This window comes from Streptomyces sp. NPDC058195 (assembly GCF_042883525.1).
GTDB lineage: Bacteria > Actinomycetota > Actinomycetes > Streptomycetales > Streptomycetaceae > Streptomyces.
In genome coordinates this window covers 170017-227258 of sequence record NZ_JBHVVM010000001.1, presented here as the reverse complement: position 1 = coordinate 227258, position 57242 = coordinate 170017, and the positions used below count along the sequence as shown (strand labels likewise).

Annotated in this window: 50 protein-coding genes (2 of these 50 only partly in view); 26 read left to right on the top strand and 24 right to left on the bottom strand. The window is 72.0% G+C overall.

All coding sequences use genetic code 11. From position 1 onward, the window contains the following. Positions 1-444 carry the 3' portion of an MFS transporter gene (locus tag ACFVWY_RS01020; protein WP_389865813.1) on the top strand. Its footprint begins 849 nt before the window's first position, so the window shows 444 of its 1293 coding nt (coding positions 850-1293); its start codon lies beyond the left edge, outside the window; its stop codon occupies positions 442-444. Positions 445-704: 260 nt separating this feature from the next. Here the strand turns inward: ACFVWY_RS01020 and ACFVWY_RS01015 are convergent, their stop codons facing one another. Next, positions 705-1202: a hypothetical protein gene (locus ACFVWY_RS01015; protein WP_389865811.1), complete on the bottom strand. Its 498-nt coding sequence runs from the start codon at positions 1200-1202 to the stop codon at positions 705-707. A 515-nt stretch (positions 1203-1717) separates the two neighbouring features. Between ACFVWY_RS01015 and ACFVWY_RS01010 the strand changes: the two genes are divergently transcribed. From ACFVWY_RS01010 to ACFVWY_RS01000, 3 genes are all read left to right on the top strand, one after another. Beyond that, entirely contained in the window at positions 1718-2647 is a 930-nt protein-coding gene (locus ACFVWY_RS01010) for a class I SAM-dependent methyltransferase (protein ID WP_389865810.1), read from the top strand. Between the two features lie 482 nt (positions 2648-3129). Then, the gene (locus ACFVWY_RS01005; RefSeq protein ID WP_389865808.1) at positions 3130-5415 is read left to right on the top strand and encodes an Ig-like domain repeat protein; all 2286 of its coding nucleotides are present in this window, start codon (positions 3130-3132) and stop codon (positions 5413-5415) included. A 282-nt stretch (positions 5416-5697) separates the two neighbouring features. Next, positions 5698-6132, top strand: coding sequence for a VOC family protein (locus ACFVWY_RS01000; RefSeq protein WP_389865805.1), 435 nt, complete (start codon positions 5698-5700; stop codon positions 6130-6132). Positions 6133-6273: 141 nt separating this feature from the next. On the opposite strand, the gene ACFVWY_RS00995 is transcribed toward ACFVWY_RS01000, so the two are convergent. Then, positions 6274-7173: a D-alanyl-D-alanine carboxypeptidase family protein gene (locus ACFVWY_RS00995; RefSeq protein ID WP_389865803.1), complete on the bottom strand. Its 900-nt coding sequence runs from the start codon at positions 7171-7173 to the stop codon at positions 6274-6276. A 229-nt stretch (positions 7174-7402) separates the two neighbouring features. On the opposite strand from ACFVWY_RS00995, the gene ACFVWY_RS00990 reads away from it, so the two are divergent. Together ACFVWY_RS00990 and ACFVWY_RS00985 are read left to right on the top strand one after the other, a co-directional pair. After that, on the top strand, positions 7403-8089 hold the full coding sequence (locus tag ACFVWY_RS00990) for a GntR family transcriptional regulator (protein ID WP_389865801.1): 687 nt from the start codon (positions 7403-7405) through the stop codon (positions 8087-8089). After that, on the top strand, positions 8086-9393 hold the full coding sequence (locus ACFVWY_RS00985) for a nitrate/nitrite transporter (protein WP_389865799.1): 1308 nt from the start codon (positions 8086-8088) through the stop codon (positions 9391-9393). The genes ACFVWY_RS00990 and ACFVWY_RS00985 overlap by 4 nt, the downstream gene beginning before the upstream one ends. A 182-nt stretch (positions 9394-9575) precedes the next feature. On the opposite strand, the gene ACFVWY_RS00980 is transcribed toward ACFVWY_RS00985, so the two are convergent. Then, entirely contained in the window at positions 9576-10400 is an 825-nt protein-coding gene (locus tag ACFVWY_RS00980) for a maleylpyruvate isomerase family mycothiol-dependent enzyme (RefSeq protein ID WP_389865796.1), read from the bottom strand. A 170-nt stretch (positions 10401-10570) separates the two neighbouring features. On the opposite strand from ACFVWY_RS00980, the gene ACFVWY_RS00975 reads away from it, so the two are divergent. Beyond that, entirely contained in the window at positions 10571-11365 is a 795-nt protein-coding gene (locus ACFVWY_RS00975; RefSeq protein ID WP_389865794.1) for a carbon-nitrogen family hydrolase, read from the top strand. Between the two features lie 134 nt (positions 11366-11499). On the opposite strand, the gene ACFVWY_RS00970 is transcribed toward ACFVWY_RS00975, so the two are convergent. Together ACFVWY_RS00970 and ACFVWY_RS00965 are read right to left on the bottom strand one after the other, a co-directional pair. Beyond that, positions 11500-11994: an LURP-one-related/scramblase family protein gene (locus ACFVWY_RS00970; protein WP_389865792.1), complete on the bottom strand. Its 495-nt coding sequence runs from the start codon at positions 11992-11994 to the stop codon at positions 11500-11502. Positions 11995-12296: 302 nt separating this feature from the next. After that, complete coding sequence (locus ACFVWY_RS00965; RefSeq protein ID WP_389865790.1) at positions 12297-13076, bottom strand: helix-turn-helix domain-containing protein; 780 nt, start codon at positions 13074-13076, stop codon at positions 12297-12299. A 337-nt stretch (positions 13077-13413) separates the two neighbouring features. Between ACFVWY_RS00965 and ACFVWY_RS00960 the strand changes: the two genes are divergently transcribed. The 3 genes from ACFVWY_RS00960 to ACFVWY_RS00950 all read left to right on the top strand — a co-directional run bounded on the left by ACFVWY_RS00960 (position 13414) and on the right by ACFVWY_RS00950 (position 16732). Next, positions 13414-13872, top strand: a complete 459-nt coding sequence (locus ACFVWY_RS00960) for a hypothetical protein (protein ID WP_389865787.1) — start codon at positions 13414-13416, stop codon at positions 13870-13872. Between the two features lie 92 nt (positions 13873-13964). Beyond that, positions 13965-14642 (top strand): class I SAM-dependent methyltransferase, encoded by a 678-nt coding sequence (locus tag ACFVWY_RS00955; protein WP_389866309.1) that lies wholly within the window; start codon positions 13965-13967, stop codon positions 14640-14642. A gap of 221 nt (positions 14643-14863) precedes the next feature. Beyond that, entirely contained in the window at positions 14864-16732 is a 1869-nt protein-coding gene (locus ACFVWY_RS00950) for an NHL domain-containing thioredoxin family protein (protein WP_389865785.1), read from the top strand. 318 nt (positions 16733-17050) lie between these two features. Here the strand turns inward: ACFVWY_RS00950 and ACFVWY_RS00945 are convergent, their stop codons facing one another. From ACFVWY_RS00945 to ACFVWY_RS00930, 4 genes are all read right to left on the bottom strand, one after another. Beyond that, entirely contained in the window at positions 17051-20083 is a 3033-nt protein-coding gene (locus tag ACFVWY_RS00945; RefSeq protein ID WP_389865783.1) for a BTAD domain-containing putative transcriptional regulator, read from the bottom strand. A gap of 160 nt (positions 20084-20243) precedes the next feature. After that, positions 20244-21542 carry a M18 family aminopeptidase gene (locus ACFVWY_RS00940; protein WP_389865781.1) on the bottom strand — a complete coding sequence of 433 codons (1299 nt, stop codon included), beginning with the start codon at positions 21540-21542 and terminating at the stop codon, positions 20244-20246. A 73-nt stretch (positions 21543-21615) separates the two neighbouring features. Further along, complete coding sequence (locus ACFVWY_RS00935; RefSeq protein WP_389865779.1) at positions 21616-22209, bottom strand: hypothetical protein; 594 nt, start codon at positions 22207-22209, stop codon at positions 21616-21618. Positions 22210-22610: 401 nt separating this feature from the next. Further along, positions 22611-24437 (bottom strand): acyl-CoA dehydrogenase, encoded by a 1827-nt coding sequence (locus ACFVWY_RS00930; RefSeq protein ID WP_389865777.1) that lies wholly within the window; start codon positions 24435-24437, stop codon positions 22611-22613. A 174-nt stretch (positions 24438-24611) separates the two neighbouring features. Here ACFVWY_RS00930 and ACFVWY_RS00925 point away from each other — a divergent pair, with 174 nt between their 5' ends. From ACFVWY_RS00925 to ACFVWY_RS00915, 3 genes are all read left to right on the top strand, one after another. After that, on the top strand, positions 24612-25052 hold the full coding sequence (locus ACFVWY_RS00925) for an SseB family protein (RefSeq protein WP_148836880.1): 441 nt from the start codon (positions 24612-24614) through the stop codon (positions 25050-25052). A 150-nt stretch (positions 25053-25202) separates the two neighbouring features. After that, positions 25203-26159: a pirin family protein gene (locus tag ACFVWY_RS00920; RefSeq protein WP_389865775.1), complete on the top strand. Its 957-nt coding sequence runs from the start codon at positions 25203-25205 to the stop codon at positions 26157-26159. An 81-nt stretch (positions 26160-26240) separates the two neighbouring features. Further along, positions 26241-27305 carry an AI-2E family transporter gene (locus tag ACFVWY_RS00915; RefSeq protein ID WP_389865773.1) on the top strand — a complete coding sequence of 355 codons (1065 nt, stop codon included), beginning with the start codon at positions 26241-26243 and terminating at the stop codon, positions 27303-27305. 92 nt (positions 27306-27397) lie between these two features. Here the strand turns inward: ACFVWY_RS00915 and ACFVWY_RS00910 are convergent, their stop codons facing one another. After that, complete coding sequence (locus ACFVWY_RS00910; protein ID WP_389865770.1) at positions 27398-29506, bottom strand: SpoIIE family protein phosphatase; 2109 nt, start codon at positions 29504-29506, stop codon at positions 27398-27400. A 186-nt stretch (positions 29507-29692) separates the two neighbouring features. Between ACFVWY_RS00910 and aspS the strand changes: the two genes are divergently transcribed. Further along, positions 29693-31489 (top strand): aspartate--tRNA ligase, encoded by a 1797-nt coding sequence (aspS, locus tag ACFVWY_RS00905; RefSeq protein WP_389865767.1) that lies wholly within the window; start codon positions 29693-29695, stop codon positions 31487-31489. Between the two features lie 97 nt (positions 31490-31586). Here aspS and ACFVWY_RS00900 read toward each other — a convergent pair whose 3' ends face one another. The 4 genes from ACFVWY_RS00900 to ACFVWY_RS00885 are packed head-to-tail and all read right to left on the bottom strand — an operon-like array spanning position 31587 to position 35288. After that, positions 31587-32780 carry an ABC transporter permease gene (locus ACFVWY_RS00900; RefSeq protein ID WP_389865765.1) on the bottom strand — a complete coding sequence of 398 codons (1194 nt, stop codon included), beginning with the start codon at positions 32778-32780 and terminating at the stop codon, positions 31587-31589. After that, complete coding sequence (locus ACFVWY_RS00895; protein ID WP_389865762.1) at positions 32777-33574, bottom strand: ABC transporter ATP-binding protein; 798 nt, start codon at positions 33572-33574, stop codon at positions 32777-32779. Before ACFVWY_RS00895 ends, ACFVWY_RS00900 begins: the two co-directional genes overlap by 4 nt. Beyond that, positions 33571-34647: a peptidoglycan-binding protein gene (locus ACFVWY_RS00890; RefSeq protein ID WP_389865761.1), complete on the bottom strand. Its 1077-nt coding sequence runs from the start codon at positions 34645-34647 to the stop codon at positions 33571-33573. The genes ACFVWY_RS00895 and ACFVWY_RS00890 overlap by 4 nt, the downstream gene beginning before the upstream one ends. Further along, positions 34644-35288 (bottom strand): hypothetical protein, encoded by a 645-nt coding sequence (locus tag ACFVWY_RS00885; protein WP_389865758.1) that lies wholly within the window; start codon positions 35286-35288, stop codon positions 34644-34646. Before ACFVWY_RS00885 ends, ACFVWY_RS00890 begins: the two co-directional genes overlap by 4 nt. A 134-nt stretch (positions 35289-35422) precedes the next feature. Here ACFVWY_RS00885 and ACFVWY_RS00880 point away from each other — a divergent pair, with 134 nt between their 5' ends. The 4 genes from ACFVWY_RS00880 to ACFVWY_RS00865 all read left to right on the top strand — a co-directional run bounded on the left by ACFVWY_RS00880 (position 35423) and on the right by ACFVWY_RS00865 (position 39189). Further along, positions 35423-36121 (top strand): response regulator, encoded by a 699-nt coding sequence (locus ACFVWY_RS00880; RefSeq protein WP_389865755.1) that lies wholly within the window; start codon positions 35423-35425, stop codon positions 36119-36121. A gap of 29 nt (positions 36122-36150) precedes the next feature. Beyond that, positions 36151-37671, top strand: a complete 1521-nt coding sequence (locus ACFVWY_RS00875; protein ID WP_389865753.1) for an ATP-binding protein — start codon at positions 36151-36153, stop codon at positions 37669-37671. Then, entirely contained in the window at positions 37668-38174 is a 507-nt protein-coding gene (locus ACFVWY_RS00870; protein ID WP_389865751.1) for a hypothetical protein, read from the top strand. The genes ACFVWY_RS00875 and ACFVWY_RS00870 overlap by 4 nt, the downstream gene beginning before the upstream one ends. Before the next feature lie 160 nt (positions 38175-38334). Then, positions 38335-39189 (top strand): L,D-transpeptidase family protein, encoded by an 855-nt coding sequence (locus tag ACFVWY_RS00865; protein ID WP_389865748.1) that lies wholly within the window; start codon positions 38335-38337, stop codon positions 39187-39189. A gap of 288 nt (positions 39190-39477) precedes the next feature. On the opposite strand, the gene metG is transcribed toward ACFVWY_RS00865, so the two are convergent. Further along, positions 39478-41091 (bottom strand): methionine--tRNA ligase, encoded by a 1614-nt coding sequence (gene metG / locus ACFVWY_RS00860; RefSeq protein WP_389865745.1) that lies wholly within the window; start codon positions 41089-41091, stop codon positions 39478-39480. Positions 41092-41239: 148 nt separating this feature from the next. On the opposite strand from metG, the gene ACFVWY_RS00855 reads away from it, so the two are divergent. Together ACFVWY_RS00855 and ACFVWY_RS00850 are read left to right on the top strand one after the other, a co-directional pair. Then, positions 41240-41893 (top strand): response regulator transcription factor, encoded by a 654-nt coding sequence (locus ACFVWY_RS00855; RefSeq protein WP_389866307.1) that lies wholly within the window; start codon positions 41240-41242, stop codon positions 41891-41893. Then, on the top strand, positions 41890-43161 hold the full coding sequence (locus ACFVWY_RS00850; protein WP_389865742.1) for an ATP-binding protein: 1272 nt from the start codon (positions 41890-41892) through the stop codon (positions 43159-43161). Before ACFVWY_RS00855 ends, ACFVWY_RS00850 begins: the two co-directional genes overlap by 4 nt. Here ACFVWY_RS00850 and ACFVWY_RS00845 read toward each other — a convergent pair. Continuing rightward, positions 43065-44576, bottom strand: coding sequence for a VWA domain-containing protein (locus ACFVWY_RS00845; RefSeq protein WP_389865740.1), 1512 nt, complete (start codon positions 44574-44576; stop codon positions 43065-43067). The genes ACFVWY_RS00850 and ACFVWY_RS00845 overlap by 97 nt on opposite strands. 284 nt (positions 44577-44860) lie before the next feature. Between ACFVWY_RS00845 and ACFVWY_RS00840 the strand changes: the two genes are divergently transcribed. Then, positions 44861-46543, top strand: a complete 1683-nt coding sequence (locus ACFVWY_RS00840; protein WP_389865737.1) for a hypothetical protein — start codon at positions 44861-44863, stop codon at positions 46541-46543. 39 nt (positions 46544-46582) lie between these two features. Beyond that, positions 46583-46984 carry an RNA-binding S4 domain-containing protein gene (locus tag ACFVWY_RS00835; protein WP_389865734.1) on the top strand — a complete coding sequence of 134 codons (402 nt, stop codon included), beginning with the start codon at positions 46583-46585 and terminating at the stop codon, positions 46982-46984. A 31-nt stretch (positions 46985-47015) separates the two neighbouring features. Here ACFVWY_RS00835 and ACFVWY_RS00830 read toward each other — a convergent pair whose 3' ends face one another. Further along, entirely contained in the window at positions 47016-47966 is a 951-nt protein-coding gene (locus ACFVWY_RS00830) for an NADP-dependent oxidoreductase (RefSeq protein ID WP_389865732.1), read from the bottom strand. A 200-nt stretch (positions 47967-48166) separates the two neighbouring features. Continuing rightward, positions 48167-49081: a hypothetical protein gene (locus ACFVWY_RS00825; RefSeq protein ID WP_389865730.1), complete on the bottom strand. Its 915-nt coding sequence runs from the start codon at positions 49079-49081 to the stop codon at positions 48167-48169. Positions 49082-49200: 119 nt separating this feature from the next. Between ACFVWY_RS00825 and ACFVWY_RS00820 the strand changes: the two genes are divergently transcribed. Continuing rightward, the gene (locus ACFVWY_RS00820; RefSeq protein WP_389865728.1) at positions 49201-49617 is read left to right on the top strand and encodes a hypothetical protein; all 417 of its coding nucleotides are present in this window, start codon (positions 49201-49203) and stop codon (positions 49615-49617) included. Between the two features lie 76 nt (positions 49618-49693). Here the strand turns inward: ACFVWY_RS00820 and ACFVWY_RS00815 are convergent, their stop codons facing one another. The 3 genes from ACFVWY_RS00815 to ACFVWY_RS00805 form a co-directional block, all read right to left on the bottom strand. Then, on the bottom strand, positions 49694-50116 hold the full coding sequence (locus tag ACFVWY_RS00815; RefSeq protein ID WP_389865727.1) for a universal stress protein: 423 nt from the start codon (positions 50114-50116) through the stop codon (positions 49694-49696). 82 nt (positions 50117-50198) lie between these two features. Beyond that, on the bottom strand, positions 50199-50852 hold the full coding sequence (locus tag ACFVWY_RS00810) for an FMN reductase (protein WP_389866304.1): 654 nt from the start codon (positions 50850-50852) through the stop codon (positions 50199-50201). 14 nt (positions 50853-50866) lie between these two features. After that, positions 50867-51985 carry an LLM class flavin-dependent oxidoreductase gene (locus ACFVWY_RS00805; protein ID WP_389865724.1) on the bottom strand — a complete coding sequence of 373 codons (1119 nt, stop codon included), beginning with the start codon at positions 51983-51985 and terminating at the stop codon, positions 50867-50869. Between the two features lie 164 nt (positions 51986-52149). Between ACFVWY_RS00805 and ACFVWY_RS00800 the strand changes: the two genes are divergently transcribed. Beyond that, positions 52150-52287 carry a DUF6126 family protein gene (locus tag ACFVWY_RS00800; RefSeq protein WP_389865722.1) on the top strand — a complete coding sequence of 46 codons (138 nt, stop codon included), beginning with the start codon at positions 52150-52152 and terminating at the stop codon, positions 52285-52287. Between the two features lie 24 nt (positions 52288-52311). On the opposite strand, the gene ACFVWY_RS00795 is transcribed toward ACFVWY_RS00800, so the two are convergent. Beyond that, positions 52312-53001, bottom strand: a complete 690-nt coding sequence (locus ACFVWY_RS00795) for a DNA alkylation repair protein (protein WP_389865721.1) — start codon at positions 52999-53001, stop codon at positions 52312-52314. 302 nt (positions 53002-53303) lie between these two features. Here ACFVWY_RS00795 and ACFVWY_RS00790 point away from each other — a divergent pair, with 302 nt between their 5' ends. After that, entirely contained in the window at positions 53304-53714 is a 411-nt protein-coding gene (locus tag ACFVWY_RS00790) for a VOC family protein (protein ID WP_389865718.1), read from the top strand. Between the two features lie 428 nt (positions 53715-54142). After that, a complete protein-coding gene (gene trpS / locus ACFVWY_RS00785) occupies positions 54143-55195 on the top strand; it encodes a tryptophan--tRNA ligase (RefSeq protein ID WP_389865715.1) in 1053 nt (350 codons plus the stop codon). Between the two features lie 3 nt (positions 55196-55198). Here the strand turns inward: trpS and ACFVWY_RS00780 are convergent, their stop codons facing one another. Together ACFVWY_RS00780 and ACFVWY_RS00775 are read right to left on the bottom strand one after the other, a co-directional pair. Beyond that, a complete protein-coding gene (locus ACFVWY_RS00780) occupies positions 55199-55768 on the bottom strand; it encodes an exonuclease domain-containing protein (protein WP_389865712.1) in 570 nt (189 codons plus the stop codon). Positions 55769-55892: 124 nt separating this feature from the next. Continuing rightward, on the bottom strand, positions 55893-57242 hold the 3' portion of the coding sequence (locus ACFVWY_RS00775) for an NAD-binding protein (protein ID WP_389865709.1). It continues 687 nt past the right edge of the window; 1350 of the gene's 2037 nt are visible here — the last part of the coding sequence; its start codon lies off the right edge, out of view; its stop codon occupies positions 55893-55895.

The window sequence follows — 57242 nt, the reverse complement described above, 5'->3', positions numbered from 1 at the left end:
TTGCTGGGCGGCCGGGTCTCCTCCCCGCGTCCGGGGCTGTGGGCCATGAACGCGCTGGCTCCCTGCCTGCTGACGCCGGTGTGCCTCGCGGTCGACGTGCCGTTGTGGATGTTCTGCGCGGCGGGTGCCGCCGGTTCGGCCGGGGTCGGCTGCTTCATGGTCCTCTGGTACAGCTCGCTCCAGAAGGAGTTCCCGGAACGGGTTCAGGGCCGGGTCTTCGCCCTGGAGGGGCTGGCCAGCTTCGGCCTCCAGCCCCTCGCCCTCGCCGTGACGCCGCTGCTCGTCCGGTTCGTCGGAGTGGCACCCTTCGCCACCCTGGCCGCCGTCGTGCTGCTGCTGTCGACCTACGGCGCGCTCGTCGTCCCCGGCACGGCCCAGTTCGCCACCCGCACGCGTGCTGCCGCCGAGGACGCCGTGGCCGACGAGAGCGCCGTTCGGAAGTGACGGGGGCCGGTCCGGAGCCGGTGCGAAGCCGGCACGGAACGACAGGGAGAAGCAGCCGCCGGTCCGTCCGGTGACCGACCGGCGAAGGCCGCGGTGAGGGCGGGAGCGGAGGCCGTGCCTCTTGCGGGGCTGGGATTCCTCTGTGACGGCAGACGGCAGACGGCAGACGGCAGACGGCAGACGGCAGACGGCAGACGGCTCCGGCTGCCGGGTACGGCCGCGGCAGCCGGAGCGAAGGGTGCACCCCACCCGACCGGTGGTCAGACCGTCGGGGTCACAGGGAGGCAGACGGCGTAGACCATGTAGGAACCCGTGGTTCCGGCCGAGTTGTTGAAGGAAACGGTCCAGGTGTCCTCGGCGGACGGGTACGACTCGTACGTCTGGACGGTGAGATTGTTGCCCCCGAGGGGCGTCTTCAGCCCGCCGCCCGTGATGACGGTTCCTGGCGGGCAGGTCGCGGTGCCCGTGTTGAGTCCCGATGCCAGCATGTAGGTCGTCTGGATGATCTGGGTCGGCAGGGTCGGTCCGGGAGGTCCAGGCGGTCCAGGCGGTCCGGGAGGTCCGGGAGGTCCGGGAGGTCCGGGAGGTCCGGGCGGTCCGGGCTTTCCGGGCGGGCAGATCTTCGAGCAGGTGCCGCCCCCTCCGTGGTCGTCCTTACCGTCGGCCGCGGCCTCGGCCGACATCGCGCCTGTCAGCAGTGCGGCGACCAGCACCGGCAGGGCGGCACCGCGCAGAAAGGCCGTGCGTTTCCGTCTCAAGCTGTCCTCCTTTGATCGTTGTTCGGCTTCCGGGCTCACCCCCGCATATCAGCCATGAGCACACAGGTGGGAGAAATGCCGGAAAAGCCTTGGATATGGAGATCTGAGCACAGCTGAGGCGGCTCCGCCAGCGAAGAGGTCTCTTGCAGGCGGCCCCGGACCGAGGAAAGCCGACATGGAGCCCGGCGGCATCCGAGAGGGGCCACGCACGGCGAGGAACGGGCAGATGGCGCAGCCCGGTCCGGATAGCGCGCGTCGTACGGGACGGCCTTCCGCCCGCCGGGAACATGCCTGGCGCGGATGCCGGGGCCCGTACGGCGGGATGCGGCGGATACCGGCCTTCTGTCCCCGCCCGACGGTCTCCGCGGATACCGGAAACCGAATGCGGGAAAGGATCACCGGCGTCCGGGGCGCCACCCGCGTCCGGCGATCGACCGGCTCCGACCGAACAGCGCTTGCGGAACCCATGGCTCACCCCCTCTCGGCCGTCCCACCGATCGAAAGGTTCCCCCGCCGTGCACACGCAGCCCCCGAGCACCGTGCCCGAACCCACTCCCACCCTGCTGGAACGGCTCCCCGCCCTGCGCCGCGGGCTCGACCGGCTGGAGCGCAGGCCCACCGCGTTCGGCCTGGTCATGTGGGCGTTCGGGCTGGCCAAGCCGGTGTTCCTGGACCATGTGGTGAAGCCCGAGCCGCGCGCCGAACTCGGGGCCGTGCGCGAGCTGCTGGAGAAGAACCGGGAGCGGTACGCCGCACACCTCACCGGCCTTCTGGAGTACGCCGACCAGCTGGCCGGGATTCCCCTGAAGGGGGTGGAGAAGGGGGCCACCGCCTACTGGGGCAACACCTGGCTGCCCCCGCTGGACGCGGCCGCGCTCTACGGCTTCCTCGCCTCCGGGAAACCGGCCCGCTACCTGGAGATCGGCTCCGGGAACTCCACGAAGTTCGCCCGCCGGGCCATCCAGGACCTCGGCCTGAACACCCGCGTCACGTCCATCGACCCGGAGCCCCGGGCCCCCATCGACCACCTCTGCGACGACGTGGTCCGCGTCCCCCTCCAGGATGCCGACCTCGGCGTGTTCGCCGAACTGGAGCCGGGCGACATCCTCTTCGTCGACGGCTCGCACCGGCTCCAGATGGGCTCCGACGTCATGGTGTTCTTCTTCGAGCTGCTGCCCCGCCTCAAGCCGGGGGTGCTCGTCCAGGTCCACGACATCATGCTTCCCGCGGACTATCCGGAGTCCTGGCGCTGGCGCCTGTACTCGGAGCAGTACCTCCTGGCCGCGCTGCTCACCGCCGCGCCGGAACGCTTCGACGTCCAGCTGCCGAACGCCTTCGTCCACGCCGATCCGGAACTGCGGGGGATCCTCGCCCCGCTCTGGCACCGGCTCGGCGTGAGCGACCACTTCCACCCGGGCTCCTTCTGGTGGCGCCACGCGGGCTGACACCTTTCCGGTCCGGCGCACCATGGGGCACGGTGACGCGCCGTAAGGCAGGGTGACGTGCGGTCAGACGCTGTGGTGTGCCGGACCGGTGGTGCGACAGGCGCGGGCTCCGTGACCGCTGCCGCCGTCGTGCCGCCCGTTTCCGCCCATGGCGCGCGGTGTCCCCGGTGCGGCCCGGATCGTCACCCGTGTACGTACTGGCGGGAGTCCTGCGGTCGATGAGGCGGCAGAGAGGAACCGACCTGCCGACAGGCGCTGCTGCGGCGGCTCAGGACCAGCTCCTGAGGCCCTGGGCGACCAAATGGGTTGAATGATGTTGATCTAAATCTTTCTCTGACTATTTCTACTTTTCTTCTGCTAAACCCTGATTGCGAGAAATGCGACGCGGACGTGGCGTCATCCCTTACTCCCCAGGAGGGGCTGTAGTGAAATCTTCTTTCAGGGGTAGGCTTCCGGACTCGCTCCGGGGGGTGTCGCATGCGGTGCGGTCCGTCTCGTGGTCCGTCATCGCGGTGGTGGCGGCCTTCGTGCTGGCGGTCTCCGCGGTCGCCGTGTCACCGGCCGCCGCGGTGACGGCCGACGGCGGTGACGTGTGGACGTGGGGCCGCAACCAGTTCGGGCAGCTGGGCAACGGAACCACGGCACCCAGCACCGAACCGGGAAGTACGGTGCCGATCCAGGCCGACCTGCCCGAGGGCACCACGGCCACCGCGGTGGCCGGCGGGTACGGGCACTCGGTGGCCCTGACCTCCACCGGCCAGGTTCTGGCCTGGGGGCAGAATGATGTCGGCCAGCTGGGCGACGGCACCTTCACCGACAGCACGACGCCGGTCCAGGTCCAGCTGCCCGCTGGCAGCACGGCCACGGCCATCGCGAGCGGCGACGACTTCGTGGTCGCGCTGACCTCCACCGGCGAGCTCCTGGCCTGGGGATACAACCAGTGGGGACAGCTGGGCAACGGCGTGACCGGCGGCGAGAGCAACGTACCGGTGCACGTGAACCTGCCCGCCGGTACGACGGCCACGGCCGTCTCCTGCGGAGCCGGTCACTGCCTGGCGCTGACCGCCGCCGGCGAGGTGCTCGCCTGGGGCGACAACGACTTCGGCCAGTTGGGAGACGGCACCGTCGTCAGCCGCAACGAGCCGGTGCCCGTGAACCTGCCAGCCGGTACCACGGTCACCTCGATCGCGGGCGGCGACGACCACAGCCTCGCGCTGACCTCCACCGGCCAGGTGTACGCCTGGGGGTACAACGGCGGCGGACAGCTGGGCAACGGCACCACCACGAACAGCAGCACACCGGTTCTGGTGCATCTGCCGACGGGCATCACCGTCACGTCGGTCGCCGCGGCCCACGGCTTCCAGAGCTTTGCGCTGACCGCCGCCGGCGAGGTGCTCGCCTGGGGCGACAACACCTACGGCCAGCTGGGCGACGGTACGACCACCAGACGCACGGAGCCGGTCCTGGTGCATCTGCCGACGGGCACCACCGTCACCTCGATCGCGGGCGGCGACGACCACACGGTCGCGCTGACCTCCACCGGCCAGGTACTGGCCTGGGGGTACAACCGCTACGGCCAGGTCGGGGACGGCACCACCACCAACCGCACGGAGCCGGTCCCGGTGGAACTTCCCGACGGAGCGGTCGTCACCGCCATCGGCGCGGGCAACTACCATTCCCTCGCCGTCTTTCCCTCCCAGTCCGCCGCGGAGTCCGCGACGACGCTCACGGCCCACCCGGCCACGGCGGGGCTCGGGGAGCCGGTCGTGCTGACCGCACAGGTGACCTGCACGGCCGGAACACCCACCGGTGAGGTCGCCTTCTACGACGGCGACACACAGATCGGCACCGCCACCCTCGACGCCGAGGGCACCGCCACCCTCACCACCGCGGACCTCGCCCTGGGCGCCCACCAGATCACCGCCCACTACCAGGGCGACGACACCTGTCCGCCCTCGGTCTCCGACCCGGTCGCGGTGATCGTCGAGGAGGTACCGCACCCGTCCCTCGCCCTGACCAAGCAGGCGGAGTCCACCGGTCCGTTCCAGGTCGGGGACACGGTGCGGTACGCGTACACGGTCGCCAACACCGGCAACACCGCCCTGCACGACGTGACCGTCACCGACGACAAGGTCGCCGCCGTCACCTGCGACACGACCACCCTCGCCCCGGGCGCGAGCACCGCCTGCCGGGGCGGTCACGTGATCACCGAGGCCGACATCACTCCGTGCGAGCAGGTCACGGGCGGCTGTGAGCTGACCAACCTGGCGCAGGCCACGGCCCTCGAACCCACCGGCCAGGAGGTCGCCAGCGAACAGGCCACCGCCGCCGTCACCGTCGAGCAGCAGCCGCGGACCTCCGGGCTGACCCTGGCCAAGCGGGTCGCCTCACAGGGACCGTTCCAGGTCGGAGACACGGTGCGGTACGCGTACACCGTCACCAACACCGGTGACACCACGCTGACCGGGGTGACGGTCCACGACAATCACGTCACCCAGGTCACCTGCGGGGCCACCACCCTTGCGCCCGGCGCGAGCACGACCTGTCAGGGCAGCCACGTGATCACCCGCACCAACCTCCAGGACTGCCACCCGGCCACGAAGAAGGACGGCCATGGCTCGGGCGGCACCGAGGTCTGCAGCGCCACCAACACCGCGACCGCGGCGGGCACCGCACCGGACGGACACCACGTCGTCAGCCAGCCCGCCAGGGCCACCATCACCGTGACCGCGAAGCACCCGGAGAAGCCCTGCCACTGCCGAAAGTGACAATGGACGCCTGAAGGAGCGTCCGCTCTCCTGATCGACACCGGACCACACAGAGGCCCAGGTCAGAACCACTCTGACCTGGGCCTTTCCGATCTCTGCCGGATCCGGGCCGGCACCCCTCCGCGGCGGTTGCCGTCTCATGCCGCCCGTGTCCGCGCACGAGGCGCTGGCGGTGCCCGGTAACGCCTGATTCCTCACCCGTGTGCGTACCCGTGGAAGCGCTGCGGTTTCTGGGGAGAAAAATCAAACTGACCTGCGGATAGGCGCTGTTAGGGTGACCGGATGGCATCGGTGAGGAAGATCCAGGTCACTTTCGACTGCGCGGACCCCGAGCGCGTCGCCCGTTTCTGGTGTGAGGTGCTGGGGTATGCCGCACCGCCGCCGCCTGAGGGCTTCGACACCTGGGACGCCTACAACGACTCGCTGCCGCCCGAGGAGCGGGGCGCGTGGTTCTCGTGCTCCGACCCCACGGGGGAGGGCCCCCGCCTGTACTTCCAGCGCGTTCCCGAGGGCAAGGTCGCCAAGAACAGGGTGCACCTCGACGTACGGGCCGGTGCCGGGCTCGTCGGAGCGGAGCGTCTGGCGGTGCTGGAGGCCGAGCGTGACCGGCTGATGAAGCTCGGCGCGGTGTGCGTGCTGGTGCAGTACGCCGACGAGGAGAACGAGTCCTGCATCACGATGCAGGACATCGAGGGCAATGAGTTCTGCCTCGACTGAGCGACGCCGCGGCCGTGGCGGTGTCCGCGGCCGGTACGAGGACGCCGGAAGAGCGAGAGGGCCCCGCGTGGTGCGGGGCCCTCTGCGTGGTGCGGTGATCCGGGTTCCGCCGCGTGCGGGCGTCGCCGTGGACCGGGCGGGCTACTTCTTGAAGGAGTAGTCCATGAGCTTCTTCATGTCCGCGGTGCGGTTGGTCGCGTTGGTGGAGGCGAGCACCGTACCGACGATCGTCTTGCTGCCCCGGGTCGCGGCGAAGACCAGGCAGTACTTGGCCGTCGGGCCGGAGCCGGTCTTGATGCCGATGGCACCGCTGTAGCTGCTGAGCATGGTGTTGGTGTTCGTCCACGACATGTAGCGGTAGCCGCCGGACTTCGTGGTGACCTTCTGCTTGGTCGACTTGGTCTTGACGACCGCGCGGAAGGTGGAGCTCTTCATGGCGCTGCTGGCGAGCTTGGTGAGGTCGCGCGGCGTCGAGTAGTTCGAGCCGTTTCCTATGCCGTCGAACGAGTCGAAGTGGGTGTTCTTCAGCCCGAGCGACTTGGCCTGGGCGTTCATCTTGCCGACGAACGACTTCACGCGGGCCGCGCGGGTGGTGCCGGAGCCGAACTTGTCGGCCAGCGCGTAGGCGGCGTCGCAGCCGGACGGCAGCATCAGGCCGTACAGCAGCTGGCGGACGGTGACCTTGTCGCCCACGATCAGGCGCGCCGAGGAGGCGCCCTTGGAGACGATGTAGTCGCTGTAGGCCTTCTGGATCGTGACCTTGGAATCCAGGTTCAGGTTCTTCTGCGCCAGCACCACCTTGGCCGTCATGATCTTGGTGGTGGAGCCGGTGGAACGGCGGGTGTCCGCGGCCTTGGAGTACAGGGCCTTCGCGGTGCCGTTGTTCATCGTGAAACCGCCGGGGGCGGTGATCTTGGGGACGGCCGGCGTCGCGGCCTGCGCGGTGGAGGCGAAGACGCTGCCCGCGATGACTGCGCCGGCCGTCAGGGCCACGGTGGCCGTGGCAGTGGCGCGGCTTATGCCCTTAATGCCGAGTTTCAACTTGAATACTCCAAATGCCCCTGGAATGCGGCCACATGAAGGTGCCGCTCGGTGGTGAGACTCATGAGAATGCCGGATGGATGTGCCGATTCCTGAGGCAATTTCAGGTATGCGGGTGATTCCTGGTCAGGGTGGGGCGGAGGGGGTGCCTCGTGCGGCATCCTGCGCGGCGCGTCCCGCATGGCGGAACCGGTTCGTCATGCACGCATCTTGTATCTATGCTGTGTGCATGCCTGCCGCGCCCCCCGCCGTGAAGCCGTCCGCCGTGAAGCCGACCGTCAAGCGGCCCCCCGCCGCCGAGCGTGTGTACACGTACATCAAGGAGGCGGTCCTGGACCGCCGTTACGAGGGTGGCACGCTCCTCACCGAGGGGGATCTCGCGGAGGCCGTCGGGGTCTCCCGGACGCCCGTGCGCGAAGCGCTGCTGCGGCTGGAGGTCGAGGGGCTGATCAAGCTCTACCCGAAGAAGGGCGCCCTGGTCCTCGCCGTCTCCGCGCAGGAGATCGCGGACGTGGTGGAGACCCGGCTGCTGGTCGAGGAATTCGCGGCCCGCAAGGCGGTGCCCGCCTCCGACCGGCTGATCGGCCGCCTCGAAGAGCTCCTGGCCGAGCAGCGGCAGCTGGCCGAGGCCGGGGACCTGGCGGCGGTGTCCGTGAAGGACCGCTGCTTCCACGCCGAGATCGTGCGCAACGCGGGCAACGAGATCCTGTCGCGCCTCTACGACCAGCTGCGCGACCGGCAGCTGCGGATGGGCGTCGCCGTGATGGAGGCGCACCCCGGCCGGATCGCCGCCAACATCACCGAGCACTCCGAACTGCTGGACGCCATCAGAGCCGGTGACGCGGAGGGTGCCGCGCAGGTCGTCCGGCGCCATGTCGGACGGGTCAAGGTGCTGGTCAGGGGTGAGGATCGGTGAGTTCCGCCGCCGCCCCCACCCTCTCCCTGCCCGGTGATCCACCCGGTGGCCGACGGGCCGTGCGGGTCTGGGGCGTCGGGGTCGCCGTCTACTTCGTCGCGATCATCTTCCGTACCAGCCTGGGGGTCGCCGGGCTGGACGCCGCCGACCGGTTCCACGTCAACGCCTCCGCGCTCGCCACGTTCTCCATACTCCAGCTGCTCGTCTACGCGGGCATGCAGATACCCGTCGGCCTGATGGTCGACCGGCTCGGCACCAAGAAGGTCCTCACCTTCGGGGCCGTCCTGTTCACCCTGGGGCAGCTCGGCTTCGCGCTCTCGCCCTCGTACGGCATGGCGCTGGCGTCCAGGGCGCTGCTCGGCTGCGGCGACGCGATGACGTTCATCAGCGTGCTGCGGCTGGGCGCCCGCTGGTTCCCGGCCCGGCGCGGACCGCTGATCGGCCAGATCGCGGCGCTCTTCGGGATGGCGGGCAACCTCGTCTCGACGCTGTTCATCGCGCGGGCCCTGCACGGATTCGGCTGGACGGCCACCTTCGTCGGCAGCTCCGTCGCCGGGGTCGTGGTGCTCGTCCTGCTGCTGCTCTTCCTGAAGGACCACCCCGAGGGCCACGAGCCGCCGCCCGCGGAGCACGCGGGCGCCGCCTACGTACGGCGGCAGATCGCCGCCTCCTGGGCCGAACCGGGCACCCGGCTCGGCATGTGGGTGCACTTCACCACCCAGTTCCCGGCCATGGTCTTCCTGCTGCTGTGGGGGCTGCCGTTCCTGGTGGAGGCGCAGGGGCTCAGCCGGTCCACCGCCGGTGAACTGCTCACCCTGGTGGTGCTCTCCAACATGGTCTTCGGGCTGGTCTACGGGCAGGTCATCGCCCGTCACCACGCGGCCCGCGCCCCGCTGGCGCTCGGCACCGTCGCGGCGACGGCGCTGCTCTGGGCCTCGGCGGTCTTCCACCCGGGCCAGGCCCCGATGTGGCTGCTGATCGTGCTGTGCGTGGTGCTCGGCGCCTGCGGCCCGGCCTCGATGATCGGCTTCGACTTCGCCCGCCCGGCCAACCCGCCGGAACGTCAGGGCACCGCGTCGGGCATCGTCAACATGGGCGGTTTCATCGCCTCGATGACCACGCTGTTCGCGGTCGGGGTGCTGCTGGACGCGACCGGGGACAACTACCGGATCGCGTTCGCCTCGGTCTTCGTGCTGGAGGCGCTCGGGATCGTCCAGATCCTGCGGCTGCGCTCCAGGGCCGCGCACCGCGAGCGGGAGCACCATGTGGTCAGCCGCGTGGAGGCCGTGCACGTACCGGTGTGAGCCGCCCGCGCCGCCGGACCGGCGGCGCGCCCGTCCGTTCGTACGACGGGCGCCGCCGGTCGACTGGGCGTCTCGGAGCTGCGACGTCAGGGCTCAGGGTGTCCCGGCGCTAGGACGTCAGGGTGTGTCGGTGCCGCGATGCGGTGCGGTGCGCGGGTGTGGGGGTGCCGCGGCTCGGGGCGTCACGGCGTCACGGCGAAGTTCCGCAGGATCGCCGCGGCCAGTTCCTGGTCACCCTCGATCTTGACCTGCTCGGCGACCGAGGCCGCGCGCACCCGCCCGCAGGCCAGCAGGAAGTACGTCTCCCAGTCCATCGCCAGCGTCACCGCGGGCCCGAGCGAGGGCGAGCCGTCCACCGAGCCGCGCCCCTCCGCGTCGACCCTGACCGTACGCAGGAACTCCAGCGGCCCGTGCACATCGAGGACCACCGCCGAACCGGCCGGTGCTCCCGCGTCGTTGGCCACCACCTTCGGCAGCGCCTCCAGCAGGGTGTCCCGGACGATCGTGGCGCCGGGAGAGTCCAGGTTGCCGGGCTGGCCCAGCGTCGCGCGCAGATCCTGCTCGTGCACCCAGACGTCGAAGACCCGCATCCGCAGGGCCAGTTCGAGGGTCTGCTCGGCACTGAGCGGCGCCCTGACCATGGTCTCGGGGGCACGCGACTCGTTGCGCAGCTGACGGGCGCGCCGGATGATCGTGTACTCCAGCTCGGAGGTCATCTCCGGTGCGGTGTGGTGGCGCCGCACATCGACCTGCATCTCCATGTAACGGGCGAAGTCGCTCTGTACGTGGTAGAGGTCGCGCGGCAGCGTGTGGATCGGGCGAGGATCGCCGAGCTGCTCGCACTCCATACCGATGATGTGCGAGACGATGTCGCGCACCGACCAGGCGGGGCAGGGGGTACGGCGGTTCCACTCGCCCTCGGCGAGCGGCTTCACCAGCTCGGCTATCGACTCGATGGAGTGGGTCCAGGCATCGGCGTAGGTCTGAAGGCTGGGATGGACGGTCACTGGACCCCTCGTGCGGTTCTGCGGTGCATGGGCTGGAGAGCTGGGCGCGGGCGGCGGTCTGCGTGGGAGGTTCAGTCGCTAAGTTACGCTGCGATCAGGCACCCCGGCAGTGCTTTCGTGTGACGATCGTAGGCCCGTGTTGACGGCTTGAATGCCAGGACGGTGGTAGTGTGCGCGCCTCCCTCATCCAGATCGCAGTAGACCCGGACGAATCCGTCGAGGCGCGCAGACAGCGCGCGGTTTCGCTGGTCATGGACCGGCGCGGCGCGGATCTGGTGGTGCTTCCCGAGCTCTGGCCGGTCGGCGCCTTCGCTTACACCGCGTTCGCAACCGAGGCCGAACCGTTCCAGGGGCCCACCCACGAGGCCATGGCGAAGGCCGCGGCCGACGCCGGGGTCTGGCTGCACGCCGGGTCCTTCGTGGAGCGCGCCGCCGACGGCACCCTCTACAACACCACGCTGGTCTTCGGCCCGACCGGCGAGCTGGCCGCCGCGTACCGCAAGATCCACCGCTTCGGCTTCGACCAGGGCGAGGCGGTCATGATGGGCGCCGGTGAGGAACTGGTCACGGTCGCCCTGCCCCAGACCACTCTCGGCCTCGCCACCTGCTACGACCTGCGCTTCCCGGAGATGTTCCGGGGCCTGGTCGACGCGGGCGCCGGGACGCTGGTCGTCGCGGCGGGCTGGCCCGAGCGGCGCCGCTCCCACTGGACGCTGCTGGCCCAGGCCCGCGCGGTGGAGAACCAGTCGTACGTCCTGGCCGTCGGCTGCGCGGGCACCCACGCTGGTGTCGAACAGGCCGGGCACAGCATCGTCGTCGACCCCTGGGGTGAGGTGCTGGCGGAGGCGGGCGCGGGCGAGGAGGTACTCGACGTGGAGTTCGACCCGGCGAAGGTGGCGGAGACCAGGGAGCAGTTCCCGGCCCTCAAGGACCGCCGCCTGGGCCTGGCGGCGCCCGGCCTCTGAGCCTTGCCCGGCCTCTGGGCCTTCCTGTCTCTCTGGGTCCTGCCCGGCCTCTGGGCCTTGTCCGGCCTCTGAGCCCGCCTGTTTCGCTGAGCCCTGCCTGTTTCACGTGAAACAGGCAGAACGGACCGCGGCCGTCAGCCGTGTTCGCGTTCCTTGTCGGCGAGGACGATGACGCAGACCGACACGGCGATGAGCAGCGCCGCGTCGGCGTCCTCCCGTACGACGTCGATGCCGTAGGTCTCCCGGACGGTGAGCCAGCGCCGGGAGATCTGGGCCAGCAGCTCCCCGTCGTACTCGACGGCGAACTCGCGGTCCAGGATCTTGCCGCTGACGTCGAGCTCGGTGCCGTCGATCAGCGTGACCCGGTAGTGGTTGCGCAGCAGCGAGAGCCGTTTGCGTCTGATCGTGGCGAGCTGCTCGCCGTCCCGCTCGATGAGCATCGTGTCGCGCAGGCTGAGCAGCTTCTGCCGGATCTCGACGAGGACGCGGCCCTGGGTGTCCTTCAGCTCGAAGGTGTCCCGTACCCGCAGGGCCTTGCCGTCGACGAGGAACACCTTGCGGCCGTCCGTGTCCTCGATCCAGTAGTCGTCACCCACGGCGAAGAGGCGTTCGCGTACCAGGAATCTCATGGCTCACAGGTTCCCCGAGACGGCCGCGGAATGCGGGGATGCCACGGTGATGTCGACTGTTCACATGGCAACACGTGCGCACGCTGGGTGTGACGCCATTTTTCGGGCCCGTCATGGCTTTGGCCAGCGCATATCGGTCGCCGAAGGCGCGAGAACGACACAGTTAACGCCCTGCAAAGCCCGCCAAAGGTCCCACGGAGCCGTCCGGTGGGTGGTGGAGCACCATGAGCCCCCGTGCTCGTCGCCCTGGATTGGGACGGTGGGGGTGGGGCCTTCGTCCCATCAGGTGCCCCGTCGGGATGTCACTCCGGCGGCTGGCTGTACCTCTCCAGCGTCGCCTTGCTCGTGGACCGGTCCACCAGCCGCAGTTCCCAGGGGCCGGTATTCACGTCGAAGTCCTTGCCGAAGCCGACCCACTTTCCGGCCATGCGCCGTCCGGTCGGCTCGACCAGGAGTTGGATGGCCCCGTGGTAGCGGGCCCCGTTGTAGTAGCCGTCTGCGGCAGTCTGCTCGACCCACGTACCGGTGACCACGTTGCGGTCAACGGTCAGGTCCAGCGTGAGCGGGCTGTCCGGGTTGCTGCTCGCCCCGGGCAGGCTCTGAACGGTCAGTCGGTTCCCGTGCTGGACGATCACTACGTAGTGCTTGCCCTCGTACGAGTCGCCCCGGCTCGAAGAGAAGAACTCGTAGCGACTGAGCCACACCCCCGAAAACGTCTCCTCGCCCGTCTGCGCGGCGGGTTGCACGCCTACAGCGGCAGATGCGAAACCGGTTGCAGCGGTCTCCATGTCATGTCCTCCCTTCCCGTCTGCGTGGACTCGTGCCGTCGGCACCGGCAGGGCGAACCCCAGTGCCTCTACCGGACGGCCAGTGACCCGTTCCAAGGCCCTGGCGTACACACCCCGAGGCGTCTTGCTCGTGCCGGACTCCCAGCGCTGCACCAGCCGCTTGGAAGCCTCGTTCGGCTCCCCCAGCTCCGCACCTGCCCGGCGGAGTGCCTTGGCGAAATCCTCTTGGCTCAAGCGCAGGCCGATACGAACGGCCCGCAGCACATCATTCGGCACCACGGCGGTCGTCGTCATGACGTCAAAGCTAGACCGGACCGTCATGCAATGACACCGGTTTGACGCCCTGGAGGGCGTCATTGGCACCTCACTGAGTGACGCCCAGGCGACGCCCGGAGCGTCGTCGTTCCGACCGGCCGGCGGCGGGAACATCGCTTCACCAACCGGATCGGGCAGCGGAAGGCAAACCATGACCATGACCCTGCGGGTGTCTCGCGATTCCGGCCAGACGTTCGGCTCTGAGGTGATCCACCCCAGCAGCAGCGCCGAGAGGACGTTGACCCCCATGGCCTCTGCCGCCTGGCCCCCCCTGCACGTGCCCCCGATGCTCCTCACAGACCAGGAAGGCACAGACGTGACGATCACCGACACGACGAAGACCGTGTATGACCTCATCACTCCCGAACTGAGGGCCGACCTCATCACCATGGTCCGCGAGGACTCCTGGCCGGAGATGACCGACAACCAGGGCGAGCGCGGTGTCAACCAGGTGGCGGCCTTCCTCGCCGTCGCCGCGAACACCGCGGAGAGGGCCACGCCCAGCCTTCGCGTAGACCTCTTCTGGCACGCGCTGGTGCTCCACACCAAGCACTACGCCGAGTTCTGCGTCGCGCTCGGCGGCGGGTTCATCCATCACGTCCCCGACCGCAACAGTGCCCACAACCCGGCCGAGGGCCGGGCCGCGATGCGTCGGACGGCCGAGAGGATCCGATCGGCCGGCTTCGACGTGGACCCGGAGTTCTGGCCGATCGACGGCGCGGCCGACTGCACCCAGAGCTACGCGGGCTGTTCCGACAGCCCCGTCGCCAAGTAGCTCCGGCGCAAGCGGAGTGACCGGCTCACCAGAGCTTCAGCCGCCCGGTATCGTGCCGGGCGGCTGTCGCCGTGAACGAGAACGGACAGGTAGTGACTGACGCTCGCAGCACCGCATGGGACACGTACTCGCAGAGCAAGCCCCAGCGGCGGAAGACCAACGCCAGGGGCGAGACCACGTGGTTCAACTGGACCCAGTACCCGGACCACGGCCTCAGGGCCGATGTGCTCCAGCTCAACCCGGGAGACAGCGCACTCGACCTCGGGTGCGGGTCTGGAGGGAACGCCGCTCATCTCGCAACGCTCGGCATGACGTCCGTCGGGATCGACCTCTCCGCCAAGCAGCTCGACAAGGCACGCGAGCGGTGGCCGGGCGTGGACGGGATGGAACTCCACCAGGCCGACGCCCTCACCTACCTCGGAGACACGTTCACGATCTTCGATGCGGTCTACAGCGTGTTCGGCGCTGCCTGGTTCACCGACCCCGGCCTACTGCTGCCGGTCGTTCACGCGAACCTCAAGCCGGGTGGTGTGTTCGCCTTCTCCCAGCGGCCCCCGGTTGAAGGGTGCTACGGCTGCCAGGCGTCCTACATCCCGCGCGGGCCCGAAGAAGACCCCGCTGTCGTCAAGAGGTGGGACTACGACCCCGATGTGTGGGCGCTGATTCTCAAGGAACACGGCTTCGTGGACGTGTCAGCGTCTGTGCTTGCCCCGCCCCCGGGAAGCCGCCGCACAGGCACCCTGTTCGTCCGGGGCATCCAAGGAGGCTAAGGGCTACTGGCCTGAACCGACGAAAGCCTCCGACAGCCACCCGTCACGACAGCCGCTGGGGCGGTGGTCAGAAGCGCTCCGGCCAGTCACTGACCGGGCATATGGCCTACCTCCGAGAGTTCTCCGAGGTCGCCGTGGTGGAGCGGGCCCCGTAGCTGCGCATGGCAACGGCGTCGTACGGCCGTGATCCGGTGTTCATGGGCCAATGGCAGGCTTGAAACATGAACGATGCTGCCCCAGCGCCCACCCCCGCGCCCGCACCCCGCAAGCGTGCCCGTGTCCGTGCCCCCGAACTGGTCGGCAAGGGCGGCTGGCTCAACACAGGCGACCAGCAGTACACCCTCGCTGACCTGCGGGGACGGATTGTGGTCCTGGATTTCTGGACCTTTTGCTGTGTGAACTGTCTGCATGTTCTCGACGAGCTCCGCGCGCTGGAGGAGAAGCACCGCGACACCCTGGTGATCATCGGGGTGCACTCGCCGAAGTTCGTCCACGAGGCGGACCACCGGGCCGTCGTGGACGCCGTCGAGCGGTACGGAGTGCACCACCCGGTCCTCGACGACCCGGAGCTGGCGACCTGGAAGCAGTACGCCGTACGGGCCTGGCCGACGCTCGTCGTCATCGACCCCGAGGGCTATGTCGTCGCGCAGCACGCCGGTGAAGGCCATGCGCACGCCATCGAGAAGCTGGTCGAGGAGCTGGAGGCCGAGCACGCGGCGAAGGGCACGCTGCGGCGCGGCGACGGCCCCTATGTCGCACCCGAGCCGGTCGCCACGCATCTGCGCTTCCCCGGCAAGGCCCTGTCACTGCCGGACGGCGGATTCCTGGTCTCCGACACCACCCGCCACCGTCTGGTCGAGATCGGACGGGACGGCGAGACGGTCCGCCGTCACATCGGAACGGGGAGCCGGGGGTTCACCGACGGCGGCCTCGACGAGGCCCGGTTCTCCGAGCCGCAGGGCCTGGCCGTACTGCCGGACGGCCGGATCGCGGTCGCCGACACGGTCAACCACGCCCTCCGCGCCTTCGACCCGGCCACCGGGGAGACCAGCACGCTCGCCGGTACCGGCCGCCAGTGGTGGCAGGGCTCGCCGACCTCCGGACCGGCCCGGGAAGTCGACCTCTCCTCGCCCTGGGACCTCGCCTGGTTCGCGGACCGGCTGTGGATCGCCATGGCGGGCGTCCACCAGCTGTGGACGTACGACCCCGGGAACGGGCGCGTCGAAGTGGCGGCGGGGACGACCAACGAGGGCCTGGTCGACGGACCGGCCGCCGAGGCGTGGTTCGCCCAGCCGTCCGGGCTCGCCGTCTCCGCCGACGGGGAGCGGCTCTGGGTCGCCGACTCGGAGACCTCCGCGCTGCGGTACGTCGAACGGGACGGGACCGGCTTCGCCGTCCGTACGGCCGTCGGCAGCGGCCTCTTCGACTTCGGGCACCGCGACGGGGCCGCCGGGCAGGCCCTGCTCCAGCACCCGCTGGGCGTCACCGCCCTGCCGGACGGGTCCGTCGCCGTCTGCGACACGTACAACCACGCGCTGCGCCGCTACGACCCCGTCGGTGACGAGGTCACCACCCTGGCCACGGATCTGCGCGAGCCCAGCGACGCCGTGCTGGCCGACGGCGATCTCGTCGTCGTCGAGTCCGCCCGCCACCGGCTGACCCGGCTGCGCCTGCCCGAGGAAGCGGTCCGCGTCGCCGACCGGGCCCACCGCACCCAGCGCGCGGCCACCGGGATCGCCCCGGGCACACTCCGGCTCGACGTGGTCTTCCAGGCGCCCGCCGGACAGAAGCTCGACAGCCGGTACGGCCCCTCGACCCGGCTGCTGGTCTCGGCGACCCCGCCGGAGCTGCTCGCGGGGGGTGCGGGCGCCGGTACCGATCTCTTCCGTGATCTGGTCCTCGCCGACGACGTCACCGAGGGCGTGCTGCACGTGTCGGCGATGGCGGCGTCCTGCGACGACGACCCGGCGAACGAGTACCCGGCCTGCCACGTCCACCAGCAGGACTGGGGCGTACCGGTCAGGGTGGAGGCGGCGGGGACGTCACGGCTGCCGCTGGTGCTGGCGGGCATGGACGACGAGCGGGACTGAACCCGCTCCCCGCTCCCCGCTTGCTGCTCCCTGCTTCGCGCTTCCCGTTTCCCGCTTCGCGCTCGAAGGCGACGACGGCGGCGGCTCGGGGCGGGCGGAGCCGGGGCCGGGGCCGGAGGAGGTGCCCAGAACCCGTCGGCGCCGCCGCGCGGCTCGGCCGTCGCGCGGCCGGTGGTCCGCGCGGCCGGTGGTCCGTTCGGGCGGGGGGCGGCGCTGGTGCCGGGGCGACGCCGGTGTCCTGGGCGCCGGGCGCGCCGGGCGCCGCCCCGGGGCTGCCGCCGCTCCGGTCGATCCGGCCCCCGCGGGCCCTCGGACCGGTCAGCCGTTGTCGGTGAGCCGTCGCAGCGCCTGGTCGTACCGCTTGCGGTACTCCGGCTGTGCCGTCACCCGCAACAGCGCCTCAAGGGCCCGTACCGCGCCTTCGTCGTATCCGGTCCGCTCCGCCTCTCCGGCCGCCGTGTCCAGCAGCCGGATGCCCTCTTCCTCCTCGCCGAGCGCCAGCCGGGCCTCCCCGCTGGTCGTCAGCAGCAGCACCCGCCGGGCGACTTCCTCCTGCTCCGGCCCCAGGTCGAGCGCGGTCTGGGTGGACACGAGGGCCTCGCGCGGCAGGTTCGCGGCCAGCTGCATCCGGGCGAGGTGCTGGAGGGCGAGCATCTCGGTGTGCGCGTCCCGCTCCTCGCGGGCCAGTCCGACGGCCTGCTCGCACCCCTCCAGAGCCGTGCCCAGCTCCCCCAGCTCGGCCTGGACGACGGCCAGGTTGATCAACGCGGTCGCCTCGCCGAGCCGGTCACCGGCCTGCCGGGCCAGACCGGGCGAGCGCTCCAGCAGGGCGACGGCCTCGGCGGTCCGGCCCTCCTCGGTCAGCACCCAGCCCAGCAGGTTCAGCACCCGGGACTCGGCGTACGTGTCGTGCTCGGCGCGGGCCGAGTCCAGCGCCAGCTCCAGCAGCGGGGACCAGCTGTCCCGCACCCGCCACACCATCTGGGGCCACTGGAGCAGGATGATCCGCCACGCCCGGTCGTGGAACCCGGCGGTCCGGGCCGCGACGGCGGCCAGCGCCAGTTCGTCGCGCTCGGCCGCCAGCCAGTGCATGGCCTCCTCGCGGTTGACGAAGTCACGTACGGCGCGCGGGCCTTGGTAGTCCTTCGGCAGTACGAAGCAGGGCTCCCCGCCCGGTTCGGCCGTGTCGGCGGCGGCGAGCGCGGTGGCGATGTAGTGGTCGAGGACGCCGACGAGGGACGCGGCCCCCGCCTCGGGGGCCATGGCGCGGGCGTAGAGGCGTATCAGGTCGTGGAGCACCCAGCGTCCGGGCGTCACCTCGGCGACGAGGTGGGCGGCGGCGAGCCGTTCCAGCGCCGCCGCCGCGACGACCGGGTCGGTACCGGCGAGCGCGGCGGCCGTGTACGGGTCGAAGTGGCCGCCGGGGTGGTGACCGAGCCGGGCGAGCTGGTGGACGGCGTCCTGCGGCAGCTGCTGCACGGTCAGCCGGAGCGCGGCCGAGACACCGGTGTCGTCCACGTCGAGATACGTCAGCCGGCTGCGCTCGTCCGCCAGTTCGTCGGCGATACCGGCCAGCGTCCGGCTCGGACGCCCGGCCAGCCGGGCCGCGGTGACCCGCAGGGCGAGCGGCAGCCCACCGCAGAGCTCGGCGAGCCGCCGGGCCGCGACCGGTTCGGCGAGCACCCGGTCCTCGCCGAGCACACCGGCCAGCAGGGCGGTGCTGTCGGTGGGTTCGAGCACGTCGAGCGGGACGGGCCGGGCCGCGTCCGAGGCGATGAGACCCTCCAGCCGGTGTCTGCTGGTGACCAGCGTGACGCAGTCGGTGCCCCCCGGCAGCAGCGGCCGGACGATGGCGGAGTGGCGGGCGTTGTCGAGCACGACGAGCAGGCGGCGCCGGTCGGTCAGCGAACGGAAGAGCGCCGCCGAGGCCGCCACGGACTCCGGGACGCGGCGCGGCGCGACGCCGAGCGCCAGCAGGAACTCGCGCAGTACCTCGATGAGCGCGGGCTCGCCGGTGTCGCTGAAGCCGCGCAGGTCGGCGAAGAGCCGCCCGTCCGGGAAGGCGGCCGGACTGCGGTGCGCCCACTGGAGGGCCAGCGCGGTCTTGCCGACCCCGGCCGGGCCGGTGATGAGGCAGACGGGGGCCTCGCCCGCCGCGGCCCGGGTGAGCGCGGCCAGCTCGGCGGTCCGTCCCTGGAAACCGCGGGGGGCCCGGGGCAGCAGATCGGTGGGGTGCGGCTCGCCGACCAGGCCCGGCACGGGAAGCGGCCGGAGCGCCGACGCGGCGGCGGGCGCGGCCGTGGGGCTCGTGGCGGTCGGCGGTGTCTGTGGTGCGGGCGTGGCGCCGCGGCCTGGCACGGCCGGCCGGTCGGCGTCCGGGCGGGCGGCGGGCACGGACACGCTCCCGGCTCCCGCGCTCCCGGCACCGGAGCTCCCGGCTCCCGCGTTCCCGGCACCGGCGTTCCCGGCACCGGCGTTCCCGGGATGACCGCTCCCGGCGCCGCCGCTGCCCGTACCGCCGCGGGTGCCGCCGCCCCTGACCGGGCCGTGTGCCGGGGCGAGTTGCCCGGTGGGCGCGTTCCGTCCGCTCTCCCGGCCCGCGTCCGGACCGGAGTCGCCGCGCAGGATCAGTGCGTACGCGTCGGCCAGCTCGTGCCCCGGGTCGATGCCCAGCTCATCGGCGAGCAGCCGCCGTGTGCGGTGGAACCAGTCCAGCGCCTCCGACTGGCGTCCCGCCCGGTAGAGCGCCGTCATCAGCGCCGCGGCCAGCGATTCCCGCATGGGATGCCCGACGGCCTCCGCCCGCAGCACCGCAGCCGCCCGGTTGTGCTCCCCCAGCGCCCCGTAGGCGCGCGCCAGTTGCTCGACCGTGGCGAGCCGCGACTCCTCCAGCGAGTGCGCGGCGGCCTGGAGCGGCCGTCCGGTGAACGCGCCGCTGAGCGCCGGACCCTGCCACAGGGACAGCGCCTCCTTCAGCATCAGCACCGCGTCGGCCGGGCTGCGCTGCTCCCGGGCCAGCGTCAGCAGCTCCTCGAAGCGCTGCGAGTCCAGCAGGGTCTCCGGCAGCCGCAGCACATACGCGTCGCCCAGCGTGACCAGCTCCACCCCGTACGCCTCCGCGTCCGCGCCGACCAGCAGGGCGCGCAGCCGGGACACATGGCCCTGGATGACGCTGCGGGCGTGCAACGGCGGGGCGTCGTCCCAGAGCGAGTCCATCAGTCTGGTGATGGAGACGGGGGTGTTGGCGGACAGCAGCAGCGCGGCGAGCAGGCTGCGGCGCTTGGCGGGGCCGAGCGGCAGCGGTCCGGTGAACGTGTCGACCGATACGGTGCCGAGCAGCCGGAACTCCACGAGAGGATTCCCTTCCGGGCGGGATGCGCCCGGACCGGGCACGGCGAAAGCCCCAGGATATCGGGGGTGCCGGGACACCGACGACGGAACGTGCCGGATCGGCGGGGCGCCGTGCCGCCGGGGAGACGGCGCCCCGCCGGACCGTCCGGGGGCGGGCGGGTCAGCCCGCCAGGAACGCCGCCACCGCGTTGGCCAGCAGGTACGGGTCGTCCACCCCGCACAGCTCACGGGCGCTGTGCATCGACAGGATCGCGACGCCGATGTCCACGGTCTGGATTCCGTGCCGCGCGGCGGTGATCGGGCCGATCGTGGTGCCGCAGGGCATCGAGTTGTTGGAGACGAAGGTCTGCCACGGCACGTCCGCCTTGCGGCACGCCTCCGCGAACACGGCCCGGCCGCTGCCGTCGGTCGCGTACCGCTGGTTGACGTTGACCTTGAGGATCGGCCCGCCGTTGACCACCGGGTGGTGGGTCGGGTCGTGGCGCTCGGCGTAGTTGGGGTGGATCGCGTGCCCGGTGTCGGAGGAGAGGCAGACGGTCCCGGCGAAGGCGCGGGCCCGGTCCTCGTACGTGCCGCCGCGCGCGAAGACGGAGCGCTCCAGCACCGTGCCGAGCAGCGGGCCGTCGGCACCGGTGTCGGACTGCGAGCCGTTCTCCTCGTGGTCGAAGGCGGCCATCACCGGGATGTACGGCAACGACTCGTCCGGCTGCGCGGCGACGGCGCCGAGCGCGGCGGTCGCGGCGTGCACGGAGAGCAGGTTGTCCATCCGGGGCCCGGCCAGCAGCTCACGGTCCCGGCCCAGGTAGGCGGGGGCCTCGACGGCGTGCGGCATCAGGTCCCAGCCGGTCACGTCCGCCGCGTCGACGCCCACCTCGTCGGCGACGAACCGGATGAGGTCGCCCTCCTCGACGTCCCCGAGCCCCCAGATCGGCTGCATGTGCTTCTGCCGGTCGAGCTTGAGCCCGTCCGGGTTGGCCGACCGGTCCAGGTGCACGGCCAGCTGCGGGACGCGCAGCAGCGGCCGGTCGATGTTGACCAGCCGGTGCGTGCCGTCGTTCAGCGAGATCCGGCCGGCGAGACCGAGGTCGCGGTCGAGCCAGGTGTTGAGGAGCGTTCCGCCGTAGACCTCCACGGCGACCTGCCGCCAGCCGTGCGCGCCGAGGTCGGGGAGCGGCTTGACCCGCAGGTTCGGCGAGTCGGTGTGCGCCCCGACGATCCGGAACGGGGTGTGCGCCGCCGCGCCCTCCGGCACGTACCAGGCCACGATCGCGCCGCCGCGCAGCACGTACTTGCCTCCGCTGGTCCCGTCCCAGGCCGCGGTCTCCTCGACCTGCCGGAACCCGGCCCTCTCCAGGCGGGCGGCCGCGGTGGCCACGGCGTGGTACGGGGAGGGGGAGGCCATCAGGAAGGCCATCAGGTCGTCGGTGTGCCCGCGGTCGAAGCGGAGGGAGGAACTCATGTTCCTCACTGTAACGAGAGCGGCCCGCCCGCTCTCACCGCCGTCACCGGCTCGGGACGGGCTCGGTACCGGCTCAGTTCTCCGGTACGGCCGCCGTGGGCTTCTCGCCGTCCTGGGCCTGCTGCGCGCGGGCGGCGAACATCTCCGCGAAGGCCCTGACCTGTTGATCGGGAACGACCGACTTGCCCGGGGTGCCGGTGCTCATGCCGAGCACGGTCGTCCCGACCCGGACCTGTGTGATCGTGGCCGGTCCGCCCAGGGTTCCGACCTCGGCGCGGTTGGCCTCGCGCTCGGCGCCGAGGCCGCCGAGGTCCACCTTCTCGGCATCCAGCCCGACCCGGTCCCCGCCGTACCACTCGGCCAGGAGGTCGTACGCGGTGTCCGCCGCCTTCTCGTCCTTGTAGGCGAGGATCCAGAAGTCCAGCGTGATGCCGCCCGGCTTGTGGGTGAAGGCCGAGGTGCCCCAGAAGGCGACCCCGTCGCAGGCGGCCTTCTTCCCGGTCACGCAGACCCGCGGCGGGTACTCCGCGACGGGCTTCTGCGCCTCCGGCTTCATGTAGTTCCGCCAGCCCGGCACGGCCTTCGCGTCCGGCAGGACCGAGGCGGCCTGCTTCTGGTCGAGCGCCGTCGCCCGGGTGTCCCCGCCCCCGCAGCCCGCGAGCAGCACGGCCGCCGTCCCGGCCGCCAGGAGCCCCTGACCCCGTCGCCGTCCTTGTCGCGCCCCCACGAAACCCCTGCCGCCCACGAGCGACACCCCCCTCTGGTTGCCTGCCGTCCGATCCTAGGGTCTGCCCGGCCGCGGCCCACGGGGCGCCCGTACGTACGACGGCACCGCCGCCCGGGAACATGTCCGGGCGGCGGTGCCGAAGCGGTACGGAGCCGTCGCGGCTCCTGGAACGCGGGTCCTAGGGCCTCTCGTTTGGATCATGCCGGGCTCGCGGGGGGCCGGCACGCACATCTGCCGCGTTGTCGTCAGTCACCGACGCTCCGCGTCGGCTCCTTCCTCCGACTTGCAGCTGCACGCACCAGCCCCCGCTCCCTGATCCAGCCTGATCCAAACGAAAGACCCTAGAACGCGGCCTCGTCCAGCTCCATCAGGGAGTTGTCGACGGCCTCGGCGAGCGCGCGCTCGGCGGCGACGCCCGGCAGGACGTTCGCGGCGAAGAACTTCGCGGCGGCGATCTTGCCCTGGTAGAAGGCCACGTCCTTCGGGGAGGCGTCGCGCAGCTTCTCGGTCGCCACGGCCGCGCCCTTGAGGAGCAGGTAGCCGACGACGACATCGCCGGAGGCCATCAGCAGGCGGGTGGTGTTGAGGCCCACCTTGTAGATGTTCTTGACGTCCTCGCCGGTCGCGGTGAGGTCGGTGATCATCGTGCCGACGATCGCCTCCAGGTCGACGGCGGCCTTGGCGAGCGAGTCCAGCGCACCGGCCAGTTCCTCGTTGCCCTGGGCACCGGCGAGGAACTTCTTGATCTCCTCGGAGAGGGTGTTCAGCGAGGCGCCCTGGTCGCGGACGATCTTCCGGAAGAAGAAGTCCTGGCCCTGGATCGCCGTGGTGCCCTCGTACAGCGTGTCGATCTTGGCGTCACGGATGTACTGCTCGATCGGGTACTCCTGGAGGTACCCGGAGCCGCCGAAGGTCTGGAGCGACTGCGCCAGCTGCTCGTAGGACTTCTCGGAGCCGTAGCCCTTCACGATCGGGAGCAGCAGGTCGTTGAGGCCGTGCAGCGCCTTGGCGTCCTCGCCCGCGGCCTCCTTCTCCTGGATCGCGTCCTGGACGGCGGCGGTGTACAGCACCAGGGAGCGCATGCCCTCCGCGTACGCCTTCTGCGTCATGAGGGAGCGGCGCACGTCGGGGTGGTGCGTGATGGTGACCTTGGGGGCGGTCTTGTCCATGAACTGCGACAGGTCCGAGCCCTGGACGCGCTCCTTGGCGTACTCCAGCGCGTTCAGGTAGCCGGTCGACAGGGTGGCGATGGCCTTCGTGCCGACCATCATCCGGGCGAACTCGATGATGCGGAACATCTGGCGGATGCCGTCGTGCCGGTCACCGATCAGCCAGCCCTTGGCGGGGTGGTTGTCGCCGAAGGTCATCTCGCACGTGTTGGACGCCTTGAGGCCCATCTTGTGCTCGACGTTGGTCGCGTAGACGCCGTTGCGCTCGCCCAGCTCGCCGGTGGTCCAGTCGAAGTGGAACTTCGGGACCATGAAGAGCGAGAGGCCCTTCGTGCCGGGACCGGCGCCCTCGGGGCGGGCCAGCACGTAGTGGATGATGTTCTCGGACATGTCGTGCTCGCCCGAGGTGATGAAGCGCTTCACGCCCTCGATGTGCCAGGAGCCGTCCTCCTGCTCGACGGCCTTCGTGCGGCCCGCGCCGACGTCCGAACCGGCGTCCGGCTCGGTCAGCACCATCGTCGAGCCCCACTGCCGCTCGACGGCGATCTCGGCGATCTTCTTCTGCGCGTCGTTGCCCTCCTCGAAGAGGATGCCCGCGAAGGCCGGACCGGAGGAGTACATCCACACGGCCGGGTTCGCGCCGAGCAGCAGCTCCGCGTAGGCCCAGATCAGGGAGCGCGGCGAGGTGGTGCCGCCGATCTCCTCGGGCAGGCCCAGGCGCCAGTACTCGGAGTCCATGAACGCCTGGTACGACTTCCTGAAGCTCGCCGGGACCGGGGCCGTGTGGGTCTCGGGGTCGAAGACCGGCGGGTTGCGGTCGGCGTCCGCGAAGGACTCGGCCAGCTCGTTCTCCGCGAGACGGTTGACCTCGTCGAGGATGCTCTTCGCCGTCTCGACGTCCATCTCGGCGAACGGGCCGGTGCCGTACGTCCTGTCGCGGCCGAGGACCTCGAAGAGGTTGAACTCGATGTCGCGGAGATTCGACTTGTAGTGCCCCATGGAAGGCTCCGTAATCAATAGCAGTGGCGTACGGCGCCCCCGGGGAGGGGGACGCGGGCCGGGCGGGCGACGAGCGGGCGACGCGCATATCAGCTGACCTCTACGATGATGCTACCCGCCAGTAATAAGGCGCAACCCCTCAAGGCCCCGATGTGTCCGATTACTCTTTGGGGCATGTACGGCTACGACCAGAACCCGGGTGCACAGCAGCAGATGGGTGGCGGCTACGGCGAGCAGCCGCTGTATCCCGAGCCCTCGCCGCCGTCCCTGGGCGACGCGGTACGGGCCTTCACCACCGGCTCACTGTCCGCCGAGGACTTCCAGCAGATCTTCGCGACGTCGAAGGTCTACTGTCCGCGCGGCGACAATCCGGGCTTCCTGGCGCTGCACAACACCCAGCAGCCGGTGATCCCGATGTTCACCACGCTCAAGGAGCTGCGGCGGTATGCGGGCAAGGAGTCCAAGTACTTCGTGATCACCGGCGCCGAGGTGATCGATCTGCTGCCGACCGGCTACGGCTTCGTCCTCGACATGGAGGGCGAGCACCGCATGGTCTTCGACGCGAAGGCCGTGGAGCAGATGGTCGACTTCGCGATGCGCCGCATGTACGGCTGACATCCGGCTTCCCCGGGGCCCGCACCGCTCGTCGGTGCGGGCCCTTTTCCGTTGCCGGGGCGGTGCGGGGCCCCGCCGGGAATGAAGTGCGCCTTGCGAGATGTTCACCATTCAACTAAATTGGCAGAACGATCCCCGGAGGTGGCTCCCATGCCCGCAGTGACTGTCGAAAACCCGCTGACCCTGCCCAAGGTCGCCGTCCCGGCCGGCGCGGCGGAACGTCCCGTGCTCGCCGTCACCACGGCGCCGAGCGGATTCGAGGGCGAGGGCTTCCCGGTGCGCCGCGCGTTCGCCGGGATCAACTACAAGCACCTCGACCCGTTCATCATGATGGACCAGATGGGTGAGGTGGAGTACGCGGCCGGCGAGCCGAAGGGCACGCCCTGGCACCCTCACCGCGGCTTCGAGACCGTGACGTACCTGATCGACGGCAGCTTCATCCACCAGGACTCCAACGGGGGCGGCGGCACCATCCAGAACGGCGACACCCAGTGGATGACCGCCGGGTCCGGCCTGCTGCACATCGAGGCCCCGCCGGAGTCCCTGGTCATGTCGGGCGGCCTCTTCCACGGCCTCCAGCTCTGGGTGAACCTGCCCAAGGCCGACAAGATGATGAACCCCCGCTACCAGGACATCCGTGGCGGCCAGGTCCAGCTGCTCACCACCCCGGACGGCGGCGCGCTGCTCCGCGTCATCGCCGGTGAGCTCGACGGGCACGAGGGCCCCGGCATCACCCACACGCCGATCACGATGATCCACGCCACCGTGCGCCCCGGCGCCGAGGTGACCCTGCCGTGGCGCGAGGACTTCAACGGACTCGCCTACGTGCTGGCCGGACGCGGCACCGTCGGTGCGGAGCGCCGTCCCGTCCACCTGGGGCAGACCGCGGTCTTCGGCGCTGGTTCCGCGCTGACCGTCCGGGCGGACGAGAAGCAGGACGGTCACACCCCGGACCTGGAGGTCGTGCTGCTCGGCGGCCGTCCGATCCGTGAGCCGATGGCGCACTACGGGCCGTTCGTGATGAACAGCCAGGCGGAGCTGAAGCAGGCCTTCGAGGACTTCCAGGCCGGCCGTCTCGGCACCGTGCCCGCCGTCCACGGGATGTGATCCGGACGCCGGGCTGACGGGTCATCACCCGTACGGCGACGCGGACAGGACAGGTCACCCGCGCCGTGGTCGGGTGGGAGGGTGCAGACCGACAAGCCCCTCCTGCCCGACGCCGCGCGCCGCACGGCCGCCTGGTGCGGCGTGGTGCTCCTGGTCGCCGGGGTCGGCGCGGTGGCCATCTGGCTGTGCGTGGCGCTCAAGACGGCGGTCACCCCGGTGCTGCTGGCGCTGCTCGGTACGGCGCTGCTCGGCCCGGTGCACCGCAGGCTGACCGGCCGAGGGGTGAAGCGCTCGATCGCCGCCGGGCTGACCTGTGTCCTGCTCGTCGCGGTGGTCGGCGGCGCCGGGTACATCGTCGTCACCGCGCTCATCGACAGCGGCGACCAGATCGTCCGCTCGCTGAAGGACACCGCCCGCTGGTTCGTCGACCACTTCGGGATCGGGAAGAACACCGATGTGGACGACCTCGTGGCCCGTGGGCAGAAGCTCATCGAGAAGTTCGGCGCGAGCGCCGCGGGCGGGCTGCTCTCCGGGCTCAGCCTGATCGGCACGCTCATCGCCACGAGCGTCCTCGCGCTGCTGCTGACCTTCTTCTTCCTGCGTGACTCCGACCGGGCCGGTGACCTCGCCCACGCGATCGCCCCGCGCGGCACCGGCGACCTGGTGGAGGCGATGGGGCGGCGGGCCTTCGAGGCGGTCGAGGGCTTCATGCGGGGCACCACCTTCATCGCGCTGATCGACGCCGTCTGCATCACCGTGGGCCTGCTGGTCCTGCGGGTGCCCGGCGCGGTGGGGCTGGGGGCGCTGGTCTTCGTCGGGGCCTACATCCCCTACCTCGGGGCCTTCGCCTCGGGAGCCGTCGCGGTGCTGGTCGCGCTCGCCGACCGGGGCTTCGTGATCGCGCTCTGGGCGCTGGGGGTGGTGCTCGCGGTCCAGGTGCTGGAGGGGCACGTGCTCCAGCCGATGATCCAGAGCCGCACGGTGCAGATGCACCCCGCCATGATCATGATCGCGCTCACCGCGGGGGCCAGTGTGGCCGGGCTGCTGGGCATGCTGCTCGCGGTGCCGGTCTGCGCGGCGGCCTTCGGCATTCTCGGGGAGCTGCGCGCCGGATACCGGGGGGCGGCGGCGCCGGACGGGGAATGAGGCCTCCGCCCAGAGCCGGCCGGGCGGCCCCCGGCCGGAGGCGGCCGGGCGGCCCCCGGCCGGAGGCGGGGCGGCCACGCCCGGCGCGGCGCTCAGCCCTCCGCGTCCCGAGGTCCGGAACGCGGGTACGACTCGTTCAGCTCGAACCAGATCGACTTGCCCGCTCCCCGCGGGTCGACCCCCCACGCGTCGGCGAGCATCTCCATCAGCACCAGCCCCCGGCCGCTGGACGCCATCTCCCCGGGGCGCCGCCTGTGCGGCAGCTCGTCGCTGCCGTCGGACACCTCCACCCGCAGCAGCCGCCCGCCGTGCTCCCCCGTCGCCTGGGCGAGCATCAGCGCGTCGCCGTCCGTGTGGACCAGGACGTTGGTGGCCATCTCGGAGATCATCAGCACCGCCGAGTCGACCTGCTCCGGGTCGGCCCAGTCGTGCAGCAGGTCCCGCAGCTGCCGCCGGGCCGCCGCGATCCGTTCCGGCTGGGCCTGCGCGATGGTCAGCGCGGTGTGCCGGGCCGTCGGCCGCCGCCCGGTGCCGCCGTCGGCGTCCCGCCGCAGCAGGACCAGCGCGACGTCGTCCTCCCGGCGGTCCGACAGCGGGCCCGTGGTGTAGTGCGAGGTCGGCCCGTGCACCGTCTGCACCAGGGCGTCGGCCAGCTTCTCCAGGTCGGCCGGGTGCTGCTCCAGGACCGGGCGCAGCCGGTCCCAGCCGGAGAACATGTCATGGCCGCCGGTCTCGATCAGTCCGTCCGTGCAGAGCATGATCGTCTCTCCGGCCCCCAGGGTGAGCTGGCTGGTCGGGTAGTCGGCGTCCTCCTCGACGCCGAGCGGCAGCCCGCCCTCGGTCTGCCGGATCATCGCGGTCCCGTCGGCGGTGGTCACCACCGGGTCGGGGTGACCGGCCCGCGCGATGTCGAGGGTGCCGGTCTCCGGGTCGACCTCCGCGTACAGGCAGGTGGCGAAGCGGGGGCCGGTCGCCGCCCCGCCCTCGTACGCGTCGGTCAGCCCGGACAGGAAGCGGGAGGCGCGGGAGAGCACCGCGTCCGGGCGGTGCCCCTCGGAGGCGTACGCGCGCAGGGCGATCCGCAGCTGTCCCATCAGCCCGGCGGCCCGCACGTCGTGGCCCTGGACATCGCCGATGACCAGGGCGATCCGGCCGTTGGGGAGCGGGATCATGTCGTACCAGTCGCCGCCGACCTGGAGCCCGCCGCCGGTCGGGATGTAGCGGGCGGCGACCGTCATGCCGGGGATCTCCGGGCCGAGCCTCGGCATCATCGAGCGCTGGAGCCCCAGCGACAGCTCCCGTTCCGTCTCGGCGACCCCGGCCCGGGTCAGCGCCTGCGCGAGCATCCGCGCCACGGTCGTCAGCACCGAGCGCTCGTCCGGCGAGAACGACACCGGATGCGTGAACCCCGCCATCCAGGCGCCCATCGTGCGCCCCGCGACGATCAGCGGCAGAAAGGCCCAGGAGCGGCGCCCGAACGGGCTGGCGAGCGGCCAGGTGAGGGGGAAGCGGCGGCTGTACTCCTCGGGCGAGGGCAGGTAGATGGCCCGCCCGGTCCGCACGACCTCGGCGGCCGGGTAGTCGGTCTCCAGCGGCATGTCGGTGAACGGTCCCTCGTCGCCGAGGCCGTGCCCGTGGTGCCCGACGATCGTCAGCCGGTCGCCCGCGATGCCGAAGACCGCGAGCCCGTCCGGCGAGAAGCCCGGCATGGAGAGCGAGGAGGCGACCCGCAGTACCTCCTCGGTCGACCTGGCCTCGGCCAGCGCCCGCCCGGCGTCCAGCAGGAAGGCCTCGCGGGAGCGGCGCCAGTCCCCGGTGACGGGGGCGGGCGCGCCGGAGGCGCCGGGCCGTGGCCCGGCGACCTCCTGGAGGGTGCCGAGCAGCACGTAGTCCTGGTCGCTCGCGGGCAGCGGCCTGGAGCGGCTGCGTACCGTGCGCAGCACCCGGCCCTCGCCGTCCACGATCCGCAGCCGGGCCTCGGCGAGGGTGCCCTCGGCGCGGGCGAGGCTCACCACGCCGTAGATCTCGTTCCAGTCGACCGGGTGGAAACGGGAGCGCACCGCGGACTCGCGGAAGACACCGGCCGCGGCGGGCAGCTCCAGCAGCCGGGCCGCCTCCGCGTCGAGCGTGACGGTCCCGGCGCCGTTGTCCCAGCTCCACAGGCCGGTGGCGGTCGCGGCCAGGACATCCTCGGTGTGCATTGCCCTACTTTAAGAATATTTGCGTCCCGGGTGCCACCGTGGATGCCCGAGGGGGCGGGGGTGACGGAGGCCGACGGGGGCGTCCGGATGATCTTGAAATGTCAATGTCAATGATTCGGCGCGGGTGCGGGCGGTAGCCTGGGGTGGCTGTATCCACCCCGAACCGCGAAGACTGGATGAACGACGATGCATCGGTACAGGTCCCACACCTGCGGCGAGCTCCGCGCCTCTGACGTCGGCACCGACGTCCGGCTGAGCGGCTGGCTGCACAATCGCCGAGACCTGGGTGGCATCCTCTTCATCGATCTGCGCGACCACTACGGTCTGGTGCAGCTCGTCGCCCGCCCCGGCACCCCCGGCAACGAGGCGCTGGCGAAGCTCACCAAGGAGACCGTCGTCCGGATCGACGGCAAGGTCTCGGCGCGCGGCGCCGACAACGTCAACCCGGAGCTCCCGACCGGCGAGATCGAGATCGAGGTCACCGAGGTCGAGGTGCTGGGCGAGGCCGCCCCGCTGCCCTTCACGATCAACACCGAGGACGGGGTCAACGAGGAGCGGCGCCTGGAGTACCGCTTCCTCGACCTGCGCCGCGAGCGCATGCACCGCAACATCATGCTGCGCTCGGCGGTCATCGCCGCCATCCGCGCCAAGATGGTGGCCCTCGGCTTCAATGAGATGGCGACGCCGATCCTCACCGCGACCTCCCCCGAGGGCGCCCGTGACTTCGTCGTGCCGTCCCGGCTGAACCCCGGCAAGTTCTACGCCCTGCCCCAGGCGCCGCAGCAGTTCAAGCAGCTGCTGATGATCTCCGGCTTCGACCGCTACTTCCAGATCGCGCCCTGCTTCCGCGACGAGGACGCCCGCGCCGACCGGTCGCCCGGCGAGTTCTACCAGCTCGACGTCGAGTTGTCGTTCGTCGAGCAGGAGGACGTCTTCCGGCCGATCGAGAAGCTGATGACCGAGCTCTTCGAGGAGTTCGGCAACGGCCGCCACGTCACCTCGCCGTTCCCGCGCATCCCGTTCCGCGAGTCGATGCTGAAGTACGGCAACGACAAGCCCGACCTGCGCGCCAAGCTGGAACTGGTCGACATCTCCGACGTCTTCGCCGGCTCGGAGTTCAAGGCGTTCGCCGGGAAGCACGTCCGCGCCCTCCCGGTCCCGGACACCGCGGGCCAGTCCCGGAAGTTCTTCGACGGCCTGGGCGACTACGCCGTCCAGCACGGCGCCAAGGGCCTGGCCTGGGTCCGGGTCGGCGAGGACGGCGCGCTGGCCGGTCCGATCGCCAAGTTCCTCACCGAGACGGACGTCAAGACCCTCACCGAGCGCCTCTCGCTGGTGCCTGGCCACGCCGTGTTCTTCGGCGCGGGCGAGTTCGACGAGGTCTCCAAGATCATGTCCGCCGTCCGCGTCGAGGCCGCCAAGCGGGCCGGCCAGTTCGAGGAGGACGTCTTCCGGTTCTGCTGGATCGTCGACTTCCCGATGTACGAGAAGGACGAGGACACCGGCAAGATCGACTTCTCCCACAACCCCTTCTCGATGCCCCAGGGCGGCATGAAGGACCTGGAGGAGAAGGACCCGCTGGACATCCTGGCCTGGCAGTACGACATCGTCTGCAACGGCATCGAGCTGTCCTCCGGCGCCATCCGGAACCACGAGCCCGACGTCATGCTCAAGGCGTTCGAGATCGCCGGTTACGACCGCGAGACCGTCGAGCACGAGTTCGCGGGCATGCTCCGCGCCTTCCGTCTCGGCGCCCCGCCGCACGGCGGCATCGCCCCGGGTGTCGACCGCATCGTCATGCTGCTGGCCGACGAGCCCAACATCCGCGAGACGATCGCCTTCCCGCTCAACGGCAACGCCCAGGACCTGATGATGGGCGCGCCGACGGAGCTGGACGAGTCGCGTCTGCGCGAGCTGAACATCCAGCTCCGCAAGCCGGTGGCGGCGGCGAAGGGCAAGGACGAGGACAAGACGGAGAAGTAGTCCGGCTCCTCGTTGCGCTGTTCCACGTGAAACATCCCCCGGCCGGGTTCGGCCGGGGGATGTCTCGTGTCCGCGGCGTTCTCCGCGCCGGGCTCCGTTACGTCGCGTTCAGTGCGGCGGTCGGGTCGAGCCGGGAGGCCCGGACCGCCGGGTACAGCCCCGCGACCACGCCGATCAGCAGGGTGGCGGCCAGCCCGCCCGCCAGGGACCAGGGCGGGACCACCGCCGTCCACCCCTGGACCCGGGCGAAGCCGGCGGTGGCCGCCGAACCCAGCAGCGCACCGGCCACCCCGCCCAGCATCGACAGCAGCAGCGACTCCGTGACGAACTGGAGCCGGATCGCGCCCCTGGTCGCGCCCAGGGCGCGGCGCAGGCCGATCTCGCGGCGGCGCTCCAGCACGGAGATGACCATGGTGTTGGCCACGCCCACCCCGCCGACCAGCAGCGCCACCGCGCCGAGGCCGAGCATCAGACGGGTCAGCCCCGCGTCGGTGGCGGCCTTGGCGGCCAGCGCGTCCGACGGCCGGGAGACCTTGACGCCCGCCCCGTCGCCCGGGTTGAGGGTGCGGCCCAGGACCGCCCGTACCTCCTCCACGGAGGCGTCGGTGGAGCGCTCGAAGACGGTGGTGGGGTGGCCGTCGAAACCGAAGTAGCGCTCGGCCGCGGGGAAACCGACCATGGCGACCCGGTCCAGGTTGGGGACCAGTTCGAGCGGTTCGAGGATGCCGACCACGACCACCCGGACGCGGTTCATCATGATCGTCTCGCCGGTCCGGCTGATCCCGAGGCGTTCCGCGGCCACCGAGCCGAGCACCGTGACCGGGAGCCGCTCACCGGCCCGGTCGAGCCAGCCGCCCGTGCGTACGTCGCCGCCGAGCGCGGCCAGGAGGTCGGTACGGACCGCCTGGGCGGTGACGCCCGCGGTGCGCTCCTCGGGGACGACATCGCTGCGGCGGATGCGGGCGTCGATGTCGGCGGAGGCCGTGGCGTGGCGTACCGGGCCGATCCGCTCGACCATCGCCACCGCGTTCCTGGGCAGCTTGAGCTCGTTGCCCAGGGCGTCCTTGCCCGCCTCGGCGGTGAGGAGGTTGGTGCCGAGCCGGTCGAGCCGGGCCATCAGATCCGCGCGGCTCGACTCGGAGAGCCCGACGACCGCGACCATGGTGGCGATCCCGATGGCGATGCCGAGTGCCGAGAGCACCACGCGCGCCCGTCGTGCGCGCAGCCCGGCCGCGCCGACCCGGAGCACGTCGCCCGGTGCGAGGCGGGCGGGCCGGAGGTCCTGCCTCATGAAGCGGCCTCCTCCGTCCGCGGTGTGCCGTCCTTCGGCCGGGAGCGCTGGTCCGAGACGACCCGGCCGTCCCGGAAGCGGACCCGGCGCGGCAGCGCGTCCGCGATCTCGTTGTCGTGGGTGATCACGCAGACGGTGGTGCCCGCCGCGTTCAGCTCGTGCAGCAGCTCCATGACGATGCCGCCGGACGTGGTGTCCAGCGCCCCGGTCGGCTCGTCCGCCAGCAGCAGGGTGGGCGCCCCGACCACGGCGCGGGCGATGGCCACCCGCTGCTTCTCGCCGCCGGACAGCTCGCTGGGGGTGTGCGAGCGGCGGTGGTCCAGCCGTACCCGGGCCAGCGCCTCCCGGGCCCGGGCCCGCCGTTCCCTGGCCGGGACGCCCGCGTAGAGCAGCCCGTCCGCGACGTTCTCCACCGCGTCGCGCCCCGCCGCCAGGTGGAAGTGCTGGAACACGAAGCCGATGTGGCGGGAGCGCAGCGCGGAGAGCCGGGAGTCGGAGAGCCGGGACACGTCGTGACCGGCGATCCGGACGGTGCCCGTGGTGGGCCGGTCGAGGGTGCCCATGAGGTTGAGCACGGTGGATTTGCCGGAGCCGGACGGGCCGACGACGGCGAGAAGTTCGCGCCGCTCGACGACGAGGTCCACCCCGCGCAGGGCGTGGACACCGCCGGGGTACGTCCTGGTGGCGTCCCGCAGTTCGATGACCGGGGTGGACGCGGTGCCGGTGGCCGGAGCGGCTGCCGTGCCGATGGCCGCCGGTCCGGGGGGCGTGGCGTTCGCCGGGGCGGGCTTCACGAGGCGGCCACCCCGACCTTCAGGCCCGTGCGCACATCCGGGCCGCTGACCTCGATCCGTCCGTCGGCGGTCATGCCCGTCTCCACCCGCACCATCCGTGACGTGGAGCCCTCGACGACCTGGAGGCCGTAGCCGCCGTTCTCGCCGCGCAGCGCGACGACCGCCTCCACCGGGACCGTCAGCACTCCCTTGCGCTCCTCGCTGACGAACCTCACGCTCGCCGTGGCCTTGGTGTCCTCGCCCCTGACGGAGCGCGCCCCGCCGTCCAGGGAGATCTCGACGGTGACGCCGTCCCCGGTGTCCTGGCCCTCCCCGGCCCCGGAGTCCTCCGGCCGTACCGTCCCGGTGACCCGTCCGTCCCGGGTCTTCCCGCTCGGCAGGGTCACCTCGACCCGGGTGCCGCGGGCGGCGAGCGCCGCCTCGCCCCGGTCGAGATCCGCCCGGACCACCGGGTCGGTGGACGCGATCGTCAGCACCGCCCCGTCCGGGCCGACCCGGTCGGCGAGCGCCGCGTCGGCGGAGACCACCTTGACCGGGCCGGGCTGGAAGACCACATCCCCCTGGCCGACCCGGCCGGTGGTGTCCCTGTTCAGCGACTTCTGCCACCGCTTGACGGCGGCCTCGGTGCCCGCGTCGTAGCGGACGTCGATGGAGAGCCCCGCCCCGTACCCCAGGTCGCGCAGGTTGCGCTCCAGCTGGAGCACGTCGCTGCCCCGGTCGCCGAGCTTCATCTCGCGGAACATCGGGACCGGGCCGTAGAGCAGCGTGACGGGCTTGTCGTTCAGCTCGTACAGCGCCTGTCCCCTGGTCAGGGTGCGGCCCTCGGCGGCGGCCACGGTCACCGTGCCCTCGACGGCGGACTTGACGGCGCGGCGCTGGGCGAAGCCGAGGGCGCCGTCGACCGTGGTGGACCGGACGAGGTCGGTGCGCGTCACGGTCGTGGTGGCGGGCGGCAGACCGCCGCCGGACCCGGGGGCGGCGGCGTCGCCGCCGCCGAGGAAGAGCCACCCCCCGGTGACGGCGGCGGCCACCGCCACCGCGCCGAGTGCGAGCAGAGCGGTGCCGCGCCTCACTGCATGCCGTCCAGACCGTCGAGCAGCTTCGGCCGGCAGGCCTCGCGGGCCTTCTTGTACGCCGGGGAGTTCCCGTCGATGGCCGGGGACGCCGGGTTGGGGTCGCCGCCAGGCTGCGCGATGCCGCCGCTCATCGTCGGGTTGGTGAACCGGGAGACGCCGTGGTCCCGCATGCACGCGGCGTGCGCCAGCATCGATTCGTAGGACTTCTGCTCGTCGCGCTGGGGCTCGGCGTCCATGGAGGCCCTGAGCTCAGCCACGCAGACACCGTTCTTGCCGCCCTTGATGCCCTCGTTGCGGCCGGGCTGGGAGCCGATCTCGTTGACCTTGTCCCAGTCGAGGTAGCCGCTCAGCCGGGGGTCGGGGAAGTCCTTGTAGCCGCCCTTGGCGCGCATGCACTGGACGTACTTCATCTGGATGTCGTAGAAGGCGCTCCTGCCCGCGGGCGGGGAGCCCGGCTTGTCCGCCTCCTTCGGGCCGGACGCCTTCGCGCTGTCCGGGACGTCGGCGATCACATCGCTCTTCTTCGTACCGCCCGCGCCGTCATCCCCGCCGCCGCAGCCGACGGAGAGGGCGAGCACGGGCAGGGCCACGAGCGCGACGACACGGAGCCCAGCGGTCCTTCGGTGGGAAAGGTTCATGTGCGGCACGTTGTCCGGCGCGGATGACGGCCCGTCCATGACCACATGATGAGAACGTAACAATGCCCCCGGCCTGCGCATTCGTCCCCGCCGACCCCGGACGGAACAGCCCCGGCACGCACATAATCGGCCCCATGCCGCATGTGTTGCTCATCGAGGACGACGCGTCCGTACGGGACGGAATGGAGCTGGTGCTGCGTCGGCACGGGTACGGCGTGTCGACCGCCGCCACCGGCGAACAGGCCCTCGCCCTGCTCGCCGGGGAGGAGGGCACCCGGATCGAACTGGCCGTGCTCGACCTGATGCTGCCCGGCATGGACGGCTTCGAGGTGTGCCGCCGCATCCGCGCCCGCTCGGCGATCCTCCCGGTCATCATGCTGACCGCGCTCGGTGACGACCACGACATCGTGACCGGGCTGGAGGCGGGCGCCGACGACTACGTCGTCAAACCCGTCACCGCTCCCGTCCTGGAAGCCCGCATCCGGGCCGCGCTGCGGCGCGCCGAACCCTCCGGACCGGCGCGTCCGGCCGGGGACGGCGACCTCGCCGGCCTGGTGATCGACCGGCTCGGGCTGACCGTCACCAAGCACGGCGTCCCCGTCCCGCTGCCGCCCACCGAGCTGCGGCTGCTGCTGGAACTGTCGGCCGCCCCGTGCCGGGTCTTCAGCCGCGAGCAGCTCCTCGAATCCGTCTGGGACCACACCTTCCTGGGCGATTCCCGGCTGGTGGACGCGGCCGTCGGACGGTTGCGGGCCAAGCTGGAGGACATACCGGCCAAGCCCCGCTACGTCCAGACGGTGCGCGGCTTCGGCTACCGCTTCGGTCCGCTGTGAACCGGAGACGGACCCGCATACGCGCCCGTGTGCGCGCCCGAGCCCGGCACCCGGTCGGCGGGCTGCGCACCCGGCTGGTCGCCACCTTCGTCGCCGTCGCCCTGATCAGCGCGGTCACCGCGACCGCCCTCGCCTACCGGGAGGCCCGCACCGCCGTCCTCCAGCGCACCCAGAACGCCGCCGTGGACGACGTCCGGGAGCGGGTCGGGGCGGTGGCCGCCGACTTCGACCTGCCGCCCGACCAGCAGACGATGGCGCGCTTCGCGGCCCGGGTCTCGGAGGGCATCGGCGGCCGGATCGTGGACGTCCGCTACCGGGACCTGTCCGCCACCTCCGACACGTACGCCGACACCGCGTCCCGGATCGGCCCCGAGCTGCGCACCGCCGTCCGCACCGGCGACGACGCGGTGTTCCAGCGGGTGCAGTGGCGGGGCGAGCCGTACCTGGTGGTCGGCATGCCGGTGGCGTACGCGGACGGGGACCGGCACACCTCCGGCCTGGAGGTCTACGTGATCACCGATCTGCGGGCCGAACGCGATGACACCGCGGCCCTGCTGGACTCGGTGCGGGCGGGCATCGTGCCGGTGGTGCTGCTGGCCGCCGTCCTGGCGCTGCTGGCCGCGGGCACGGTGCTGCGGCCGGTACGCAGACTGGGCCGGGCCACCCGTGAGCTGGCGTCCGGGGACCTCGGCAGCCGGGTCGCCGTCACCGGGCACGACGAACTCGCCGACCTGGCCCGGACGTTCAACGAGACCGCCGACGCGCTCCAGGCGTCCGACACGGACCTGCGCGACCAGGAGGCGAAGGCGCGCCGCTTCGTGGCGGACGTCTCCCACGAACTGCGCACCCCGCTCGCCGCGATGACGATGGTGGCGACCGTTCTGGAGGAGGACGCCGACCAGCTGCCCCCGGACGCGGCACGGGCCGCCCGGACCGTCGGCGCCGAGACGGCCCGGCTGGCCCGGCTGGTCGAGGAGCTGATGGAGATCTCCCGCTTCGACGCCGGAGCGGCCCGGCTGAACGCCGCCGAGACCGATCTCGCCGACACCGTCCGGGCGTCTCTGGCGCTGCGCGGCTGGACGGAGCGGGTCCGCACGGAGCTCGGAACGGGGGTACGGGCGGTCGTCGACCGGCGCCGGGTCGACGTGATCGTCGCGAACCTCGTGGGCAACGCGCTGCGGCACGGCGCCCCGCCGGTCACCGTGACCCTGCGCACGTGCCGGGAGGCGGACGGCACGCCGTGGGCGCTGCTGTCGGTCACCGACCGCGGTCCCGGGCTGCCGCCAGGGTCGGGGCAGCGGGTCTTCGACCGCTTCTACAAGGCGGACGCGGCCCGCACCCGGTCCGCCGCCACCCCCGAAGACGGCGGCGGTCAGGGCAGCGGACTCGGCACGGCGATCGCGCTGGAGAACGCCCGCCTCCACGGCGGCACGATCGAGGTGGAGGACGCGTCCGGGGAAGCGCCGCGCGGCGCGGTGTTCACGCTGCGGCTGCCACTGCGGCGCACCGCGCGGGGCGCGGACCGGGACGGGAACGAGGGGACGGAATGAGGATCGCGCGGGCGGCCGTGACCGCCGCACTGGGGACCGCCCTGGGCGCCGTGCTGACCGGCTGCGGGGTCCAGCCGACCGGGGTGGTGGAGGCGGGCGAGCCCGCCTCCGGGCTGACCCGGGGGCTGCGGCTGTACTACGCGTCGCCGAACGGACTGCGCGCGGTGCCCCTGATCGACCAGCGGCCCGACGACCTGAACGGGGCGCTGAAGCTGCTCGGCGCGACGGAGCCGCCCACCGGGCAGGGGGAACAACTGGTCTCCCTCGTCCGCCTCGGCGGCTACTCGGCGACCGGCACGGGCGACCGGGTCACGGTGCGGCTGGACGGGCCGTACGGAGGATCGGGGCGCGACCAGGCGACCGGCCAGGTGGTGTGCACCCTGGCCCGCGCCCAGTCGGTGCTCGACCCCAAGGTCAGGGCCGACGACGTCCGGGTCACCCTGCGTCCGTCCGAGAGCGAGCCGCTGGGGCCGTTCCGCTGCGCGGAGTTCCTCGGCCGGTGAGCCCCCGTCACCACGGAGGTCCGGGGCCGGTACCGCCGTATGGCCCCGGTGCGGGTTCGCGCTGACGCGGCGCGGCGTTAACTGAGGGTGGCGGCACGGAGCGCGACGGTAGGCGTCCGCCCGGACCGCCGCCACCCCCGCGACCGCCGAGGAGTCCCGCATGCCCGTGTTCCGTCCGCCGGCCGCCCGGCGCGCCCCGTACCCCGCGCGCCTGGGCATAGGCACCTGTGCCACCGCGTTGCTGCTGCTCACCGGCTGCGGCGGCACCCCTGGAGGCACCCTGGGAGGCGCTGCGGAAGACGCCTCCGCCACACGCCCCGCCGCACGGATCGGCGCCCCGGCCTCACCAGGCGTCGGCGGCCCACCGGGCGGGGCACGCGTACGGGCCGACCCCGTACCGCACGCACCGCGCGTCCACCCGCGCGAGATACCCGGGCTGGGGCCCCTGACCCGGGCCGGGATACCGGCGGGCGCCCGGCAGGCCCTCGTCGTCACCGGCGACGACTACGACTCCAGCCTCTCCACCGCGGTGCTCTACACCCGCGACGACCCGGCCCGCGGCTGGCGCCCCGTCACCGGCCGCTGGCCCGCCCGCAACGCGCTGGACGGCTGGACCGACCGGCACGAGCAGGGAGACCTCCGCTCCCCGGTCGGGGTCTACGGCCTCACCTACGCGGGGGGCCTCCTCAGCCCGCCCCGTACGGCCTTCCCCTACGACCACAGCCCGCTGTTCACGGTGGACGGAGAGGGCTTCGACGGCGAACCGCTCGAAGGCTCCTTCGACTACGTCGTCGCCATCGACTACAACCGCGCCCCCGGCACCACCCCCCTGGACCGCACCCGCCCGCTCGGCGAGGAACGCGGCGGCGGCATCTGGCTCCACGTCGACCACGGCGGCCCCACCCAGGGCTGCGTGTCCCTCCCCGCCGACCGCATGCGGGACCTCCTGACCACCCTGGACCCGGTGAAGAAACCCGTCATCGTCATGGGCGACGCCGAGGGCCTGGAACGCTGAGACGGGAGACGGGAGACGGGCGGCAGGAATCGGGAGACGGGAAGCGGGAAGCCGAGTCCGCGCCGGACGGTCCCCGAGTCCGCGCCGGACGGTCCCCTCGCGGCCCGCCGGGCCCGGTACGAGCCCGCGGTGACCGCCCCGTACGGGAGGGCCGTCGGGCCGCCCGGCCCGGTGGGCGTCGGCCTGGACACCGAACCGCCGGAGCACCGGGTCCGCCGACCACGGCGAAGGGCCGGAACCCGCGGTCCCGCGGATTCCGGCCCTTCGCCGTGTGAAGGTGAGCGGCCCCTACGCGGGCTTCTCCTCCAGGCGCGGGAACAGCACCGCGCCCTTCGTCACCGTGGCGCCCGCCGGGAGGCGGCCCCAGGTGCCAGCGTCCTGCACGCGCTGGTCGGCCAGGGAGCCCAGGGACGCCTCGGCTCCCAGCGACTCCCACAGCTTCTGCGAGGTCTCCGGCATCACCGGGTTCAGCAGCACCGCGACGCCGCGCAGCGCCTCGGCGGCCGTGTAGAGGATCGTCGCGAGACGGGCCCGGCCCTCGGGGGACTCGTCCTTGGCGACCTTCCAGGGCTCCTGCTCCGTGATGTAGCCGTTGACCTGCTTCACGAAGTCGAAGACCGCCAGGATGCCCGCCTGGAAGTCCAGCTGCTCGCCGATCTTCTCGTCGGCGGCGGCGACGGCCTTCGCCAGGCCCTCCTGGACGGCCGTCTCGGCGTCGCCCGGCGCGGTGGCCGCGGGCAGCTCCCCGCCGAAGTACTTGCCGACCATGGCGGCGACGCGCGAGGCGAGGTTGCCGTAGTCGTTGGCCAGCTCGGAGGTGTAGCGGGCGGCGAAGTCCTCCCAGGAGAACGAGCCGTCGTTGCCGTACGCGATGGCGCGCAGGAAGTACCAGCGGTACGCGTCCACGCCGAAGTGCGAGGTCAGGTCCTGCGGCTTGATACCCGTCAGGTTCGACTTCGACATCTTCTCGCCGCCGACCATCAGCCAGCCGTTGGCGACGACCTTGCCGGGCAGCGGCAGCCCCTGGGCCATCAGCATGGCGGGCCAGATGACCGAGTGGAAGCGGAGGATGTCCTTGCCGATCAGGTGCACGTCGGCGGGGAACGTCGCGTCGAACTTCTCCTGGTTGGAGCCGTAGCCGACCGCCGTGGCGTAGTTCAGCAGGGCGTCGACCCACACGTAGATGACGTGCTTGTCGTCCCACGGCACCGGGACGCCCCAGTCGAAGGTCGAGCGGGAGATCGAGAGGTCCTGGAGGCCCTGCTTGACGAAGTTCACGACCTCGTTGCGGGCGGACTCGGGCTGGATGAAGTCCGGGTTGTCCGCGTAGAACTCCATCAGCTTCGGGCCGTAGGCGCTCAGCTTGAAGAAGTAGTTCTCCTCCTTGAGGATCTCCACCGGCTTCTTGTGCACCGGGCACAGCTTGACGCCGTTCTCGTCCTCGATGAGGTCGCCGGGGAGCTTGTACTCCTCACAGCCCACGCAGTACGGGCCCTCGTACCCGCCCTTGTAGATGTCGCCCTTGTCGTACAGATCCTGCACGAACTCCTGCACCCGGTCGGTGTGACGCTTCTCCGTCGTACGGATGAAGTCGTCGTTCGCGATGTTCAGGTGCTCCCAGAGGGGCTTCCACGCTTCCTCGACGAGCTTGTCGCACCACTCCTGCGGGGAGACGCCGTTCGCCTCGGCCGTGCGCATGATCTTCTGACCGTGCTCGTCCGTGCCGGTGAGGTACCACACCTTCTCGCCGCGCTGGCGGTGCCAGCGGGTGAGCACGTCGCCTGCGACGGTCGTGTAGGCGTGGCCCAGGTGAGGAGCGTCGTTGACGTAGTAGATGGGGGTCGACACGTAGAAACTCTTCACGCTGTCGCCCCCTTGCTTCTCGGATCCAGTGGCCGCCATGGTCGAAATCCTAACGGCCTGGGGGAGACCGGTTCACACCGATAAACCCACCCGGGGGCACGGAGACCTTTGCGAAACATCCCTTCCCGTAGCAAAGACGCATCCTGGGAGGGAGCGGACACGCGTGCACGAGGCAGGGGACATCACGATGCGGGTACTGGTCGCCGAGGACGAGGAAATACTGGCGGAGCTGGTCGCCACCGGGCTGCGCCGGGCCGGCTTCGCCGTCGACACGGTGTACAGCGGTGACGCCGCCCTCGCCTACCTGGGGCTGCACGACTACGACGTGGTCGTCCTCGACCGTGATCTGCCGCGGGTGCACGGCGACGACGTGGCGCGCGGTCTGGTCGCCTCCGGCTCCCGGACCAGGATCCTGATGCTGACCGCCGCCGCCTCGACGGAGGACCGGGTCTCCGGGCTCGACCTCGGCGCCGACGACTACCTGGGCAAGCCCTTCGAGTTCCCCGAGCTGGTGTCGCGGGTCCGGGCGCTGCGGCGGCGCAGCGCCCGGCCGGTCCCGCCGCAGCTGGAGCGGTACGGCATCCGGCTCGACAGCGTGCGCCGCACCGCCTCGCGGGACGGGCGGGAGCTGGACCTCTCGCCGAAGGAGTTCTCGGTGCTCCAGCTGCTGCTGGAGGCCGACGGCGCCACCGTCAGCGCCGAGGAGCTGCTGGAGCGGGCCTGGGACGCCAACGCCGACCCGTTCACCGGCGCGGTGCGGGTCTGCATGAGCAAGCTGCGCGGAAAACTCGGCGAACCGGCCCTGATCCGTACCGTGCAGGGTGTGGGGTACGCGCTGTGATACGCCCCGCCCAGTGGCTGTCGGAGGTGCCGCACTCGCGTATCCGGGCCCGGATAGCCCTGGTGTACGGCGGGGTCTTCCTGGTTCTCGGCACGGCGCTGCTGGCCACCGTCAACCTCGCCTCCCGCGCCGGTACGAACTCCCAGGCGCGGGACATCGCCCGCACGGCGGCCGTGGTCCAGCCCGGCTACGCGGTGAACGGCCCGCTGATCACCCGGCGCAGCCTGGGCCCGCCCACCGTCTACGACCTCACCGACAACGTCAGCGACGCGGCCGGGCACCAGCTGATGATCTGGTCCGTGGCGGCGCTGCTGGTGATGACCGCCTGCGCGGTCTGCGTGGGCTGGTGGACGGCGGGGCGGGTGCTGCGTCCCGTCCACGCCATGACCGCGAAGGCGCGGCGGCTCTCCGAGCACAACCTGCACGAGCGGATCGCGTCCAGCGGCCCGGACGACGAGCTGAAGGAACTCGGCGACACGCTCGACGCGCTGCTGGCCCGGCTGGAGAAGGCGTTCGACAGCCAGCGGCGGTTCATCGCCAACGCCTCCCACGAGCTGCGGACCCCGCTCGCCACCCAGCGGGCCGCGATACAGATCGGACTGGACGACCCGACCCCGGAGGACCTCGTACGGACCCGGCAGACGCTCCTGGACAACAACCGTCGCAGTGAGCGGCTCATCGAGGGGCTGCTGGCGCTGGCGCGCAGTGAGCGCGGGCTCGCGGACGGCGAGCGGGAGACGGTGGACCTGGCGCGGGTGGTGGAGGAGGAGACCGCGCGGCATCCGGAGCGTCCCGGGCGGCCGGGGGTGACGGCCGATACGCACTTCTGCGTGGTGCGCGGCAACCGGATGCTGCTCGCGCAGCTGGTGGGGAACCTGCTGGCCAACGCGGTCACCTACAACGTGCCGGGCGGGACGGTGGACGTGTCCCTGGTGACGGCCGGGAGCGGGGCGCTGCTGGAGGTGCGCAACACCGGGCCGGTGGTGGACGCGGCGGACATCCCGGGGCTGTTCGAGCCGTTCCGGCGGGGAGAGGGCAAGGACCGGATGGGGCGCGGCTCGGGGCTCGGCCTCTCGATCGTGCGCTCCATCGCGGTCGCGCACGGCGGTACGGTCACGGCGGTGCCGGGCCCGGAGGGCGGGCTCGCCGTGACCGTACGGCTGCCGGTCGATCAGGCGCCGGTACCGGGGGCCGCCGCGGAGCCGGCTTCGGTGCCGGCGTCGCGTGCCGCGAGCCAGGCGGGGAACGCCGCGAGGACCTCGCGGTAGAACCTGGTGTCCGGGACCTCGCGGGGGGCGGGGCCCGCGTGGAAGAACCCGGCGTTCGGGGCGTCCAGCTTGCGCAGGAAGTCGAAGCCCTTGCCGTCCTCCTCGCCGAACGCGACGAACTGGAAGAACAGCGGCAGCCGCGCCGCGTCGGCCAGTGCCTGCCTGGCGGCCTGCTTGGCGTCCGGCGGCCCGTCCGTCTGGAAGATCACCAGGGCGGGACCGGTGGCCCCGGAACCCTCGTAGTGCGCGACGACCTCTTCGACGGCGCGCTGGTAGTTCGTACGGCCGAGGCGGCCGAGGCCCGCGTTCAGCTCGTCGATCCGGCCTTCGTGGTCGGCGAGGCCGACGGTGGCGGTGCCGTCGATCTCCGTCGAGAAGAAGACGACGGGGACGGTCGCGCTCTCGTCCAGGTGCGCGGCGAGCGCCACCGTCCGGTCGCCCAGGTGCTGGGCGCTGCCGTCCTTGTAGAACGGCCGCATGGAGCCGGAACGGTCGAGGACCAGGTAGACGGTGGCGCGCTGCCCGGTCAGCCCGTGCGTCTTCAGCCCGGACTGGGCGGCCTTGTACGCGTCGACGAGCCCGGGAGCGCGGGACTTGACCTTGGCGAGGCTGAACGCGGGCCTAGCGGTGGGGGCGGTGGCCTCGGGCGTGACGGGCGCGGGGGCGGCCTCGTCGGCGGGGGCGGCCTCATCAGCGGCGGAGGTCTCCCCGGCGAGGGAGGTCTCCCCGGCGAGGGAGGTCTCGGGCTCCGGAGCGGTCGTCGGCTCGGGATCGGCCTTGGCCTCGGCCTTCGCCGGTTCCGGCTCGGGATCGGCCTTCGCCTCGGTCTTGGCCTCGGCCTTCGCCCGGGTCGGCTCGGGTGCGCTCCCGGCCTCGGCTCCGGCCTTCGCCTCGGGTGCGGCCTCCGGCTCCGGCTCCGGCTCGGGCTCGGCTTCGGCCTCGGGCGCGATCGGCTCGGGTTCCGGTTCGGCGGCAGGCTCCTGGGCCTTCGGCTCCTCCACCGTCGGCTCCTGGGCCTTCGGCTCTTCCGTCTTCGGCTCTGTCGGCTCCGGCTTCCGGGCCGAACCCTGTGCCGGGACCGTGGAGAGGGAGGGCCGGTCGAAGGCCGCCGCCACCAGGTCCGAGGCCGCGTCGCCGCTGTCGCCGAGGGAGCGGGGGGAGGCCGGGGCCGGTACCGAGACCTTGGCGGCCGGGGCCGCGGCGGGTTCCGCGGCCGGCTCGTCCGGCGCAGCCGTAGCCGTAGCCGTAACGGGCTCAGGCTTCGCTTCCGCTTCCGCTTCCGCCTCCGCCTTCACTTCCGCCTTCGGCTCCGAATCCGCGGTGCGTTCGGTCTGGGGCGGGACCGTGGCCGTCGGCGCGTCCTGCTCCGCGCGGTCACGGCCGAACACCTTGCGCAGCAAGCTCCGAATGCCCATGGGTGAGGCCTTTCGCGTGAGTTGGGTGCGGGAAATGTCCGACCTGCCGGAATTGATCCCTGGCCAGGGCGGATACGTAAGGTTAGCGGCCAGATCCGGCCCTTCGGTGGTGCGGCTCTCGGGACGAGCCCTGTGCGTATGCGGTGCGGGCCTGATGGATGTCAGTCAAATGTGCTCATCGGCTCGTGAGATGCCTTGTTAACGTGACCGCGCGGTGTGTCCGGTTCAAATGCGGGCACACCGTTGTCCGTTATCCGGGATACCACCTCAAGAAGGGCTCCCACATGGGGAAACCACTGCGTGGAACGCGTCTCGCCGTCTGCGCCGCGGCGGCTGGCGCGCTGCTCTCCGGCTTTGTCCCCGCGGTCGGCGCGGTGGCCGCCCCGGCCTCCGGCACCCCGTCCGCGATGCGTGCCGCCGACGACCCGGCGACGGGCAACGAGGGCATGCCGGACGACGGTTTCGAGAACGAACCCGAGTCCGAGCAGGACGACTTCGCGGGAGCGGGAGCCGCGGCCACCGCCCCGTCCCCGCGCGCCTCCGCCCTCGCCGCCGACCCCGTCCCCGGCCGGGCCGGGGACTTCCGACTGGTGACGGGCACCGACATCTCCGGGCTCGTCACCAAGCTCGACGCCGCGCTTCCCCAGCAGGGCCTCACCGCACTCATGGAACAGGCCAACCGCCCCGCCGGCTGGGAGAGCGCCTGCGGAACCACCGGTATCTACGGCTCTGACCTGGCGGTCAACCACCGCGTCTGCTGGAAGAGCGACGACGCCGCCTCCTCGGAGTGGGTGCCGCAGGCCATCACCGGCGTCTCGGACGCGCAGGAGGACGAGGACTGGGGCACGTCCAACTCCGAGCCGATCGCCGTGGCCAGCTACGACGCGAAGAACCCGGGCCGCAGCGACTACGCCTCGGGCGCCGGTCAGTGCCTGGCCAGCCCGACGACGGACGCCTGCAACGAGAAGGGCATCCGGGTCAGCTTCTTCAACCAGGCCACCCAGATGTACCGCCACGTCCTGCTGGTCTGGCCGTACATGAACTCCAAGGACCACATCTCCTTCGACGCGCTGCACGCCCGCGAGGGCACGTGCGTCGGCACGGTGACGCCGTCCTGCGCCGCGCAGAACGGCATCCACGCGGGCGGCATGGTCTGGTACGGCAACTACCTGTACGTCGCCGACACCGCCAACGGCATGCGCGTCTTCGATCTGCGCAAGATCATGGACCTCAACCCGGACAACAACGCCGACGTCGACGACAAGACGCCGGACGGCCTCACCAGCAACGTCGTCGACCAGCGGCGCGTCGGCCGGCAGAACAACGTCTGGTACGGCTACGGCTACCGCTACGTCATGCCGCAGGTCGCCACGCTGAAGTTCAGCACGGCGAAGAACGGCGGCGAGACCGGCGGCAACCAGTGCTACGCCACCGGCCGCCCCAAGGCCTCGTACATCTCGCTGGACCGCACCGGCACCGACCACATGATCCTCGGCGAGTACTGCAACACCAACAACGGCGGCACCAGCCCCGGCCGGGTCGGCACCTACCCGATGACGGCGCTGACCGCCGCGGTCGAGGGCGCGCCCGGCACCGCCGCCGCGGCGGACCTGGCGTACGGCCTGCCGGCCGGGGCCACCTTCGGCGGCGAGGCCCTGTGGCACAAGATCCAGGGCGTCACCCGGTACGAGGGCGCGTGGTACTTCCACCGCAGCAACAGCTCCAGCAACGGCCGCCTGCTCCAGGCCACGCCTGGCACCGTCGGCGGAACGTCCCAGCTCGTCGGCAACCCGAAGATCCTTCAGTCCTCGATCGGCCCCGAGGACCTCTACCTCGCACACGGCCGCGGTGACGGCTTCGCACCGCAGCTGTGGTCGCTGAGCGAGCACGCGCCGAGCGTGTGCGGGCCGTGCGAGCGCGAGGTCTACAGCTACAACATGGCGGAAGTGATCAGCGACTTCGGCTGATCCGTACGTCCCGCGGTTCCACGTTCTACAGTCGGACCCATGGTTTCCGGTGAGGCGCCGCAGGCGGAGGGCAGTGTTCGGGTCGATGTCTGGATCTGGTCGGTCCGGCTGACGAAGACCCGTTCGCAGGCCGCTGCCGCCTGCCGCGCGGGTCATGTGAAGGTCGCGGGCGAGCGCGCCAAGCCCGCCCAGACGGTACGCGTCGGCGACGAGGTACGGGTCCGGCAGGCGGGCCGCGACCGGATCGTGGTCGTGTCGAAGATCGTGAGGAAGCGGGTCGGCCCGCCGGTGGCGGTGGAGTGCTACGTCGACAACAGTCCGCCGCCACCGCCGCGCGAGCTGGCCGTCCAGGTTCCCGTGCGCGACCGGGGCGCGGGCCGCCCGACGAAGCGGGACCGGCGCGAGATGGACCGGCTGCGGGGAGCCGACCCGACGCAGTGAGGCGCCCCGCGCCGTGATCCGCGGCGGGGGCTCAGAGCACGATCACGGTCTTGCCGCGCGCCCCGCCCGTCCGGTTCCGGTCCAGGGCCTGCGGGGCGTTCTCCAGCGGGAGTTCGGCATCGACGGGTACCCGCAGCACGCCCTCGGCGGCGCCCGCCGCCAGCACGTCGAGCAACACCGGGCTGGGCTCCAGCCGGAAGTCGATCCCGGTCACGCCCGCGGGCAGCGCGGCCCCGGCCGCGACGCCCCGGGTGGTGACGGCGACACCCCCGCGGCGCACCGGCGCGGCCCGTTCCGCGAAGGTGTCCGGAGCGGTGGAGACCAGGTCGACGACGGCGTCGACGCCGTCCGCGCAGCTCTCCCGTACCGCCGCGTCGAGCGGGCGCACGGTGGTGTCGATCGTGACGGCGGCGCCCAGCTCCGCCATCCGCCGGTGCTCATCACCGCGCACCACGGCGATCACCCGGATACCGCGGGCCGAGGCGAGCTGGGTCAGATAGCTGCCGACGCCGCCCGCCGCACCGATCAGCAGCAGCGTCTCGTGGCCCCGGAGCGCCACGGTCTCCAGGAGCTGCGCCGCGGCCATTCCGGCGGACGGCAGCGCGGCGGCGGCGCGCAGGGAGAGGCCGGGCGGTACGGCGGTGACGGCGGAGTCCTGCGGTACGGAGACGTAGTCGCAGTAGCTGCCGCCCCCGCTCGGGCTGGGCCGGGCGACCCGGCCGAAGACCAGGTCGCCGACCCGGAAGCGGTTGTGGCCGCTGCCGATCATGTCGACGTGTCCCGCGAAGTCGGCCCCGACCACCAGCGGGAACACCTGCGGCGTCGCCCCCTCGTCCGGGGCGCCGCGGGCCGACTGCCAGTCGGACGGGTTGAGCGCGGCGTACGCGATCCTGACCCGCACCTCTCCGGCCTGCGGCTCGGGCTTGGGCAGTTGCACCAGCTCGGGGTCGGCCCGGAACGCGCCGACGGCTATGGCTCGCATGCGGAAGACCTCTCAGTCGCCCCCGGTCCGGCACTCACGGGAACCACTCTTCCCCGGCCCGCCCGTCACCGCACGTCGGCGCCGGGCCCCGCTCTTTCCCGGCCCGTCCGTTACTCCACGTCGGCGCAGGGCTCGGTTCTTTCCCGGCTCGCCCGTTACCGCATGTCGGCGCCGGGCTGCGCTCTTTCCCGGCCCGCCCGTCACCGCACGTCGGCGCCGGGCCCCGCTCTTCCGCCGCCCGGAAAGGCCCTCGACCGCCGCCGCGCGAGCAGCGCGCCGACCGTCACCACCAGCCCCACCGCGCACACCGTCCACGCGGTCACGCGCAGTGAGCTGGTCAGCGCGTCGTACACCGCCGCCGCCCCCGCCGTCTCGTCCCCCGGCACCTCGGACAGCACCCGGCCCCGGGCGACCGCCACCACCGCGCGCAGCACCAGCGCTCCCAGCACGAAGCCCAGCCCGGTCAGTGCGAGGGCGCCCAGCGCGGCGGTCCCGGAGCGGCGGCGCCCCGGACCGCCGCCGCGCGCCCAGGCCCCGGCCACCGCCAGGACGGCCAGCACCACGGTCGCCACGGCGGGCCACACGCTGCCGCTGCGCAGCAGCCGGAAGGTCTGGCGCAGCTGGTCGGCCCGGTCGGCGGAGATCAGGGTGATGTCGGTGTGCTGGACCGGGATGCGGTCGGCGAACGGCACCCCGTTCTCCTCCAGGTTCCGCTTGACCTGCGCGGTCACGGGCGCCAGGTCGATGGTCACGGCCTCGCCGGTGCGGCCGTTCAGGGCGGCGGTGACGGCTTCGTGGGCGGTGCGGTTGGCGGTGGTCCAGGCGTCCTGGAAGGCGTCGGTGGTGGTGAAGGAGAGCACGGCCTGGTGGAGGAAGTCCCGTACGGCGCCCTGGAGCGGCCCGGCGTCGATCTGCTGCATCGCCCCGTCGGTGATGAGGCCGGCGACGGTGCTCTGGACGTCGGGGTCGTCGGCGAGCGGGCCGACCGCGGCGACGTAGCGGTCGGTGTTGTCGATCTCCAGGTCGACCCAGGCGGACAGCGCGCCGACCGGGACGAGGACGGCGAGCAGCACCACCAGTACCGCCGAACAGGCCGCCGAGAGATACGTCCGCACCCTCCCAGGGAAGCGTGCGGACGGGCGGTGCGCCCCGGGCCGTACGCCATCCGAGTTGCCGGGTGACCCGGCCGGGTGTGCTCTGGAGGGGACAGGAGCCACGGAAGGAGAACTCCGCCATGTCCACACACGCAGCAATGACAGCGCGCGGCCGGACGGGACCGCGGGCTCGGGCACACGGGCACAGCGCGCTCTCCTGGGCGATCCCCGTCGTACTGGGCGGGGCGTACGGCCTGTACGCCTCGTTCATCCTCCGCAACAACGGCGCGACCGGCTACCGCCAGTTCTGGTACGGCCTGATCACCGCGGTGGTGCTGGCCGTCCTCTGCTTCGCGCTGGGCCGGGTCCAGCACCGCATGATCCCCCTCGTGCGGGGAGCGTGCTACGGCGCGCTGACCGCGGCGGCGATCGGCCTGCTGGTCGGGCTGACCGGGTCGAGTGTCCTGCGCTCCACGGGCCTGGGCGTCTCGGTCGGCGTCGGCATGTTCATCACCGCGTTCTACCTCTTCTACACCCACGAACAACAACGGACGTAGCCCCCGGACAGCGGAGCGGGCCCGTACGCGAAGGCGTACGGGCCCGCTCCTTCATGTCCGTGCGACGCGGTCGCGGTCAGTTGCGTACGACCGTCACCGGGCACGACGCGTGCTGGGTGACGTGGAGGCTGACCGAGCCGAGCAGGGTCGCCTTGAAGCCGCTGTAGCCGCGCGCCCCGACGACCAGCAGGTTGGCGCCCTTGGACCGGTCCAGCAGGGACTGGGCCGGGTTACCGATCACCACGACCTTGCTGACCTTCGCCGCGCCCTCGGCGCCCAACGCCTCCTCCAGCGTCTCGTTGAGGGCCACGGTCGCCAGGGCCTGCGGGTCGAAGTCCTCCGGCAGGCCGGGCATCATCGACGCCCAGCTCGTCGCGGGGTACTCCCAGCTGTTGACGGCCTCCACCGTGTCGCCGGTCAGCTCCGCCTGGCGTACGGCCCAGTGCAGAGCCTTGACCGACGACTCGGAGCCGTCAACGCCCACCACGATCCTGCCCATCACTGCCTCCAGCTCGGTTCGGCTCAGTGCGCATCTTTCGGTGCAACTCTAATCAAACCGGGCGGTCGGGCAGGAGGCGGGGTCAGTCCAGCCGGAGGTCGGCGAGCTGCTGCTCGAACGGCACCACCTCGTCGTCGAGCCCCGGCGTCCGGGACGCCCCGGACGCCGCCCGTCCGCCGGTGAGCATGTCCGCCAGCTCGCCCCCGGCGCGCCGGATGCGGGAGGGCAGGCCCTCGGTGTACTCGTCGCCGGACGCGCCCCAGTCCTCCGAGGCCGCGTACACGGACGTCGGTACGACGGTGGCCCGCAGGTAGGCGAAGAGCGGGCGCATCGCGTGCTCCAGCACCAGCGAGTGGCGGGCGGTGCCGCCGGTCGCCGCGATCACGACGGGCTTGCCGGTCAGCGCGGTGTTGTCGATCAGGTCGAAGAACGACTTGAACAGCCCGCTGTACGAGGCGGTGAACACGGGCGAGACGGCGATCAGTCCGTCCGCCTCCACGACCTCCTTGATCGCCGCGTCCAGGTCAGCCGGCGGGAAGCCGGTGACCAGGTGGTTGGCGATGTCCACGGCCAGGTCGCGGAGGTCGATCACCCGGACCTCGACGGGGCGGTCCTGCCCGGCCAGCAGCCGCTCACGGGCGGCCCCGGCCACCCGCTCGGCCAGCAGCCGGGTCGAGGACGGGCTGCTCAGCCCGGCCGATACGGCGACGATGCGCACGGGCTCGGTGGCGAACACGGTCGTCACGGTGGTCATGCCTCCTTCGTGGCCGACGTGGCCGACGTGGACGATGCCGCGCCGCGGGCGGCGACGACGGCCGGGTGGACGGGCGCGGAGTCCGGAACCCCGGCCGGACGCAGTGCGGCGAACTCCTTGCGCAGCACCGGGACGACCTCCTCGCCGAGGAGATCGAGCTGCTCCAGGACCGTCTTCAGCGGCAGCCCCGCGTGGTCCATCAGGAACAGCTGGCGCTGGTAGTCGCCGACGGCGTCACGGAACGACAGGGTCCGCTCGATGACCTCCTGCGGCGAGCCGACGGTCAGCGGCGTCTCCCGCGTGAAGTCCTCCAGGGAGGGCCCGTGTCCGTAGACCGGCGCGTTGTTGAAGTACGGGCGGAATTCCCGCACCGCGTCCTGCGAGTTCTTCCGCATGAACACCTGGCCGCCGAGGCCGACGATGGCCTGTTCGGCGGTGCCGTGCCCGTAGTGGGCATAGCGCCGGCGGTAGAGGGCCACCATCTTCTTGGTGTGCTCCATGGGCCAGAAGATGTTGTTGTGGAAGAAGCCGTCGCCGTAGTACGCGGCCTGCTCGGCGATCTCCGGGGAGCGGATCGAGCCGTGCCAGACGAACGGCGGGACGCCGTCCAGCGGACGCGGGGTCGCGGTGAAGGACTGCAGCGCCGTACGGAACTTGCCCTCCCAGTCGACGACGTCCTCCCGCCACAGCTTGTGCAGCAGGGCGTAGTTCTCGATGGCGAGCGGGATGCCCTGGCGGATGTCCTTGCCGAACCAGGGGTAGACCGGGCCGGTGTTGCCGCGGCCCATCATCAGGTCGACGCGGCCGTCCGCGAGGTGCTGGAGCGTCGCGTAGTCCTCGGCGATCTTCACCGGGTCGTTGGTGGTGATCAGCGTGGTGGACGTGGACAGGATCAGGTTCTCGGTGCGGGCGGCGATGTAGCCGAGCGTGGTCGTCGGTGAGGACGGGACGAACGGCGGGTTGTGGTGCTCACCGGTCGCGAAGACGTCCAGGCCGACCTCCTCCGCCTTCTGCGCGATGGCGAGCGTGGCCTTGATCCGCTCGTTCTCGGTCGGGGTCCTGCCGGTCGTCGGGTCGGTGGTGACGTCTCCGACGGTGAAGATGCCGAACTCCATGGCCCGCCTCCAGAAACCTAGTTTCGTTGAACTTTGAACTATCTGAACACACCCTACAACGGAGCACCCCCCTGACCTATTCCACGGGGGGTACGCGGCCGGGCCGTACCCTGGAACGGACGCGCGGACCGGCCCCGGGCCGTCTCGTCGACGGAGGAGCGGCAGTGGGCGGGACCGGCGGGAGCGAACGCTGGAAGGAGCGGGGCGTCATGCTGCGCGTCTTCGTCTACGTCTTCGCCACGCACCTCTTCGCGGGCTTCGTCTGGATCCTCTTCTACGTCGGCGAGCACGCCAAGAAGTAACGGCGCGGGCGGCAAGGGCTCCAGCTAGGACGTGCCCTGTTTTCGGCGCACCAGCTCGGTGATCCAGACCGGTGCGTACGGGGAGGTGCAGCCCGGCGGCGTCGGATAGTCCCTGAGCACGCCCAGCCGCTCGCCGATGGCGATCGCGCGGGCACGGTGCTCCGCGTACGCGATCCCGATCCGGGCCAGGCAGTGGTTCATCGACCACTGGAGGGGCCCGGGGGCGTCCTTCATTCCGGCCTCGATGACATCCAGCAGCCCCGCGGGATCGATGCCCCCGGACCGCTTCGCCACGCGGTCGGCCGTCAGCTCCCACCCGGCACTCGCGACCACCGGGTCCGGATCGGGCAGCCAGGCCAGGCGCAGCTCCTCCGCGTGCGGGCTCTTCCTCACCACATTGCTCACGAGCCAGTCCCGCACCTTGGGCGTACGGGCCCCGCGCAGCATGGCGTCCAGCTCCCCGGCCGGGAGCTCCTTCGGGCGGCAGACGAGGACCGACAGGAGCCTGGCCGCGCTGTCGTCCGTCGCCCAGAGCCCGCGGGCCAGCTCGGGCCGGGGCCCCAGCCGCTTCGCGAGCGCCCGCAGCTTGCCGAGGTTCACTCCGTGGTCGTCGCCGTGCCTCTCGTTCACGGCACGCGTCCGCGGATCCGCCAGGGCGTCCAGCTCGGCCCTCACCTCGGTGACGGTCGTCCCGTCCGGCCCCGTACCGGCCATCCGCTCCTCCTGTGCCTCACGCGCCTTTCTCCACGCTACGGCCGTGACGCGGCAGCCGCTTCAGGGGGGCGGTCGCCGGCACGGGACACCGGGGGCGGTGTCCGGCACGTCCCGAAGCGACGCCCCCGCGCCGTCCGGGGGACGTCGTAGGACCCCGGCCGTACCAGGACCGGCCCTCAGGACCGATGCGGGGCGCCGGAGCGGACACCTACGCTGCGGGCCGATGGTGCGCGGCCACGCGCACCGCCAGCCGCGGAGGAGACCTCCCCTCCGCGCGCACCGCCGACCACTCAGGAGCCTCCGTGCCGTTCCCCGCCGCCACCCACATCCGCCTCGCCCGCCCGTCCGGGGACCTCGCCGCGGCCGAGCGGTTCTGGGCGGACGGCCTCGGGCTGACGGTCCTGTTCCGCGCCGACGCGGGCCGGGAGCCCGGCACGCACGACCTGCTCATGGTCGGTCACCCGGACGCGACCTGGCACCTCGAACTCGTCCACGGCGGCGACCACCCCGCAACCCCCCGCCCCACCGAGGAGGACCTGCTCGTCCTCTACTACGACGGCCCGGTCCCCGAGGAGACGGTGCGGCGCCTGCTGGACCACGGCGGCACCCGTGTCCCTTCCCCGAACCCGTACTGGAACGAGTGGGGCGTCACCATCGAGGATCCCGACGGCTACCGCCTCGTCCTCTGCCGTCGCGGCTGGTCGAATTCCTGAGGGACGACGCGGTGGCCGAGGCCGGTCGGTCGCGGCGCCGCCGCTCCGGGAAGGCCGGGACGGCCAGCACGCGGCAGGCCGCGCGAGATCCGCTGCCCCGCGCAGCCCGCACCTCGGCCGCGCGAGCCGGAGCCCGGGGCGTGCGGCGGGCGTGGACTGGTGCTGGTGGCGGCGCTGGCGGATCGGTGGGGGTACGGGGCCCGGTCCGGGCCGGGAAAAGTCGTGTGGGCGCAACCCGGGCGCGTTAGGCTCGCGGCATGACCTTCACGCCGTGCCGGAACTGGTGGCGCTCCTTCTAGGAGCGGCCGCCTGCCTCTGCACGGAATCAGGGCCGTTCGTCCACGGACGGCCCTTTTCGCTGCCCTCATGAGGGCCGTCCTCCCGCCGCCGCGCTCGCGATCGTGGCCAGCACCCCCAGGAGAGACCTCATGAGCACCGTCGCCGTACCGTCCGGCCAGCAGCGGCGTACCGCTGAGCTGGAGGACCGCATCAGCCGGGCCCCGGAGACGTTCCGGGTGATGACCGGGGACCGGCCGACCGGGCCGCTCCACCTCGGGCACTACTTCGGCACCCTCCACAACCGCGTCCGGCTCCAGGACGCCGGGGTGGACGTCTTCGTGATCATCGCGGACTACCAGGTGCTCACCGACCGGGACGTCGCCGACCGGCTCACCGCGCACATGGAGGGGCTGCTGCTGGACTACCTCGCCGCCGGGATCGACCCCGCGCGGGCGACGGTCTTCAACCACAGCGCCGTGCCCGCGCTCAACCAGCTGCTGCTGCCGTTCCTGAGCCTGGTCTCCGTCGCCGAACTGAACCGCAACCCCACCGTCAAGGACGAGATCGCGCACTCCCGGCAGTCCTCCGTCAGCGGGCTGATGTTCACCTACCCGGTGCACCAGGCCGCCGACATCCTGTTCTGCAAGGGCAACCTGGTGCCGGTCGGGCAGGACCAGCTGCCGCACCTCGAAGTCACCCGGACCGTCGCCCGCCGCTTCAACGAGCGGTACGGGGAGGTCTTCCCGGAACCGGACGCGCTGCTCTCCGCCGCTCCGCTGCTGCTGGGCACCGACGGCACCAAGATGAGCAAGAGCCGGGGCAACGCCGTCGCGCTGCGTGCCGACGCGGACGAGACCGCCCGGCTGATCAGGGGCGCGCGGACGGACGCCGAGCGGCACATCACGTACGACCCCGAGAACCGGCCCGGGGTGGCCTCCCTCGTCCTGCTGGCGGCGCTCTGCCAGGACCGCGACCCGCACGCGGTGGCCGAGGAGATCGGCGCAGGCGGTGCGGCGGCGCTCAAGCGGACGGTGACCGAGGCCGTCAACGCCCGGATGGAGCCGATCCGGGCCCGCCGGGCCGCGTACGCGCAGGACCTGGGGTACGTCCGGTCGGTGCTCCGGGCCGGGAACGAGCGGGCCAACGAGATCGCCTCGGCGACCCTGGCCGAGGTACGGGAGGCGATGGGCGCGGTGATCTGAAGGTCAGGCGTCCGGGGCGGGCCAGGCGTCGCGGGACACGAGGTCCAGGACGAGCGCCGCGATGTTCCAGGCGTCGTCCGCGCCGCTGTGGTGGCGGCCCTCCAGGGGGAGGCCCGCCACCTCCAGGGCCTGGGCCATCCCGGGGCGCTTGCGCAGGCCGTGGGCGGCGGTGAACGGGATCTTGGCGTTGGTGTGGTGGCGGCCGAAGGGGTACGGGGTGCCGGTCGCCCGGCACTGGCGGGTGAACTGGTTGCGGTCGTAGTCGCCCCAGCTCGTCCAGGGGCGAGAGCCCGCCCGGTGCTCGGCGGCCAGCAGGCGGCAGGCCTCGGCGAAGGAGATCCCCGTGCTCACCTCGGCCTGGGTGAGGCCGGTCAGCCCGGTGCAGAAGGCGCTGACCGAGGAACGGGCGGGCCGGACCAGGACGCGATGGCGGGCCACCCTCTCGGCCGCGCGCAGATCGACGACGGTGAGCCCGATCTCGATGATCTCGCTGACCGCGCCGGGCGGCGGCTGGCCGTCCCAGCAGGTCGCCTCGATGTCGATCACGTTGAGGAGTCCGGGGGCCGTGTCCATGGGCGGCAGGGTAGGCGGCGCGGGACGTGTCCGGCATCCGGGTTTCCGCGCGCTGTCCGGCATCCGGGTTTCCGCGCGCTGCCCGGAGGCCGGGCTTCCGGACGCCCGGCCTCCGGTCCCGTGGTCAGCGCCTGGGCGCCGTGCTCCGGCTGCGGCGCAGGAGTTCGGCCAGGCCCCGGCGGGTCGCGGCGATCACCACACGGTCCTCGGGGAGCAGGACATGCCCGGGGTGCAGGTCCCAGATCAGCCCGGACGGATGGCCCGGAGCCGGAGTGCCGGGGAAGGCCAGGTCCGGGCGGCGGTCGCCGGGCGGGGTGGCGTCCAGCGCGAGGACCCGCCAGGCGCCCGCCTGGAAGGCCTGCTCCACCGTGCGGCCCTCCAGCTGCGGATGGCCCGCCACGTTGATCGCCGCGAAGAGCATCACCTTCCGCTCGACCGGGATCGCGCCCAGGATCTGGCGCCCCATCATGGCGACCGCGAAGGACGGCGCGGCCAGGTGCGAGACGGAACGGGAACGGGTCACGGCGTTGGGGTGGGCGGTGCGCAGGGTGCGGTAGACGGCGGTGGCGAACTCGTCGTCGTACAGCCGCAGCGCCACCCGCAGGTCCGGCTTGACCGAGCGGGCGTAGAGCGCCGCCTCCAGGTTGGTGGTGTCGGCGCTGGTCAGCGCGAGCAGGGCCCGGGAGCGCTGGATCTTCGCCGCCTCCAGCACGCCCTCCTGCGTGACGTCCCCGAGGACCACCGGCACATGCAGCCGCCGGGCCACCGGGATGCCGCGCGCGTTCGGGTCGTCCTCCACGCACACCACCGGCACGCCCAGTTCGCGCAGCCGGACCAGCACCCGCGTACCGATCTTGCCCAGCCCGAGCAGCACCACGTGGCCGGACAGCCCGCGCGGCGGACGGCGCAGCGAGGAAGCGGTGCGCAGCGAGCCGAACGCCTCCAGCACCCCCGCCACGAGCAGCGGCAGCAGCATCAGCCCGGCCACGCCGGACAGGAGCTGGATGACCTGGCGGGCCGTCTTGTCGCCGATCGCCGGGTCGCCCATCGCGAACAGGTCGAGCAGGGTGAGGTACGCCGCGTGCAGCGGGGTGTCGCCGGTGGTCAGCGTGGAGGCGACGGCGAGCGCCAGCACGGCCAGGCCGACCCCCAGCGCCGACCAGCGCAGCCGCCGTGAGAAGACCTGGCCGAGCGGCGCGCCCCGGCCGCCCATCCGGGGCGTCGGTCCGCTCGGTCCGGCCTGGCTGATCGCCTCCAGGACGACCGTGCCGCGCCCGGTGGCCGCCGCGATCTGCCGTGCGTCGGGCAGCAGCCGGGGCCCCTCGTCGCCGCTGCTGTCGGAGCCCTCGGTGCCCGCCGGGTCGTGGGTGGTGGAGGAGAGCAGGGCGAGGGTGCACAGGCCGGGGTCGGCGATCTGGCCGCCGCCGGGCGGGGTGCGTTCGGCGGCGCGCAGCAGCAGGCCCTCCGCCTGGAT

Bases quoted from the DNA above. Each gene is read 5' to 3' on its own strand.
- ACFVWY_RS01000 (WP_389865805.1), top strand. From the start codon at position 5,698: ATGGCATCGGTGAGGAAGATCCAGGTCACTTTCGACTGCGCGGACCCC.
- ACFVWY_RS00990 (WP_389865801.1), top strand. From the start codon at position 7,403: ATGCCTGCCGCGCCCCCCGCCGTGAAGCCGTCCGCCGTGAAGCCGACC.
- ACFVWY_RS00970 (WP_389865792.1), bottom strand. From the start codon at position 11,994: ATGAGATTCCTGGTACGCGAACGCCTCTTCGCCGTGGGTGACGACTAC.
- ACFVWY_RS00965 (WP_389865790.1), bottom strand. From the start codon at position 13,076: ATGACGACGACCGCCGTGGTGCCGAATGATGTGCTGCGGGCCGTTCGT.
- ACFVWY_RS00950 (WP_389865785.1), top strand. From the start codon at position 14,864: ATGAACGATGCTGCCCCAGCGCCCACCCCCGCGCCCGCACCCCGCAAG.
- ACFVWY_RS00940 (WP_389865781.1), bottom strand. From the start codon at position 21,542: ATGAGTTCCTCCCTCCGCTTCGACCGCGGGCACACCGACGACCTGATG.
- ACFVWY_RS00930 (WP_389865777.1), bottom strand. From the start codon at position 24,437: ATGGGGCACTACAAGTCGAATCTCCGCGACATCGAGTTCAACCTCTTC.
- ACFVWY_RS00925 (WP_148836880.1), top strand. From the start codon at position 24,612: ATGTACGGCTACGACCAGAACCCGGGTGCACAGCAGCAGATGGGTGGC.
- ACFVWY_RS00920 (WP_389865775.1), top strand. From the start codon at position 25,203: ATGCCCGCAGTGACTGTCGAAAACCCGCTGACCCTGCCCAAGGTCGCC.
- ACFVWY_RS00910 (WP_389865770.1), bottom strand. From the start codon at position 29,506: ATGCACACCGAGGATGTCCTGGCCGCGACCGCCACCGGCCTGTGGAGC.
- aspS (WP_389865767.1), top strand. From the start codon at position 29,693: ATGCATCGGTACAGGTCCCACACCTGCGGCGAGCTCCGCGCCTCTGAC.
- ACFVWY_RS00900 (WP_389865765.1), bottom strand. From the start codon at position 32,780: ATGAGGCAGGACCTCCGGCCCGCCCGCCTCGCACCGGGCGACGTGCTC.
- ACFVWY_RS00885 (WP_389865758.1), bottom strand. From the start codon at position 35,288: ATGAACCTTTCCCACCGAAGGACCGCTGGGCTCCGTGTCGTCGCGCTC.
- ACFVWY_RS00880 (WP_389865755.1), top strand. From the start codon at position 35,423: ATGCCGCATGTGTTGCTCATCGAGGACGACGCGTCCGTACGGGACGGA.
- ACFVWY_RS00870 (WP_389865751.1), top strand. From the start codon at position 37,668: ATGAGGATCGCGCGGGCGGCCGTGACCGCCGCACTGGGGACCGCCCTG.
- ACFVWY_RS00865 (WP_389865748.1), top strand. From the start codon at position 38,335: ATGCCCGTGTTCCGTCCGCCGGCCGCCCGGCGCGCCCCGTACCCCGCG.
- metG (WP_389865745.1), bottom strand. From the start codon at position 41,091: ATGGCGGCCACTGGATCCGAGAAGCAAGGGGGCGACAGCGTGAAGAGT.
- ACFVWY_RS00855 (WP_389866307.1), top strand. From the start codon at position 41,240: ATGCGGGTACTGGTCGCCGAGGACGAGGAAATACTGGCGGAGCTGGTC.
- ACFVWY_RS00845 (WP_389865740.1), bottom strand. From the start codon at position 44,576: ATGGGCATTCGGAGCTTGCTGCGCAAGGTGTTCGGCCGTGACCGCGCG.
- ACFVWY_RS00840 (WP_389865737.1), top strand. From the start codon at position 44,861: ATGGGGAAACCACTGCGTGGAACGCGTCTCGCCGTCTGCGCCGCGGCG.
- ACFVWY_RS00835 (WP_389865734.1), top strand. From the start codon at position 46,583: ATGGTTTCCGGTGAGGCGCCGCAGGCGGAGGGCAGTGTTCGGGTCGAT.
- ACFVWY_RS00830 (WP_389865732.1), bottom strand. From the start codon at position 47,966: ATGCGAGCCATAGCCGTCGGCGCGTTCCGGGCCGACCCCGAGCTGGTG.
- ACFVWY_RS00820 (WP_389865728.1), top strand. From the start codon at position 49,201: ATGTCCACACACGCAGCAATGACAGCGCGCGGCCGGACGGGACCGCGG.
- ACFVWY_RS00815 (WP_389865727.1), bottom strand. From the start codon at position 50,116: ATGGGCAGGATCGTGGTGGGCGTTGACGGCTCCGAGTCGTCGGTCAAG.
- ACFVWY_RS00805 (WP_389865724.1), bottom strand. From the start codon at position 51,985: ATGGAGTTCGGCATCTTCACCGTCGGAGACGTCACCACCGACCCGACG.
- ACFVWY_RS00795 (WP_389865721.1), bottom strand. From the start codon at position 53,001: ATGGCCGGTACGGGGCCGGACGGGACGACCGTCACCGAGGTGAGGGCC.
- trpS (WP_389865715.1), top strand. From the start codon at position 54,143: ATGAGCACCGTCGCCGTACCGTCCGGCCAGCAGCGGCGTACCGCTGAG.
- ACFVWY_RS00780 (WP_389865712.1), bottom strand. From the start codon at position 55,768: ATGGACACGGCCCCCGGACTCCTCAACGTGATCGACATCGAGGCGACC.